53 protein-coding genes and 1 riboswitch (2 of these 54 cut by a window edge) are annotated in these 57,671 nt (G+C 44.2%); of the genes, 28 read left to right on the top strand and 25 right to left on the bottom strand.

What is annotated here, in order from left to right; translation table 11 throughout:
• The 7 genes from ACED53_RS05575 to ACED53_RS05545 all read right to left on the bottom strand — a co-directional run.
• Positions 1–987, bottom strand: partial view of a hypothetical protein gene (locus ACED53_RS05575; RefSeq protein ID WP_371715241.1) — the 5' portion only. The gene continues 144 nt to the left of window position 1, outside the view; 987 of the gene's 1,131 nt are visible here — the first part of the coding sequence; its start codon is at positions 985–987; the stop codon falls past the left edge of the window.
• A complete protein-coding gene (locus ACED53_RS05570; protein WP_017100203.1) occupies positions 980–2,731 on the bottom strand; it encodes an AAA family ATPase in 1,752 nt (583 codons plus the stop codon). The genes ACED53_RS05575 and ACED53_RS05570 overlap by 8 nt, the downstream gene beginning before the upstream one ends.
• Positions 2,731–4,674: a restriction endonuclease subunit S gene (locus ACED53_RS05565; protein WP_017100204.1), complete on the bottom strand. Its 1,944-nt coding sequence runs from the start codon at positions 4,672–4,674 to the stop codon at positions 2,731–2,733. Before ACED53_RS05565 ends, ACED53_RS05570 begins: the two co-directional genes overlap by 1 nt.
• Positions 4,671–7,097 carry a class I SAM-dependent DNA methyltransferase gene (locus ACED53_RS05560; protein ID WP_017100205.1) on the bottom strand — a complete coding sequence of 809 codons (2,427 nt, stop codon included), beginning with the start codon at positions 7,095–7,097 and terminating at the stop codon, positions 4,671–4,673. The genes ACED53_RS05565 and ACED53_RS05560 overlap by 4 nt, the downstream gene beginning before the upstream one ends.
• Before the next feature lie 20 nt (positions 7,098–7,117).
• Positions 7,118–9,841 (bottom strand): DEAD/DEAH box helicase family protein, encoded by a 2,724-nt coding sequence (locus tag ACED53_RS05555; RefSeq protein WP_017100206.1) that lies wholly within the window; start codon positions 9,839–9,841, stop codon positions 7,118–7,120.
• A gap of 288 nt (positions 9,842–10,129) precedes the next feature.
• Positions 10,130–10,315: an AlpA family phage regulatory protein gene (locus ACED53_RS05550; protein ID WP_017100207.1), complete on the bottom strand. Its 186-nt coding sequence runs from the start codon at positions 10,313–10,315 to the stop codon at positions 10,130–10,132.
• 163 nt (positions 10,316–10,478) lie between these two features.
• Complete coding sequence (locus tag ACED53_RS05545; protein WP_102579991.1) at positions 10,479–10,916, bottom strand: RNase H family protein; 438 nt, start codon at positions 10,914–10,916, stop codon at positions 10,479–10,481.
• A 220-nt stretch (positions 10,917–11,136) separates the two neighbouring features.
• On the opposite strand from ACED53_RS05545, the gene radC reads away from it, so the two are divergent.
• From radC to ACED53_RS05525, 4 genes are all read left to right on the top strand, one after another.
• A complete protein-coding gene (gene radC, locus ACED53_RS05540) occupies positions 11,137–11,613 on the top strand; it encodes a DNA repair protein RadC (RefSeq protein ID WP_017086157.1) in 477 nt (158 codons plus the stop codon).
• Positions 11,610–12,044, top strand: coding sequence for a DUF2787 family protein (locus tag ACED53_RS05535; RefSeq protein ID WP_017099947.1), 435 nt, complete (start codon positions 11,610–11,612; stop codon positions 12,042–12,044). Before radC ends, ACED53_RS05535 begins: the two co-directional genes overlap by 4 nt.
• 27 nt (positions 12,045–12,071) lie before the next feature.
• Positions 12,072–12,515 (top strand): DUF2787 domain-containing protein, encoded by a 444-nt coding sequence (locus ACED53_RS05530; RefSeq protein WP_017099948.1) that lies wholly within the window; start codon positions 12,072–12,074, stop codon positions 12,513–12,515.
• 186 nt (positions 12,516–12,701) lie between these two features.
• Entirely contained in the window at positions 12,702–13,262 is a 561-nt protein-coding gene (locus ACED53_RS05525) for a tyrosine-type recombinase/integrase (RefSeq protein ID WP_102472968.1), read from the top strand.
• A gap of 108 nt (positions 13,263–13,370) precedes the next feature.
• On the opposite strand, the gene ACED53_RS05520 is transcribed toward ACED53_RS05525, so the two are convergent.
• Positions 13,371–13,595 carry a helix-turn-helix domain-containing protein gene (locus tag ACED53_RS05520; RefSeq protein WP_240493338.1) on the bottom strand — a complete coding sequence of 75 codons (225 nt, stop codon included), beginning with the start codon at positions 13,593–13,595 and terminating at the stop codon, positions 13,371–13,373.
• 100 nt (positions 13,596–13,695) lie between these two features.
• Here ACED53_RS05520 and ACED53_RS05515 point away from each other — a divergent pair, with 100 nt between their 5' ends.
• The 3 genes from ACED53_RS05515 (at position 13,696) to ACED53_RS05505 (ending at position 15,386) form a co-directional block, all read left to right on the top strand.
• A complete protein-coding gene (locus tag ACED53_RS05515; protein WP_017099410.1) occupies positions 13,696–13,845 on the top strand; it encodes a hypothetical protein in 150 nt (49 codons plus the stop codon).
• Positions 13,846–13,998: 153 nt separating this feature from the next.
• Positions 13,999–14,820: a hypothetical protein gene (locus ACED53_RS05510; RefSeq protein WP_017099411.1), complete on the top strand. Its 822-nt coding sequence runs from the start codon at positions 13,999–14,001 to the stop codon at positions 14,818–14,820.
• 65 nt (positions 14,821–14,885) lie between these two features.
• Entirely contained in the window at positions 14,886–15,386 is a 501-nt protein-coding gene (locus ACED53_RS05505; protein WP_102384262.1) for a lecithin retinol acyltransferase family protein, read from the top strand.
• Between the two features lie 52 nt (positions 15,387–15,438).
• Here ACED53_RS05505 and ACED53_RS05500 read toward each other — a convergent pair whose 3' ends face one another.
• A complete protein-coding gene (locus ACED53_RS05500) occupies positions 15,439–16,101 on the bottom strand; it encodes an inovirus Gp2 family protein (RefSeq protein ID WP_017100322.1) in 663 nt (220 codons plus the stop codon).
• Between the two features lie 398 nt (positions 16,102–16,499).
• On the opposite strand from ACED53_RS05500, the gene ACED53_RS05495 reads away from it, so the two are divergent.
• Positions 16,500–17,468 (top strand): hypothetical protein, encoded by a 969-nt coding sequence (locus ACED53_RS05495; protein ID WP_017100827.1) that lies wholly within the window; start codon positions 16,500–16,502, stop codon positions 17,466–17,468.
• A 118-nt stretch (positions 17,469–17,586) separates the two neighbouring features.
• Here ACED53_RS05495 and ACED53_RS05490 read toward each other — a convergent pair whose 3' ends face one another.
• The 6 genes from ACED53_RS05490 to ulaR form a co-directional block, all read right to left on the bottom strand.
• Complete coding sequence (locus ACED53_RS05490; RefSeq protein WP_017100828.1) at positions 17,587–17,796, bottom strand: AlpA family transcriptional regulator; 210 nt, start codon at positions 17,794–17,796, stop codon at positions 17,587–17,589.
• Positions 17,797–18,108: 312 nt separating this feature from the next.
• The gene (locus ACED53_RS05485; RefSeq protein WP_017100829.1) at positions 18,109–19,107 is read right to left on the bottom strand and encodes a YecA family protein; all 999 of its coding nucleotides are present in this window, start codon (positions 19,105–19,107) and stop codon (positions 18,109–18,111) included.
• Between the two features lie 57 nt (positions 19,108–19,164).
• A complete protein-coding gene (locus tag ACED53_RS05480; RefSeq protein ID WP_069591743.1) occupies positions 19,165–20,475 on the bottom strand; it encodes a type II toxin-antitoxin system HipA family toxin in 1,311 nt (436 codons plus the stop codon).
• Complete coding sequence (locus tag ACED53_RS05475) at positions 20,465–20,755, bottom strand: helix-turn-helix transcriptional regulator (RefSeq protein WP_017099541.1); 291 nt, start codon at positions 20,753–20,755, stop codon at positions 20,465–20,467. Before ACED53_RS05475 ends, ACED53_RS05480 begins: the two co-directional genes overlap by 11 nt.
• 636 nt (positions 20,756–21,391) lie before the next feature.
• Positions 21,392–21,604, bottom strand: coding sequence for a cold-shock protein (locus ACED53_RS05470; protein WP_004735656.1), 213 nt, complete (start codon positions 21,602–21,604; stop codon positions 21,392–21,394).
• A gap of 424 nt (positions 21,605–22,028) precedes the next feature.
• Positions 22,029–22,805, bottom strand: a complete 777-nt coding sequence (gene ulaR / locus ACED53_RS05465) for an HTH-type transcriptional regulator UlaR (RefSeq protein ID WP_012603034.1) — start codon at positions 22,803–22,805, stop codon at positions 22,029–22,031.
• Positions 22,806–23,016: 211 nt separating this feature from the next.
• On the opposite strand from ulaR, the gene ACED53_RS05460 reads away from it, so the two are divergent.
• The 10 genes from ACED53_RS05460 (at position 23,017) to ACED53_RS05415 (ending at position 34,988) form a co-directional block, all read left to right on the top strand.
• The gene (locus ACED53_RS05460) at positions 23,017–23,859 is read left to right on the top strand and encodes an HAD family hydrolase (protein ID WP_029225314.1); all 843 of its coding nucleotides are present in this window, start codon (positions 23,017–23,019) and stop codon (positions 23,857–23,859) included.
• Between the two features lie 9 nt (positions 23,860–23,868).
• Positions 23,869–24,600 carry a ribulose-phosphate 3-epimerase gene (locus tag ACED53_RS05455; protein ID WP_012603032.1) on the top strand — a complete coding sequence of 244 codons (732 nt, stop codon included), beginning with the start codon at positions 23,869–23,871 and terminating at the stop codon, positions 24,598–24,600.
• Between the two features lie 117 nt (positions 24,601–24,717).
• Positions 24,718–25,878, top strand: a complete 1,161-nt coding sequence (locus ACED53_RS05450; RefSeq protein WP_017099543.1) for an iron-containing alcohol dehydrogenase — start codon at positions 24,718–24,720, stop codon at positions 25,876–25,878.
• Between the two features lie 52 nt (positions 25,879–25,930).
• Entirely contained in the window at positions 25,931–26,674 is a 744-nt protein-coding gene (locus ACED53_RS05445; RefSeq protein WP_017099544.1) for an HAD family phosphatase, read from the top strand.
• Entirely contained in the window at positions 26,671–27,624 is a 954-nt protein-coding gene (gene tal / locus ACED53_RS05440; protein ID WP_017099278.1) for a transaldolase, read from the top strand. Before ACED53_RS05445 ends, tal begins: the two co-directional genes overlap by 4 nt.
• Before the next feature lie 10 nt (positions 27,625–27,634).
• The gene (tkt, locus tag ACED53_RS05435; protein WP_102579990.1) at positions 27,635–29,629 is read left to right on the top strand and encodes a transketolase; all 1,995 of its coding nucleotides are present in this window, start codon (positions 27,635–27,637) and stop codon (positions 29,627–29,629) included.
• A gap of 1 nt (position 29,630) precedes the next feature.
• Positions 29,631–30,344, top strand: coding sequence for a ribose-5-phosphate isomerase RpiA (gene rpiA / locus ACED53_RS05430; RefSeq protein ID WP_102579989.1), 714 nt, complete (start codon positions 29,631–29,633; stop codon positions 30,342–30,344).
• Positions 30,345–30,424: 80 nt separating this feature from the next.
• On the top strand, positions 30,425–31,855 hold the full coding sequence (locus tag ACED53_RS05425) for a Sapep family Mn(2+)-dependent dipeptidase (protein WP_017099547.1): 1,431 nt from the start codon (positions 30,425–30,427) through the stop codon (positions 31,853–31,855).
• Between the two features lie 9 nt (positions 31,856–31,864).
• Positions 31,865–33,448, top strand: coding sequence for a PTS transporter subunit EIIC (locus tag ACED53_RS05420; protein ID WP_017099548.1), 1,584 nt, complete (start codon positions 31,865–31,867; stop codon positions 33,446–33,448).
• Positions 33,449–33,569: 121 nt separating this feature from the next.
• Positions 33,570–34,988 (top strand): alginate export family protein, encoded by a 1,419-nt coding sequence (locus tag ACED53_RS05415; protein WP_029225315.1) that lies wholly within the window; start codon positions 33,570–33,572, stop codon positions 34,986–34,988.
• 89 nt (positions 34,989–35,077) lie between these two features.
• On the opposite strand, the gene ACED53_RS05410 is transcribed toward ACED53_RS05415, so the two are convergent.
• A complete protein-coding gene (locus tag ACED53_RS05410; protein ID WP_009848000.1) occupies positions 35,078–35,503 on the bottom strand; it encodes a phosphate-starvation-inducible protein PsiE in 426 nt (141 codons plus the stop codon).
• Positions 35,504–35,644: 141 nt separating this feature from the next.
• Positions 35,645–37,015, bottom strand: coding sequence for an NCS2 family permease (locus ACED53_RS05405; RefSeq protein ID WP_009848001.1), 1,371 nt, complete (start codon positions 37,013–37,015; stop codon positions 35,645–35,647).
• Positions 37,016–37,073: 58 nt separating this feature from the next.
• Positions 37,074–37,173: riboswitch (purine riboswitch) on the bottom strand.
• A gap of 324 nt (positions 37,174–37,497) precedes the next feature.
• On the opposite strand from ACED53_RS05405, the gene gmk reads away from it, so the two are divergent.
• From gmk to recG, 4 genes are all read left to right on the top strand, one after another.
• Positions 37,498–38,121 carry a guanylate kinase gene (gene gmk / locus ACED53_RS05400; RefSeq protein WP_009848002.1) on the top strand — a complete coding sequence of 208 codons (624 nt, stop codon included), beginning with the start codon at positions 37,498–37,500 and terminating at the stop codon, positions 38,119–38,121.
• 279 nt (positions 38,122–38,400) lie between these two features.
• On the top strand, positions 38,401–38,673 hold the full coding sequence (rpoZ, locus tag ACED53_RS05395) for a DNA-directed RNA polymerase subunit omega (protein WP_009848003.1): 273 nt from the start codon (positions 38,401–38,403) through the stop codon (positions 38,671–38,673).
• 59 nt (positions 38,674–38,732) lie between these two features.
• Positions 38,733–40,859 (top strand): bifunctional GTP diphosphokinase/guanosine-3',5'-bis pyrophosphate 3'-pyrophosphohydrolase, encoded by a 2,127-nt coding sequence (gene spoT, locus ACED53_RS05390; protein ID WP_012603022.1) that lies wholly within the window; start codon positions 38,733–38,735, stop codon positions 40,857–40,859.
• Positions 40,860–41,031: 172 nt separating this feature from the next.
• Positions 41,032–43,110, top strand: a complete 2,079-nt coding sequence (gene recG, locus ACED53_RS05385) for an ATP-dependent DNA helicase RecG (protein WP_029225316.1) — start codon at positions 41,032–41,034, stop codon at positions 43,108–43,110.
• 67 nt (positions 43,111–43,177) lie between these two features.
• On the opposite strand, the gene envZ is transcribed toward recG, so the two are convergent.
• Complete coding sequence (envZ, locus tag ACED53_RS05380) at positions 43,178–44,473, bottom strand: two-component system sensor histidine kinase EnvZ (protein WP_371715240.1); 1,296 nt, start codon at positions 44,471–44,473, stop codon at positions 43,178–43,180.
• A gap of 308 nt (positions 44,474–44,781) precedes the next feature.
• Positions 44,782–45,501: a two-component system response regulator OmpR gene (ompR, locus tag ACED53_RS05375; protein ID WP_009848007.1), complete on the bottom strand. Its 720-nt coding sequence runs from the start codon at positions 45,499–45,501 to the stop codon at positions 44,782–44,784.
• A 178-nt stretch (positions 45,502–45,679) separates the two neighbouring features.
• Between ompR and greB the strand changes: the two genes are divergently transcribed.
• Both greB and ACED53_RS05365 read left to right on the top strand, forming a co-directional pair.
• Complete coding sequence (greB, locus tag ACED53_RS05370) at positions 45,680–46,159, top strand: transcription elongation factor GreB (protein WP_017099551.1); 480 nt, start codon at positions 45,680–45,682, stop codon at positions 46,157–46,159.
• 673 nt (positions 46,160–46,832) lie between these two features.
• On the top strand, positions 46,833–49,163 hold the full coding sequence (locus ACED53_RS05365; RefSeq protein ID WP_017099552.1) for a Tex family protein: 2,331 nt from the start codon (positions 46,833–46,835) through the stop codon (positions 49,161–49,163).
• A gap of 267 nt (positions 49,164–49,430) precedes the next feature.
• On the opposite strand, the gene ACED53_RS05360 is transcribed toward ACED53_RS05365, so the two are convergent.
• Together ACED53_RS05360 and bioH are read right to left on the bottom strand one after the other, a co-directional pair.
• Positions 49,431–49,904, bottom strand: a complete 474-nt coding sequence (locus ACED53_RS05360; RefSeq protein ID WP_009848010.1) for a hypothetical protein — start codon at positions 49,902–49,904, stop codon at positions 49,431–49,433.
• A gap of 353 nt (positions 49,905–50,257) precedes the next feature.
• A complete protein-coding gene (bioH, locus tag ACED53_RS05355) occupies positions 50,258–51,034 on the bottom strand; it encodes a pimeloyl-ACP methyl ester esterase BioH (RefSeq protein ID WP_009848011.1) in 777 nt (258 codons plus the stop codon).
• 93 nt (positions 51,035–51,127) lie between these two features.
• Here bioH and ACED53_RS05350 point away from each other — a divergent pair, with 93 nt between their 5' ends.
• From ACED53_RS05350 to cysQ, 4 genes are all read left to right on the top strand, one after another.
• Positions 51,128–51,841, top strand: a complete 714-nt coding sequence (locus tag ACED53_RS05350) for a ComF family protein (RefSeq protein WP_017099553.1) — start codon at positions 51,128–51,130, stop codon at positions 51,839–51,841.
• Positions 51,842–51,950: 109 nt separating this feature from the next.
• Entirely contained in the window at positions 51,951–52,535 is a 585-nt protein-coding gene (gene nfuA, locus ACED53_RS05345) for a Fe-S biogenesis protein NfuA (RefSeq protein WP_009848013.1), read from the top strand.
• Positions 52,536–52,880: 345 nt separating this feature from the next.
• Positions 52,881–53,432 (top strand): ADP compounds hydrolase NudE, encoded by a 552-nt coding sequence (nudE, locus tag ACED53_RS05340; protein WP_029225318.1) that lies wholly within the window; start codon positions 52,881–52,883, stop codon positions 53,430–53,432.
• A 36-nt stretch (positions 53,433–53,468) separates the two neighbouring features.
• Entirely contained in the window at positions 53,469–54,296 is an 828-nt protein-coding gene (cysQ, locus tag ACED53_RS05335; protein WP_017099555.1) for a 3'(2'),5'-bisphosphate nucleotidase CysQ, read from the top strand.
• A 121-nt stretch (positions 54,297–54,417) separates the two neighbouring features.
• Here cysQ and ACED53_RS05330 read toward each other — a convergent pair whose 3' ends face one another.
• The 4 genes in view from ACED53_RS05330 to gspK are tightly spaced (at most 19 nt apart) and all read right to left on the bottom strand, a layout consistent with a single transcriptional unit that may run on beyond the window.
• Positions 54,418–55,197: a type II secretion system protein N gene (locus ACED53_RS05330; protein ID WP_017099556.1), complete on the bottom strand. Its 780-nt coding sequence runs from the start codon at positions 55,195–55,197 to the stop codon at positions 54,418–54,420.
• 7 nt (positions 55,198–55,204) lie between these two features.
• Positions 55,205–55,687: a type II secretion system protein M gene (locus ACED53_RS05325; RefSeq protein WP_009848017.1), complete on the bottom strand. Its 483-nt coding sequence runs from the start codon at positions 55,685–55,687 to the stop codon at positions 55,205–55,207.
• 19 nt (positions 55,688–55,706) lie between these two features.
• Positions 55,707–56,954 carry a type II secretion system protein GspL gene (gspL, locus tag ACED53_RS05320; protein ID WP_017099557.1) on the bottom strand — a complete coding sequence of 416 codons (1,248 nt, stop codon included), beginning with the start codon at positions 56,952–56,954 and terminating at the stop codon, positions 55,707–55,709.
• Positions 56,923–57,671: the 3' portion of a type II secretion system minor pseudopilin GspK gene (gene gspK, locus ACED53_RS05315; protein WP_017099558.1), read on the bottom strand. It continues 301 nt past the right edge of the window; 749 of the gene's 1,050 nt are visible here — the last part of the coding sequence; its start codon lies off the right edge, out of view — the gene reads right to left on this strand; its stop codon occupies positions 56,923–56,925. The genes gspL and gspK overlap by 32 nt, the downstream gene beginning before the upstream one ends.

The following is a 57,671-nucleotide window of genomic DNA, read 5'->3' as shown; positions in this document are numbered from 1 at the left end:
TAATTGAGTATGTCGATGTTGCGCACTCTTTATTTTTTTTTGCTCTCTCCTTCTTAAAGTATCCTGGTGAGAGGCATATTTCGCCTTGAATTCTCTCGTCCAACGGCTTGATAAATTCAATAGCGAATCTAAATTATCTGCTTTAGATTGATCAGTTATATCTACTGTTGTGCATTTTACTGAGAATGAGAGTAGATCGTAGGTAAGCTGCAACGAACCACTTCCTGGTCGCAAGTACGGATGAAACCAATCTGCGAAGCTGTCTCCAGTATGGACTGGTTTATCTCCTTTGTTCGGCGATTCATTACATACGCTACAAATAAGTGTGAGGTTGTCCTGGCACATACTTAATAGAGGAAAAGCGCTTTTAACAATCCAATGATCAACATGTGGAGTGTCACCAAGTCTATCACCGCATAGTACGCAAATCTCGTAAGCGTCGGGATGTTGGTTTATTCGATGGGTAGTGCGAAAATTCTCTACATAGTTGGCATATGTTACTCCCCTTTCTACTGTTGGCGTACCATCATGTAAAAAAGGTAACCCGCTACGAAATCCTTTTTCATAAAAAGCCTCCAATAAAACTTTAAATGCTTTCCATTCTGTGATGGGAATTGGCCTAGTTGTTGGCCAAGGCACAGGCACAGGCACAGGCACAGGCACAGGCACAGGCACTACTGAAAATTGATTTTGAAGTAATACAACTGAATTTATCCAATTAGTCAATGTTGTCTTATTCTGAACAGACATATTCGCAACAGATCGCGCTCGTTCTAATAGAGTAATTTCTTTTTCCGTGCGTTGAAGAAAAGTCCACAACCAATTTGCTTCTATAGCACTAGGTAGAACGGGAGGCTGCAAACTTTGTTTAGTTAAACTGTTCGATGTAGTCGCAGGGTCACAAAGCCAAAGTGCAAACTTTTGCATTAATTGTTGGCAAGCAGCCAGCGCAGGGGAACAAGGAACTCTATGAATAGGTTTAAGCATTTTCACCTCGCCATGTATTTAGCAAGGTGCGCAATTCGCTGCGATAAAAGCCTGAGCCCATCCGAGATATTAGGTTTTCAAGGTCTGAGATTTCTTTTGCCGTGCCCGTTACTTGATTCAGTTTTTCCTCAATATATTCTTGTGCGCGTTTTCCAATACTGTCTTCGGCTCCAAACACCGTCATCATCAATGTACTGGGATCAGTGGCGAAAGTGGGGTCGTTGACTGGGGTAACAAAAGATCCTTTTCCAGTTTTACGTACCATAACAATTTCATTATTAAATACATCAGAAAGAACAATAGCGGAGTGTGTTGAAATCAGAACATCATTTGAAGTTTGACCTATGGCATCATCAATTATATCGACGATTTCTCGTTTCCATTTATCATTAAAGTGCGTTTCAGGCTCATCTAATAATAAAAGGGAATCTTGCTGATCTTGAAATAAATGGAACAATGCCATTCGCCCAAGAACCATTTGCTCACCATCTGAAAGCTCCTCATAACGTAAAATACCAATATCATCACCGGTGTCGCCATCATTATGATTTGGGGTAGCATTACGACGTAAACGCAGTAAAACATCTTCAAACAAACCAACTTGCTTGAGTTCTAACAAGCGGGTAAACACATCAAATGCATTCGTATTTTCGCCCACACCGCTACCCAGCAAACTTAACAACGCTTCACCATGGGAGTTACTATTTTTCAATTCGTTCTGTGAGGTAGAAATAAATGACAACTCTTGGTTATTGAAGGCATTCTTTATATCAAAGAACAGCGTGCGACGTTGCTCAAGTGGGTGCGGCTCAGAAACTACATCACTTGCACATAACCACCAATCGTGAGCAGTCTTGCACAAAGATTCGCTCCAACTATCTGTCTGAAGTCGGGAGCGGAACGCTACGGAAACTAGGTGATGCCAACCACCACGTGAGAGCAGTGACTGTAGTGGGTTTTGGGCTTTATTTTGTAACTTATAAGCTTGAGTAAGTGCTACGGCTAATAAGGCGCATTTTAGCAATGTGGCATCCAACAAAATAGGCCGTCGGAACCGTGCAATGTTAGCCCTGAAGCTTCCCAATTGCTTGTGAGTGCTGTCTTCAGAGCTCTGTTGAGATAGTTGAAAGTTTTTCTCTTGTTCTATCGTCCAGCCTGCAGGCCGCTCGTCGCTTAATACTTCTTCGCCACTTTCTAAAAAGTCTGCAGCGTCTTGATTGCGGTTCCAAACCGAATGCCACGGGCGTAAGTCACCAGTAGTGTAAGCAAGCACTGCAGTCGGTAAAGCAATTTGAGGTGGCGTACTATCCCGCAACGGCCAGTTGCCTGGTTCAATCAGAGGGGTAAACGCAGATTCATGTGGTTTACCAGCTTCATTGAGTTGTTTAAATAAAGTATCAAAAGTATCTTGTTTTGTTTGGTCTTCAAAAAAGAAACGTTCACGAATCCACAGGCTGGCCTTTTTTCGCCCGCCAGGATAATGCAATAGCAAAGTTCGATGATTGGGTTTACCGCGAACCCCAAGTTCATATACCAGGCTGACAGGGAATGCTAGTACACGTAAATCAGACAGGGCTAAAAATATCTCTGCCACTGCACGTAATAAGTTGGATTTACCACTGCCATTAACACCAACCACAAAGCGAATCGCACACTCACGATCAAGTGGAGAACCGCTAGCAAAGCAAACTTTGATATCTGTAATTGGTGGGTAGTTTTTGAGGTGTAAGTAACGTAAACGCATTATACCACCCCCAGTTTAATCAAGTTTCCACTTACACCAAGTTCATTAGCAATATCACGTTTCAGATCTTCAAGCGATGCGTAATGCTGGCCTTGGTCGATTAGGTCCGTCATGTCCTTATCGTTATCATCCATAACAGATATAACCTGGAACATACCATCAGCACCAGCCTTGGAAGAGGTTTCGTAATCAAGATAAACTTGAAAATAAAGCGTATTTTCTTCACTACTTGAAAGTGCTTTACGCAATTGTTGCGCGTCTGACATACGGGTAAATTCTTCGACACGCAATGGGCGAAATGCTTTCAAATATTCGAGCTCACCAGTTTCTGTACTTTGTTTAGGTAACGAAATTTTGGCAATTAGTCCTAACGCTGCAAGTTGACTTAGTGTCCGACGAACACGATTACCAAGCGAATGTCCAAACACCTGTAAGCGTTCGAATACCGAATCATCATCCAAAAACCGTGTAAATACTTCATGATCTTCGACTATCAATGGCTGCCCACTAGCTTGGCAATACTCTGTAAACGAAGTCAATACTTTGCATTGAAACTCGCTGAGTTCAGCTTGTAGTCGGTTCTGAGTTTTTCGTGTTGAGGTTTCATCCTGAATTTTATGCGTGGGTAAAGTATTGGCGCTGGTATTAACAATTTTCGCACCTTGCTCGTGAAACAATTCGTTTCGCTTACGTGCTTCGTCAGCAAGTTCTTGTGCATGCTCACCGCGCCAGCGGCTCGTTAAGCCACCAATCAATGCTTGCTCCAAAACTAAATTGCTTAAATCCGAAAAACTTTCCATTCTTGCAATCATTTGATTGCGTAATTCTTCTATAGTACCCACGAATTTCGCGAATTTTTCCTGCAATTCTAAAGGAGGCAACGGAACTGTAATTCGGCCTAAATCAGTAGGACTTACGTTAGCCATACTCACCGCTTGTTTAGCCGAATTAAATAGGCGATATTTACCATAAGTGCTATTCAATGTAGCCCAGAGATATTCAGGCAACATTTCAGGTTTTAGGCGTAATCGAACAAGGTATGAGGCGTAACTAAATTGGCCATTTACTGGCCGCCAAAGTGCACACTTTCCAACTAGCTCTTTAGAATTTGTTCTATTAAATAGAAGATCACCATTCATGAGTTCAGTCGCCTGAATGTCCTTTTCAGATAGGCTGGCGTATTTCAAATTAGATAAATCTATCCAGCCACTCGTAGTGATGCTGTTCATTCGTAATACCGCGTGTGTACCAGTTTCTTCCATTGCTTCTGATACACCGTATTGAGAGTCAGCTACGCAATCCTGAATTCTTATTGGATCAACGAGGCCATCATCTTGGTACCAGTCACCAAAATACTCCCAATACACTGTTCTTATTAATTGATCAATCTTGTCGTTGGTTGATCGTTTTGATTTGGCGATCAAATCAGTTTGTTGCAGAACCTGAACAATACGCTGTTGTTCTGAATTTACTGGAAGTGGTAGTTTGAAAGACGCAAGTGCATTGCTTTCAATTCCTGCTTGGCTAACCCATCGCTTTGCGCGTGTTTTTGAATAGCCCATGGACCACAAAAAATGTAGATAACTGGCGAGATAGTCAGGAATAACCAACTCCGGATTTACTCGCAAACGTGTCATGTGATTAGAAAATACAAACTCACCTACTTGATCAAATACAGCCGATTTACCTACCCACTCTTCGCTGTTGGTATTATTAAAAACAACATCACCAATAGATAGAGAGTAGCGAGCTGCTTCTTTGTCACTCGCAGTTACGTGCTTTATACCCTCTAGGGTGATTGCCCCTCCCGGAGTGATGTTATGTGTACGAATTTGTTGTGTTGTACCTTCACCTTTCTCACCTGGCTTTTGGGCGAAGCCAGGTTGAATATCTAAAACCACCGTTCCTACAGTCGTTTGCACCCATGATTCAGGAAAACTCATTCCTGCCCCTCCACCATGGCTAGTAATTTATCTAAGCCTTTAATGATCTCTTGCTCGGTATCCTTTAGCTCACCGATTAACTCAACAACGCTTTTGTCACTTTTTAGTTGGGTAAAATCAAACGGTTTATATTGCCCTGCGGAGAGGTTCCAATCACGTGCTTCAATACAATCGGGCTCTAGCAAGTCGTCTTTAAGTTTGCCTTTCTTATCGTAAAGACCTTCAGCTAAGATAGTCTCGACATAGACATGACGAACAAGCCCATCTGCATCGTGTGAACCTACAACCTTACCATCCTCGCTTTGCCATTCCTCATTGACTGCCCATGATCTTACTGGAACAATCCAATGTTTGGTGTCTTTTAACTCTGTTTGTTGGTCAATGTCTAAACTACGTAGAGTGACATCAAAACCATCAACCTTCGCCAGCTCACGAGCAATCGGCAGCATTTCAGCACCCAGATCATTGACGATATCCGACTTGGAAATTTGGAGATTTGGTGCATCGCCGATAATGTGTTCGTAGAAGCTCAGGGGTAAATTAAGGGTGTCTTTAACAATCTCTTTCCAAAGTGGCAAAGCTGCACTATCTTCTGGCTCAAAGAGTTTGTATAGCTCTCGTGCGCTGCGATTAAATGCCTGCTGTGCTGATTTGGTAGCTTTTTGCCACTCACTGAGAGTTTTTTCAGAGCCAAGCTTACCTGAATCATTCAACTTTCCCCTAAAATAACGATGTGCCAACCCCTCTAAAGCTTTACTGACAGTGTTACAGACTTGCCTTTCGGCTTCTTTGGGGTCTGCGGGTAGTTCTGGGAACAGTTCGTGAATAGCCCATACCTGTCCATCCCACATGTCAGTGTCTGATAATGAGGTGAAAGCTTCTCCTGCTGGAGTTAGTTTATCGGCTGTGTCACGCAACAAAGCCTGGCGCCATCGCTCGGTATAAAAGGACGGCTGGAAAAGTACGTTCTTATGCTGTTTTGCACCGGAACGCCCCTGTTCGATCCAAGCTTTGAATTTAACCAATGCATCCCATAGATCATTTTGCTGTCCTGGGCGCATATTTCGTTTAGCATCTTTGGAATAGCCGTCTTCATCAACTTCATAAAACCAAACGTACTCGCTGAGGGGGGCTGCATTACTCGGCAGCGTTTGCTTCTCGTCTCTGCGGGTTACTTTCCTAAAAATTAATATCGACGTCTTGACGCCCGTATAAGGTTGAAACACGCCACCGGGAAGTGAGATAACACCTTCGACAACGTGCTCTACTAATAGCTCGCGGCGTAAGCGTAAATGGGCATCAGTATTACCAAATAAAACACCTTCTGGGATGATGACCGCACAGCGACCACCTATATCCAATAGATCTAACATCAACCATAAAAAGAGCAGTTCGCTTTTATTGGTAACTGCATCATCTTTTTTCTTTCCACCTCCCCCCACGCGAGGAAAAAGTACGGAATCTGACTCCAAATCATCGCTATCAACGGTGCCAGTGAAAGGGGGGTTAGCGAATACAAAGTTATAAGTTTCAGGCTCAAGCAATTCTTTAAGGTTTTTCTTTCCTTCACGCTTGCTGAGGGAGTCCCCTTGCAATAGGTGTGGATCCGTAACGTCGTGTAAGATGAGGTTCATCCAGCCGATGCGTGCCATAGTGCGATCGTTATCTAAACCGACAAAATTTTTACCATCATGAATAGTTGTGTATTGATCCGGCGTGCCCGCCGCACCATCGGTGCGATGGGGGGTGCCATCCCATTCTAAAACTAGATTGTCTTGTGTGGAATATTTACGCATTAAATACTGCTGGGCACTAAACAAAAAGCCTCCCGTCCCAGCTGCAGGATCTACAAGTCGCTGACCAGGCTCTGGGTCAAGCAGTTCCACTATGAATCGAATTAGATGACGCGGGGTGCGGAATTGACCGTTTTTCCCAGCGGTTGCCACTTCGCTAAGCAAATACTCAAAGGTATCACCCATAATATCTTGCGCAGCTGAACCATCACCAGCACGGGCAAAAAGTTGGTCAATGGAGTCAATTGTATCCGATAGGACTTTGCCTTTGTTAGGATCGAGTTGAAAATAAGCATCAGCCATACGATTATTTAGACTGGTCAATTCTGTGCCATCTGAAATATTACTATTGAAATATTTATCAAGTTCACGTAACCAAGGGAATACGTTATCAATAAGATGCGATGGGTTGGTCTTTTCTTGGCGTATGTAGCTCCACTTACAGGTCTCATTACCCGCATAAATCGATGTAAAACCACGTTGTTGACGTTTGAGATCGATATCTTCTAGTCTCTTTAAGAAAAGAAGATAAGTAATTTGTTCGACGGCAACTAATGGGTTAGTAAGTCCTGCCGCCCAAAAACGGTTCCAGAGTTCATCGACTTTTTTCTTTATGTGTGGTGCTAGCATTTAATTTGCCTTATTCGTTATTAAACCGCTTCATCCAACAAGTGATTGGTGAGGTTGATTAATTCTTCAATATTTTGAGGTGGAAAGAGTGCCTCTACGCGTCCAGCCCGTGAAAGAGGTGGTTCGCTGAGCGAAGCTCGGGTGATACGCCCGTGGTGTAATACTGCCGTTTTTACTGCGCGCATAAAATTAAGTTGATTGGCACGCAAATAGCCATGTTCAGCGATAAAGGTATCAAAAGCTTCATTAATGCGCTGCTCTCTATTGGGTAGGCATATATTTTGGCAAAGTATATGCCTCAGAAAGTCAGCTAAGGACGCTCTAGGGGCTTCAAACGCTTTTCGCAATGTGTCTTCCGTTACAAATAGATCCGAGTGAAGGAGTGTAATACTGATTCGCTCAAGCTCCGAGTCATTTAGATGCTTACCTTGCTTGAGTTTTGCTAATTCCGGTAGCTGGTCTACCAAACCTTTAACCATAGCCTCGATTTTTTCACGATAACTTTCAGCAAATGCACCTTCACCTGTTGGGCCGTAAATAATCCAAGTACGTTGAGAAATGCTGTCTGGCAGATTTATTTCCACTGCTTTACTTGGAGTACTGGTGCGATAACGCATTAACGTGGCAAAAAGAGATTGAAGATTTACCAAACGATCTAAGTCTATATGTTGCCAGAAGCCTTCGCTCAGAACCCAAGTACGTTGCTCGGCTATTTTTTGAACTTCTGGCACATTATCAGCAAGGGTTTTAATAGCTCCCAGAATACGCTCGCGGACTTTTTCTTGATCTGCTGTATCACCTTTGAGCCAGGCAATAACAAGACGTTCACACCAAATTCGAAACTGAAGTTCATCCAAACCAGCCATTGGCGCTAGGCACATTAACGGTGCAATGGTTTTTGAAAGGTATTCAATTACCTCGTGGCTTGGATTTGGCCACAGATTCTGAAGCGCATCAAGTTTACTCCTTTGCGGTCGAACATTAATGCTCTGCCGAGGAAGTGCTTCTATCATATCAAGTAGGTCGCCAATGACAGCAGCGCTATTAAGTTGCTGAGAATGCAACAAATGCCATTTTTCTAAACGCAACCGAAACAGACGAACAGGAAGCGGTTCACTAAGATGATCAACCTCGCCATCTGGTTTTAGTTTGAAGTAAGCAAAATTTTTCCAATGATCAATAATGAGAAAATCTTTTTTAATTACGCCTGTGGATTTGTCGGTATAAAGACGAGTTCCGCGTCCAATCATCTGCCAAAATTTAACCTTGCTAAAAACGGGTTTAGCAAAGATGAGATTTTGTATAGAGGGAACATCAACCCCCGTATCCAGCATATCGACCGAGATGGCTACTCGTGGCATAGACCGAAATTTGAAATCATTCAGTGTGGAATCTGCACGTTCCATATGACTATCTATAATTTCCGCGACACCCTGACGTTGTAACTCTGGATAAAGGCGATTAAACGCCTCGTAAAGACGTTTTGCATGAGCATGACTCACTGCGAATATAATTGATTTATGAGGCAAACCACGAATATCTCTACGGCATTTATCCATGAATTCTCGAATCATTGCATCATTAGTACCTTGGTTGACAATACCTTTCTCTATATCGCTGCCATCAAAGTTGAGTTCATCTAAGTCTACATCTTGATCTGATGCCATCTGTTTTAGTCGCTCGGGCAGCTCATCACCCTGAATACCTTTCAATTGGAAATTTGTTTGTGCATCCAATACACGGTAGTGCACAAGATTCTTATCGGCTATGGCTTGTTCATAGCTATAGTAATAACTAGGAGCGCCATTTTCACAATCGAATAACTCAAAGGTATTGTGATCAATATAATCAGTTGGAGTTGCTGTCAGCCCCAGCTGTATAGTGTCAAAATGGTCAAATATTGCCTTATAACGATGATATATAGAGCGATGGCTTTCGTCTGCCACTATCATGTCGTAATAACCAACAGACAGACGTGAATATACCTGCATCATACTAGGGTAAGTTGAAAACTGGATGCGTGCTCCCGAAGTTGCACCAAGCTCAATTCGAGCCAAGCTTTCGTTTGTCAGATGCATTTTAAACTCCGACATAGCTTGACGTACAAGCTCTCGTCGGTCCGCCAGAAAAAGTACTCGCTGGATTCGTTTGGAGCGAAGTAGAGTATCTACTAGAGCAATTGTTGTTCGTGTTTTACCAGTACCTGTAGCCATTACCAGCAAGAATTTACGCTTAGCTTCATCGACTCCCTCTGTAACACAACGAATTGCTTCATTTTGATAGTCACGTCCTGCAATATCAGCGTTAATCGAAATACTACTCAGTGGTTGTGAATACTGACGTTGATGACATAAGCGTTCTAAATCATCACGAGTATAAAAGCCTGATATTTTTCTAGGTGCATATCGTACTCGATCCCAGAATTGGATCTCTCTGCCATTGGTAAGAAATATAAATGGATCGGAACCGAATTTGGTTTTTATCAAATCTGCATAGTCTGAAGCCTGTCGTTTTCCAGCAAACTCATCACGGGACGACTTTTGGGCCTCGACTATTGCAATAGGATTTCCATCTGAGCCTAAAAGGACATAGTCAGAAAATTGCTTATTTACTTTGTCGTAACTTCCATTATCCCCCTCAAATATATACTCCTCAAGCAGCGCTAATCTAGATTTAGACCAACCAGCATAAGCTAATTGATGATCTATTAATTCAGTGCGTGTTTGAGCTTCTGACTTCGTCATTCGTCAACTAACCTTGTTTTTCAGTTATATGAATTTTCTCTATCCATACGTTTAAATATCCAAGAACCACAACTGAAAACCTACTAGCTTGTCTTCACGGGCATGTCAGTAAGCAATTCTCTCTGCCAGCTTTCGATAAGCAGCTACCCCTTTTAGAGTTAAGAATCTGATGGTGCTCATCTACTATTGTTTTATCGTTAGCTGAGAGAATATGGAAAAATTGAGAAAGTAACAATGCGTTGGTCTGTATTTACGTAACTATTGTTTTATATGTTTATATTTTAAACCTTAATCTAGTTCAGATACTTGCATCTTTTCCATCATCCAATCTTCTACCTCACTTTCCAGCCAAGCTTTACGCTTACCCATTACTGTCACGTTTTTAGGGAAATCACCCGCTTTGATTAGGTTGTAAATGCTGCTACGGCAAAGTGTTGTTTTGTCCATGACTTGTTGTAATTTAAGAAATTTCATTTTGAAACCTTGTTATGTAGTTCAATTCATAACAAAGGCCACAGCGTTATTTTTTACTTTTCCCTAGCTCGCCTACGGTGAGGGTGTAGCTAAACATTCCTCTTTATAAGAACACGCAAATATGAATCACTTGTTGGCTTTGCCAACAAGTGATTCCTTATCATTACAACTGACCATTCGCTGCTGCAAGAGCGTATCTATACGCCGCATCTTTTCCTGCGGAACAAGCCGCGACTTTTCTCACCTCAACTTGTTTATCTGTACTTCGTTTATCCACTAGCTCCCAAAGATCTTGATGAGCTATCGGTTTTTTATTTGCTTTACGCCAATTTCGACGTTTCCAACCATCAAGCCACTCATTAAAACCATCAACGCAATAGTCACTGCTTGAATAAATAATATCGCCATCACAAGCACGCTCCAGCCCAAAAGCAAGTGCTGATAAGTCTGCGTAATTACGGTCTATGATGCTATCAAGGAGCAGCCAGTCTTCACCCGCTATTCTTTCATAGTCATCGAATACAACCAGCCCTACCCCAGCAGAGAGCAGTCCTCTTCGCTTCTCCGCGGAGGCTGTTTCTACATAAATTTCTTTGTTCATTTGTATACTCTCCAGAGACTAAACAGCCGATACAAATTTTGCACCGCTCTGTTGTATTGAATGTTAATCCGTCGCTTTATTGCGATTGCTACATAACAACGGTAAGTGAGTTATTTTTTACCTGTCTCTGGAAATTCTTCCTCTTCACTCCCCGATTCAAAACGCTCTCAGATATATTTCATCAGTACGCATAACCAAACAGATGATCCAAGGAGCTCTTATGCGTAACTCTAACAACCAACACGACTACCCATTTAAAACCTCAGAGTTGAATGAACTGCTAGAACGTGCAGCCGAAGCACTGGCTGCAAAGTACAAACGAGAAGGCACCTTCACTAACCCCACGAATGTTAAAGAGTACTTAAAGCTGAAGTTAGGGGCTCACGACCGCGAAGTATTTGCTGTGATGTTTCTTGATAACCAACATCAGTTGATCAGTTTTGAAGAACTGTTCTTTGGCACCATTGATGCGGCCTCTATCTATCCACGTGAAGTACTCAAGGCTGCACTAAACCACAATGCTGCTGCGGTGGTTTTTGCTCACAACCATCCTTCAGGCATTGCCGAGCCCTCTCAGGCTGATAGACGCATTACGCGGAGGCTAGTGGATGCACTAACGCTGGTGGATATCCGAGTATTGGACCACATCGTTGTGGGTGAGAATTGTGTGTCATTTGCAGAAAAGGGGTGGGTATGAAGACCGTCTTATTGCCTTGTCGCTACGCATCATTATCACAACTGCTTCTAAGCTATCTAGAAGCGTCTATTAGTTTGTGCACTATTCCTGAGACTACTGAACGTATTGCCCTTAACTTTAGACACTCACCCTACCTAACGCATAGATCAGGTCCACATCCATTGGAAGTGCACTTGTTCAGAGAGTCTCCAGAAGGAACTTGGAAAATTGCGACGATGACCAGCTTTGCTTTTCCTTCCGATGAGGATGAACAGTTGGAAGTAGAGCTGTATTTCAACTTCAGCCATCAATGGTTCTATCAACCAGATATCGAGCGATGCGACCTCAATCAGCCACAAGTCATCGAACTCTTTCATTCTTGGCAAAACGCGTTAACCAATACCTTCCACCAGCAAAGCTTTGATTACTTCGCTGCAACGACCATCAAGTAATCTCATATTTAAAAACAAGGATCGACTATGTCAAATTCTCAATCATCAACCGTTACTTTCAGTCCTTCATGCTTACCTATTTCTCAAAAGCTTCATAGCAGCTTAAACCATGTACTTAGCCAACACTCCGACAGCCGTGGGAAGCAGATCATCATTGTTAACTTTAGAGATAAAAGCTACAGCGCTGAAAATGGTGGTTATCATCCTGTTGAAATTGCTTTAAGTCAGGTTTCAGAGAATCACTACACCATCCTTTACATCACCGACTTCAGTTATTGCGGTGGTGCTTACCCAGAGCTAGATAGAGATATTGATTTTGATATCGGAAACTCAGTGGTCTTTTCACGTTATTCGGGATGGCAAAGCATTCGCTTACCAACGATGACGGAACTCTACGAGCTATGGGAAGGAAACTTTCTTAGCTATATGTCGATGGACGCCTACGATCAAATCCAAGTCGAGTGTAGTTAGACACATCAACCCATGTCCCACGCCTCACAAACATTCAACACAACCACTAGCACAGAGCCAAAACGAGCCTGCTTCCCATATTGTTAAAACGGGAAGCTTTCATCCCTTGCAGTATAAGGGTTCTTTAATATCGTCGGCTCTGTGCTTCCCAAAACACCCTTGTACAGACAAAAAAGGAAGCAGATTATGGCTGAGGTCCAAGCAATCAAAGACGATGACACCATACGTATGGTTGGTCATCTATTGAGTATTCGTTGTCATCCACAAATGGCCGATGTGTGGCATATCGGATTAAACCTAGCACTGAGGATTTCTGATTTGTTATCGATTCGATTTGAAGACATTCATCAGGACCGACTTATTATTCGTGAAAGTAAAACTGGCAAGCTGGCCAACATTCAACTCAATACCAAAGCGCAGCAGTACATTGCTAGATTGAGAGAGCAACATCCCGACCACGTTTACTTGTTTCAATCCCACCGATGCCAACAGCTGAAAAACAAACCACCCCAGCCAATCTCGCGACGCGCTGTGTCAATGGCATTTCAGCAAGTAGGCCAAGAGCTGAATATCGCTTTAGGTACTCACTCGATGAGAAAGACGCGAGGCTACTTTCTTTACCAATCCACAAAGGATATAGGCCGTGTCATGAAAATGCTTCGCCATACTTCTGAAGGCGTGACGCTTCGCTATATCGGTATCACTCAAGATGAAGTCGATCAAGACTTTGTTTCTCTTGAACTTTAAGAGTGAACATTTCGTGAGGGGGCGGGAGCGAAGATCCCTTATAAACATTGAGCTCAGAGGTTATTGAAACCGCAATATTAAGTAAGTCATTCATTGCTAGACCAGAGATTAATAGAAGAACTCTTCGACACCAACATTCAGTATGTCCGCAAGATTCTTTAGCATCTCATCCGTCACACGGACCATGCCAGACTCAACCTTCGCTAATTTGCTTCTTGTCATCTCAAACCCTTTGAGACTACACATTCGTTCAACATCTTGCTGAGAAAGCTGCTGAGACAATCTGATATTGCGGATTTGATTTCCAGTAATGTTTTTCTCAATCTTATTCACAAACACACCTGCACCATTATGGGTGCAGGTAGATTATGTTTAATGTACTATCCAAATGGCACCCGTATCGGTGCAAGCAATTCAAAAAGGAGAATAAATTATGATTTTAGTGCTTTTATGGATCTTTTTCGCTTTTATACTGGCGCTGTACGCGAAGAGTAATGGTCGCAGCTTTGGTTGGTGGCTTTTACTCGGACTGGTAATTGATCCTATTTTGGCCTGGATTCTTTATAAAGTCGTTGCTGATTAAAAGAAGCATCAAACCCACCATCACCGCAACTTCCTCCTCCTTGTAAATTAACCGAGTAATAAATCACCTGCTACTGACTATGGGATAAGGAAAACTAAAACGATAGTCAGCTATTAGGGGGAATCAGCCACTCCTTCATTTAAGGATAAAACAATGTCAGTACCAATTCGTACCGTTACTTCAATCAGCGTTCTTACCACTACACTTTTACTCTTCGGCTGCGGTGACAATGTAGCCGACTCTCTACAGCTAGAGCCTTTCAGCTATATAAACGGAGAAAATCAACTGACTCAATATGAGCCGTCACTGACCATCAACCAAGCCTTCAATCATCGTAAGGTGTGTAATGAGGTCGAATGGCAAACATTTGAAGATCATCGTGACAGAACAGTGATTGAATACCGTTGTAATATGGATATACCTTCACAAAAGTTCTCCAACCTATTAGCGGCTGAACTGAACAAGAGTGCAGACAAACTCGCTCAGAGAAATTCAAGTGAATACAAGAAAATCAAAAAGCTAGCTGATAGCCAAGCCAGCTATCAAGAGCAATATGATGAAGCAACGGGATACTTTGATAAGAAACGCTTCGAAAACCTTTTAGAAAGAAGCAAGCGAGCTCAGCAAGAGTTACAAGAAAAGTATCCAGACGGAATTGATGGAGCTCTCGCTCAACTAGAAGATCGTCGCTCTCAATTTATCACCCCTGTAAGCGTCAATGAGATTTACCAATGGAGTGTTGATGATAAGGAGCAAAGTCACTTTCTATACAATGGCTTCTCTGCTCAATTTTCTGATGATAAAACATTAAGCTGCGAGTTTGACCTATTTAAGTCTTTAAACCTTCTATACAAAGACCAGCAAGCTGAAACGTACTATCTATTAAAACAAACACTGAAACACTGGAGCCAGCGGCTTAACTTTGGCAGTGATGATCTTATCTACCTCAACGATCTGAAATGCCAAATCCAATAAAAGTTTCACGTTCATACCATAAGCCCTGAGATCAGAACTCAGGGCTTTTTTATTACAGGCTCATAATGAATCCACTAAAAGTACTAGGAGCCCTAGGGCTAACTCAATTAGGGAGAAGTCTTGCCGACAATCTCTTTCATACGACTCAGGCTCCAGAAAGAGGCAGCATTGTGTATTGCGATCTCGCATTTGGCTCTGCTGAACATTCAGGTGTCTACGTGGGAGATGGACATATCATCCATCGCAATAGGGAAGGTCTTATCGAAGCCGTATCGATTCGTCAGTTTCTAGCAGACACCACAGCCATTTCCATTTATATCAGTTGCAATGCACAAGGCAGTGCCGTTGGGAGTGAGTCTTGTGCTCAAATGGCAGAAGCCATGCTAGGTATACAAACAGACTATTCCCTGCTAAATGAAAACTGCCATCAGTTCTGTAGCTACTGTCTAGACGGTGACATGTTCTCAAGCACCTTCACATTGACTCAGCTTAAACGTGACGCTTGTGCGCACATTCAAGCCAGTCAGTGGCGTGTATGGGACTTACAACATCGTCACAAAGGTTAAGGGGATTCACTCCCCTTTATTTTTTTTTGCATTCTAAATACCCTAGTTACATCTAACGGTTACTTCGGCCTATACAGCGATGACCTTCATCATAATGCTTCGTGGCATACTTGGCAAAATAGCTAAGCCTATGAAATAAGTCTTTAAATTCTTGAATAATATCATTGCTCTTTCGATCTAGGAGATAACAAGCATTGTCAGGGAAGTGTACAAGACGGCGGATAGTGCCAACATCACAATTCAATGCACTGGCCCAAGCACTAGTGATAGTCCATGCTAGAGAGCCTGCTCTTGTAGTATTGCCCAGCCTCCCAAAACGATCTTCATTCAGGAATAAGACAAAGTGATAGTGGTCATGTTCCGATTTATCACGCTCTCTAACCCACACGAACCTAACGGTACAAGGATACACTCTTACCCCTTTTCGGTGACACCTTCGTTCATGCGCCTTAATTTTGGCCTTGAACGACTGAACAAATCGAGTAGCTAAATCTGTACGTTGAATGCCTAAAGCATCATTACCCAAGATTTCATCACGGCTAAGACAGTCAATCAAATCACCTTTGGGTTGACGAAGGTCAAACCTAATAGCAAAAACCCTCGGGTATTCATCCATAGCATTATCCATTGGTACACGGATAACTTCTAGGTAATCGTTATTAAGCTCATAGGATGAGCCTAATGTTGGTAGTCCTTGGTAGGTAGATTTCTTCATGAGATTGATTCCTGTGTTGTTCATCTACAGGATTCTCTTCTCACATATTTTTTTACCTTATGACCTAACCTACTTAAGGTAGGTATAACCCTCCGAGGTGGTTCCTTTACCTACATATACTAACCATACCGTCACTTAAAATTGGCTTGTTACTAGGTCACAAACCAGTTCTGACAACACCCCACCTGTCGCACAAAGTATGAAATTCACTCTCAAGTTATTCCCTTCCAAGGGAAAAAATCGCTTTAATCCTTGATAGCTCAATATCTCATAAAAAAAATAAACAACAACAAAACACTAAAAAATTACTGTGTAATCAATATTAAATTAAATGTTATTTGACATTAAATCACAATAAAAACATTATAAAAACATATGTAATTTTAAGGGTTTACTAAGTGGATACAGAAGAGTTGTTACATGTTAACTCGTGGATAGAAGCTATGTTCTATGCATTAGAACTAGATAGCAGGTACGAAAGTGAAGGAGGAATAAAAAACTTAATTGATGACTGTAAAACGCTAAAGAGAGCTAACAAAGTCCTAAATGAATCTGTTGAAAAGATAGAAAAGCAAATTCATGCGGAAGTACCATTGAAAGAAATTGAGAATAATTTCTTTCACGCTGAACGGTTACATGATGACGATTTTTCACATCTAAAGACAAGCTATAGAATGTGCGGGTTTGTTCTGACTTTTTTACTACAAAACTCACGTAGAGAAAAATCAGACGAAGATAAGTATAATTTTTCCCCCTTCCACAATAGAAATATGCGACGTTTGCCAAGAGCTCGAGATTATCAGAGAAACCCTATTCCATTGAAGTTAAATATCCCACGTGACAGCTTGAGATCCCTTACAGAATTTAAATCAAGATACCAATTGATAAGAGAGATATTTCTAAGAAGTAACATCAATCTAGAGAGCCAAGAGTACTTGATTAACTTAGTTAATGATCTTTGGCAAATGTGCTACTCCTCACAGCATCATCGTAAGTTAGTCAAATGGTTTGACCAGAAGAACCCTAACCAGATTGAGTCATGCATTGACTATCTGTCTAAGAACACAATCAGATTTTCTTTACCTTGGGACCCCATATCAGAAAGTGAAAGCTATCATGCACTAGTCGCATATTTTGACTATCACCTATTGATGTATCCATTGGAAACAGAACTAACCATCAGGAAAATGAAAGCCTCTTGGAATCAGAAGAAGTTTCGAGAAAAAACAAAAGGCAAACGCCCTTACAGTGTTTCTATGACAGACCGTACTAAAACTCGGCTGACATGGCTGGTGGAGCAGGATGATTCGAATATTAGCGATGTGATCAAAAAGCTCATTGATGACAGATATGAAAAATTGAGGTGATTTCTTTATAGCTAAACTTTAGAATCACGACATTAAATAGCTCCCATAAATGCACCATATGAGTCATGGAAAACCATCGCTAAACAACTATAGATTAGCGATGGTTCTTATCTAGCTACTACCTCAAACAAGAAGCACTGACTCTCGCTAGCAACCATGCTTGCACTTCACTTTCTAGCCAGGCTTTTCGCTTGCCCATAATGGTGTAGTTACTAGGGAAATCGCCAGCTTTAATCAGGTTGTAAATACTGCTACGGCAGAGTGTCGTTGTTTCCATCACATCGTTTAGTCGAAGAAAGCGGTCACTGCGGCTTTGAATAATTTCCATCATATTCTCCTGGTTGTCGGTTTATCCAGGAAGATGAAATATATCTGTATTGGTTTTACTTATAGGTTCGCGCAAGCTATATACAAAGCCAAGTCTAAGAAAGCTATCAAGCAACGATCAAGCAACGATCAAGCAAATTTAAATTTATACTTATCATAAGCTTGAAAGCTAAAACTAGACTAAAACAACTTGATTCATTGATGTTATGAAGCAGTCATCAAACAAATAAACCTATGTACGATTACTCTCATTCTCGAAACAACCTGGCAAACTCTCAAGCTGAAAGGCCTAACCCTGAGCTTCTAATTCACGCTAAACATCGAATTGGAAAACTTGCTTCATCAATGGCTGCACTTCTACTTTATCCGACGCTCTAAGCTCATTAACATGCCTCATTGGCGCAACCGTCACAAAGCCCCAAAACTCCAGGAAGCGTTTAATAAAGCGCGATTCAATCATTGTGCCTAGTAGCTGACTTGGGGACGAGTACTCATCTTCAGGGCATTTCAGCAGTAAGTCTGGGAATGCGGTCATTACCTCTTCAATCAACTGCTTTGTATCGCCATGACTTTGCAAGCGCCACAGCATAAATAGCCAGAAGGTTCTTAGATCAATATCGTGCTCCCATCCATCTAGGTAACCCCAATTGTACTGAGAGGTTGCAGCTTCGAGCATAGGGATAAAGAACGCTTGAATACCGTGCGTTAGGTACTGCTTTTGAGCTGTTTTTTTAACATGATAATGGCCACTTCTGCGATAGATGATACCTGCGATCTCTGCCAGCACTCGGCTGTAATGTAGGGCATTAAACTTATCTTCGTTACTGCCTGCATATTCACTGATGCTGATATGTCGTTCAAATTGAGATACTGCAAACTCTGGCAATAACTTACTAGCCTGCTTAACAATTTTTGTCGGCAAGTTACCTTTACTGGTGGCTTTAAACGAGCCGTCGCCTTGCATGCCTTCCTCTAATATCAATGCTAAATAACGCATCACTGGACTGGTTATTAGGTTATCTGGCGTGTGTATTAGTACCCCTTTCAACTCACTGAAAGGCGCATATAACCAATTGCTCATTTGTGTTGGCGAAAGGCCACAAAAATCAAGATGTGGCCGATCATTAGCCGCCTTCATTTTTTGCTCTGCAACGATATTAAGTTCTTCTAAAGACAAATTAGGGTTCATTGAAGCAACTTGCTCAATATCATCCAACATTGATGCATGTTGCTTAAAAATAGTGTTCATGCAACAACGTTTGTACTTTTTACCACTTCCACAAGGGCAAGGTTCATTTCGACCTGGTTTCATGTTTTATCTACTCGTCTTATTTTTCTTAATGCTACATCACCTCAAACCAACACCATCTCAAGCTATAAGTGCCGCATTTTCTTGCTTACGCTCTGCGAGTGTTTTTTCTATGGCTAACACAGTAGTCTTACTCACACCGTGTTGCTCAGCAAGCTGCCTAAACTGACTAATGGCATCAACGACCTCTTGAATGCATTGCTGTGCTTCCTTCCAATTAGCAAAGCCTGCACTAGCCGCTAGCTTTTGCATCACTTTGAGTGGTGGCGTTTTTCCGTACCCGGCAAAAGCAGTCGCATGCTCGTTAAAAGGGTGAGGGCTAAACGTTACATCGTAAAATGGTGCGAGTTGCCAACTGCCATCATCGGCTTGTAAAAAGCCCCAGTTTTTACTGTGATCGTCTTGGTTAGCAGCAAACAAGTTAAACATTGCGCGGCGAAACTGAAGTTGCCCGGCAGCGGGTGATTTACACAGTTGACGACTGGCCTTAATCAGGTCGCTGTAGTCTAAGCTCGGGCTTCGAAAATCAGCATCCAATAAGCCGCAAGCACTGTGCATATGTAAACGCCCAGCCTTCTCCTGCGCGGGTAAATAGTCAAAACGCTTTAACGCAAGCCATGCTTTAGCACCGCTACTTGTAGGTGCTTCAATTAACTGCCACATCGGCGGCTGACATTTTGCCTGCTCAGCCATTTGCAAATAAACGGCTTCACACAAACCTTCTTCATGGCCCAGTGCCAAGTTCTTCGAAGTAAACTTAACTAACCATGCTTCATCGCCAGGCTGTGCATAGGTGCGGCATTGCGTCGCATCGCCAGCAGGCATATAAATTTGCGCTTTAGGTCGAGCACCGCCGGAGCTACCTACGGCTACCAAGGTTGCTAACACTTGCTGAGTGCTACCATCTAAATCGTCAGATAGAGCCTGGTCAAACAAGGTTTGTGCTTCCAATCCTAGTGTTTCCAAATCAATATCTGAACGATTTTCTAATGAGAGCTCTGATACAGGGGTAAAAGACAATGCCCCCATTCCTTGCTGGCCAACAAAAGCCAGCCTGTCCATTGCTGTTACTTGTGCTGGCAAAATACCTTGTTGGCGGAATACACGATCTTGCAATAACAAACCCCAACCATCGGGAAGACTATCACCAAAAACACCGTGAATGCCTTGGTGTGGTCCTTTCGGTGCTTGCTGTAATCGCACATCTCCTTGAAGTGTAAAAGGGGATAAATTGCCAAACGTGCTTAGATAACCTTCATCGTACTGAAAGAAAACACCCTGACGGTTTTGCGCTAATATACCCACAGATACCGTTTCGCCTGTTGTGAGAGTGCGCTCCACATTCAACTTTTGAATGGATTTAAAGCTCATCTTTAAGCACCTCTTCTATACTGGTCGGTAAAGCACTGCGGTCAGCCGTTGTTTGTGTCAGTTGATAAAGTCGGTCTAGTGAATCCAACGACTGCCACAAAAGCAGCAGCTGACGAAATGATATTTGTCCGGTGAGTTCAAACTTTTTTATGGTTGAAGCAGGTACGCAACTGCGCTGGGCTAGTGCCTCTCGCGATAGCTTCGCTTGTTTGCGTAAGCCTCTCATATGAGTAGCAAAAGCTTGGCTTACATCGGTATCATCTAAAAGTGAAAAGTTCATACACAGCCTTTATGGATACAATAATGTCTATTATAGTGTTATTTTGTGATTTATGGATACTATAGTATCCATAAAGATATGAATAACTATCACATAACTGTAGAAGAGATACTCAAAGCTGATACTTTGCGTCAAGCAAGGGGTTGAGGTAAGGTAATTCATAGCCTAATAGGCTCGTATCTAGGAAGTGAACCGCTGGTGGTTAAATTGGTGGTCAGCAATAAGATTAAGAGCCAATTAAAACCACAAGTCTCTGTTTTTAAATTACTTTAATACCTCAATCGACATTCAGATCCAGAACATTGAATAACAGTTCGTCAGTAACACACTGTGGATAGCCACTAGCTGAATCAGTGTTGATTAGATCAAGATAAGCTCCTAGTTTTAGGGGCTTTTTTTATGGATACAATAATGACAATCCGGATGACTAAGTGAGTAGACTATTACGCAGGAGATGTACTTGGCACAATAAATAGATACAGCGATAGATAGAACGGATCAGGTGTACAAAAGGATTTTTAATATTTAGAGGAGGTATTGCAAGTGGAGAAGAGTGTTACGGTAAAACAGAAGGAAAACTGGTTTGAGAGAGAAAGTGACGCAAGTTGCTAATGCAACCTGCGTCGACTTAAAATCTTATAGAGCTACAACGTTTGCAGCTTGAAGACCTTTTTGGCCTTGCTCTACTTCGAAAGACACTTGTTGGCCTTCTTTAAGAGTCTTGAAACCTTCAGAAGCGATTGCACGGAAGTGTACGAATACGTCAGCGCCGCCGTTGTCTTGAGTTAGGAAACCGAAGCCTTTCTCTTCGTTAAACCATTTTACTACGCCGTTTGTTTTGTTAGACATGATGTGTCCCTTATATAAAAATAAAAAATTAATCGCCAAAAGTGCGATGCGCTGAAAGCTTGAATTATTTAATGTATCTATGAAGCCAAGGGAAACACTGAGAATAACAATGAAGCAATACTAAGGGTTTTACTTTACAACTGGATGTTTCATTTAATAACCCTGAAAACAGAGCAAGCACATTCTTGGTGATCCTGACCAGGTTGTAAAGCGTTATTTGAATAAAATGACTATTTTTTGTTCAATTAACTTCTATTCAGCCCCACAACATCACTGAACTTCATTTACAAAGCTATGATCTGAAGAAATTTACTCTTCCGCGGTTTGGTTCGGACAACACACACACGGCCAGTAATAATGTTCTACTAGAATCAAGAGTACGACAAAAGCAAAAACAAACGCCGCAACAGCACTCTCCACGTAACTAAACTACCTGTATCTTCACACCAAGTTCTCGTAAAGCATCAAGCACCTTAGGGTCAGCGCCGTCATCTGTAATCAATGTGTCAATCTGAGAAGCGGTAGCGAGTAACTTTCCACCATGTTTACCTACTTTGCTGCTATCTATCAGAGCCACAATACGATCACCATACTCCAGCAGCTTTTTCTCTGCCATATAGACCAATAGATCAGAGGTATGCACACCAGCTGTCGTAACACCCGTACCCGTAAAGAAGACAAAACGACTTTTATGGTCATCTGCTGCTTCTTCATCTGGAGAAATAGTGATCTGACGTTCGGGTAGATATTGACCACCAAGTATGATGATACTTTGATGATCTTGACTAATCAGCTGATAAGCCAATGGCATAAAATTCGTCACAACTTGCACATCACGATGCGCTAAATGCTCTCCCATCAAAAAAGTCGTATTGCTACCACTCACAATAATACTGTCGTGTTCTTCACACATATCTGCCGCAGCTTTAGCAATTCGCTTTTTCGCTACATAGCTTTCTATATCTGTTTCGCAGGGGATAAAGCTGCTTGGTGCATGAGTTGCGGCTAGGGACGAGTCAAAATTGATTACCTCTGCCCCATTACGGATTTTTTTCAGCCTCCCTTCTTCCGCCAACTTTGTAATGTCCCGACGAGCTGTAGATAAAGAGATATCTAACATCTTCACATAGTCATTTGTCGTTATAAACGTATGACTCGTTAGATGATCTAACAAGCTTCTATGACGCTGAGCTTCATTCATTGTTCATACCATTAAGTTCTTTTGAATTATTTTGACGCATTATGAACTTTTTAGCAATTAGATTCTCAAAATGAACTCTTTTGAATTAATTTGACTCATAATGTGTGATCGAAACCATTATTCCGCTCATAATAAATCAAAAATGACTTTACGTGACCGCATTTGACCACTTATAGTCACTTTGCGTCATGAGAAGTCACTGGAGAGTAAAATGAAATACCAAGCAGTAATGATTGATTTAGATGGAACACTGTTAAGTGATGCTGAGCAGATCTGCGTGACTAACAAACAAGCGATTTGTCTTGCCGTTAATAATGGATATCAGGTGAGCTTGGCGAGTGGTAGACCGCACCAGCTGATGATGCCATATGTTGACCAGCTTCAATTATCGCTACCAATCATCTGCTGCAATGGTGCCTATATTTATGACCCTAAAACACAACGTGTTCAACATCAGCACACAATTAGTCATGAATCACTAACGGGTCTGTTGAGCTTACTGAATGATGGACATTTCGCCTTCACCATCTATTCAAGTAAAGGCATCTTTGCTCAAAAAGAATCAACTCATACAAAGGGTTTAGAAAAAAAGGCTGAGGTTATTAATGCCGCAATGGAGCTGCAGGTTATCCCAACGCTGACCGAACTCATCGCTCGCAGTGGCGATGTATACAAAGTATTAGTGTCTAGCCAAGACAAAGAATCTCTAAACCAGTTACGAGATTCCTTAAAAACGCACTTCCAAGCTGACTTATCAACACCGAATAAATTGGACATTACGTCTAAAGCAGCCACCAAAGGCCACGCTCTTCAGCAGTGGCTAAATGACCAAAGAATTTCATCTCATAACACCATTGCTTTTGGGGATGGGGACAACGATGCCTCTATGTTCCGACTTGTCGGAGAACCTGTCGCAATGGCTAATGCCAGCCCTGCTTTAAAAGGCATGGCTAATCTAATTGTTACCAATAACAACGGCTGTGGAATTGGCCAGTACCTTCGCTTGATAGTGCAAGAAGGCCAACACACATGCCAAAACACTTTTAGTTACTAAGGATAAATCATGAAAAAAGTAAAAATTGCCGCAGGATTAGCACACGTAGATTACGGCCACATTGCAGACGTAGTGAAAGAAGTATCTGATGCTGGTGCCGATTACATCCACTGTGATGCAGCAGATATGCATGACCTGAAAAACCTGCAATTGATGGGGGGGCATCAAATTGTTGAAGGCATTCGTCCTTACACTGAAAAGCCAATTGAAGTTCACGCTTACTTCAAAGATTGCGACAAATTATTTATCGATAAAATCGCTGCTGCTGGTGCAGACATGCTGATTCTACCAGCTGAGCATTTTATCGGTGCTCCTCTGTGTTACATCATTAAGTACTGTCAAAACCACGGAATGAAATTTGGTTTAACCGTTGGTGCATTAACGCCAGTGTCATTTGTTAAAGAATCTATCTACTACCTAGACCGTTTACACATTGTTATTCACGGCATTACTGATGGCGATGATGAATGGTTATGGCGCAAATCTGCGATTGCAATGATCCGCGAAGCACGTGAACTCATCAACGAACGCAACCCTAACTGTGAGCTATGTGTAGATGGCGGTATCCGTAACCACAACATCGAAGAACTGCTTAATGAAGATATTGATGTGATGGTTGCATCGACAAATATCTTTGGCCACAAAGACGGCATCACAGCAGGCGTTCGTGACTTCCGCGCTGCAATCGACCAACTGGAAGATAAAGCAGCGGCAGACACAAAAGAAGTCGAAACCGTTTAAGTAATTGCCTAGCGCAGTTTCTATCGAATCGATGCGCCACAGCAATCTAGAAATAACGGTGCTAAACCTACCCCCCCCTCTATGCTCGGGTTTGGCACCACTACCAAGGATTAAACCATGACACAGTTTCAACACTATCAACCGACCAAGCTAACCTTTGGTGCGGGTGAGATTCAGAAAATAGGTCAGCTTATCGCTCAATATGGCACACGTTGCCTAGTAGTATCCGAACCTATTTTTGATGCAGTAAAGCCAGCCTATGACCGCATTTTTACTTTGCTTTCAGAGCAAGGAATTGAAGTGACTCATTTTGATGGTGTCGTACCGAATCCGCCTACAACCGTCGTTGAACTTGGCCGCCAAGTGGCCATCGGAAATAACTGTGATGTGGTTTTGGCCATTGGTGGTGGTTCATCGATTGATACAGCAAAAATCATTTCGGCAACGATCAATGCAGAGTCTCTAGATTGGGCCCATTGGTTTGCCACTTATGATTCACCGTTTGGGGACGTCAACCCACTACCCGCGAAAGTCGTACCTTTGATCGCTGTACCTACAACATCGGGAACTGGCTCTCAAGTGACGCAAGCGGCAGTGATTACCGACCTTGAGCAACATGCAAAGCTAACACTGTTTCACCCTGAATTTTTCCCTTGTGAAGCGTTAATCGATCCAGAGCTCATGCTGACACTGCCTCCACGTATGACAGCTATGACAGGATTTGATGCTTTTTCACATGCGTTTGAATCATTTACGGGTACTCGACCATCTCCATTTGTTGATGGTATGGCGTTAGAAGCAATGAAGCTTGTCATTGATCACCTACCGATTGTTGTCGACAACGGCGCAGATTTACATGGCCGCTGCCAACTCGCGAAAGCAGACACACTTGGCGGGATCTCGCTAGCTAATGGCGGTGCGGGGGCACCACACCCTTTAGGCGAAATCTTAGGTAGTAGCAAAACAAACCTACCACATGGGTTAACACTCGCAGTGGTTTATCCAGCTTATGTACAACTTCAATGGCGCAAGCAACCAGAGAGATTTGCTCAAGTGGCTGAGTTATTTGGTGCTGTGGGAAGTACCGAAGAAAAAGCTCAATCATTAGCGGCTGCTCTTGTGAAATTCCTTGAACGTATCGGTCTTGAATCGAACTTAACTCAAGTAGGTGTCACCAAAGAAGATGTTCAAAAGTTGGAGCCGGCTTTTTGCTTTGATCTACCACTAACCAGTGGTGAAGAAATGAAAAAAGTATTGCAGGCCAGTTTGGTTGAATAAGCGACAGTCACAAATTCACGTTTGTCATAACTAAAGAAATGGAGATTGAAACATGGAATGCAAGAACAACACTTTAGGTCATACAGCTTTGAAATTGGAAAGAGAGGAATTCATTGCCAGTAACCTAAAGGCGTTGGTCTTTGACTTCGATGGCCTTCTCGTCGATACCGAAACCTGTATGTTCAAAGCTTGGGAAGCTTTGTTAAAACCATACGGCGTTGAAGTTTCGCCACTCCAGGTTGCTGGCCTAGTTGGGAGCTCAGCGCCAGCAGCCTACCTTTATCAACTATTCAACAAAGCGTCGAATCAAAAGCTGTCCGATTCACAAATTCGCGATCGAGTGATCGCTCATGCCTACCAATTAATTGCTTCAATAACAGAACGAGAAGGTGTCCGTCAGTATCTAGACTTTGCTAAATCACACTCATTGAGCATTGCACTGGCCACCAGCTCAGAGGCTGATCATTACATGCCAATTCTGAATCGTTTGAACCTTACACACTATTTCGACTGCTTTATCGGAGCAGAAGACATTGCCTCGGATAGACGGAAACCACATCCCGATGTGTATTTAGCGGCATTAGAACAACTCGGTGTATCTGCCCATCAAGCCATCGCTTTCGAAGATTCCCCTCCTGGAATTATGGCGGCTCGATCGGCAGGAATACCAACAGTTGCAGTAACCAATTTGCTCACTCGTCACCTCGATGTCTCGCTAGCCAACGTGGTGCTGAGTTCGATGAATGATCAAACGCTACTGCAATTGATAAACCAACTTACCGAGAATGAACGATGAATAAATTAGAACAACTGAAAAAGCACACCACTGTCGTTGCCGACACAGGTGATATTGATGCTATTGCTGCATTTCAACCTGAAGACGCCACAACTAACCCATCTCTAGTACTAAAAGCCGCAGAAATGCCGCAATACGATCACTTAATCGCCGATGCGATCACTTGGGCAAAAGCACAAAGCAACGACAAATCACAACAGTTGATCGACGCTGGAGACAAACTGGCGGTCAACATTGGTTTAGAAATTCTAAAAACGGTACCGGGGCGCATCTCAACAGAAGTCGACGCTCGTATGTCATTCGACAGAGTCGCAAGCTTGGCAAAAGCTCGTAAGCTTATCGGCATGTATAACGAAGCTGGCATCAGTAACGACCGAATCCTAATTAAGTTAGCGTCAACTTGGGAAGGCATTCGAGCAGCTCAAGAACTAGAGAAAGAAGGCATCAATTGCAACCTAACGCTGCTGTTCAACTTTGCACAAGCCAAAGCCTGTGCAGAAGCCGGTGTATTCTTAATCTCACCTTTTGTCGGTCGTATCCTAGATTGGTACAAAACCAATACCGATAAAAAAGAGTACCTTCCTCATGAAGATCCTGGTGTCGTTTCAGTCTCTGAAATTTACAACTACTACAAAGATCATGGCTACAACACGGTTGTGATGGGCGCGAGCTTCCGCAATGCCGATGAAGTCCTAGCATTAGCGGGCTGTGACCGCTTGACCATAGGCCCTGCAATTTTAGACCAACTTGCAGCACAAGAAGGCTCTGTTGAGCGCCTACTCTTTGCCGACCGTGACACCATCAAAGAGACACCAACAGCCATGACTGAAGCACAGTTCCGCTGGGAGATGAACCAAGACCCGATGGCAACAGAAAAGCTCGCCGAAGGCATCCGTAACTTTGCCGTCGATCAAGGCAAGTTAGAAACCATGATCGAAGCACGCCTGTAGGAGAAGCATAATGATTACACGAACTAAATTAGCCGACGCTATTCGCGTTCTAAGCATGGACGCTGTACAAAAAGCAGGCTCGGGCCACCCCGGAGCACCGATGGGCATGGCCGATATCGCTGAAGTTCTATGGCGTGATTTTCTAAAACACAACCCGAGCAACCCTAACTGGGCCGACCGCGACCGTTTTATCTTGTCGAATGGCCATGGCTCAATGCTTATCTATAGCTTGTTACACCTATCTGGTTACGAGCTATCAATGGATGACATCAAATCTTTCCGTCAATTACACAGTAAAACCGCAGGTCACCCTGAATACGGTTACGCTCCAGGTATTGAAACCACTACCGGCCCATTAGGACAAGGCATCACCAACGGTGTCGGCATGGCTTTGGCTGAAAAGGTTCTGGGTGAACAGTTCAACCGTGAAGACCACGATATTGTTGATCACCACACCTACGTGTTCATGGGTGACCGCTGCATGATGGAAGGTATTTCTCATGAAGCATGTTCACTTGCCGGTACGCTTGGACTAGGGAAACTGGTCGCTTTTTGGGATGACAATGGCATTTCGATTGATGGCGAAGTCGACGGCTGGTTCTCTGATGACACACCAAAACGTTTTGAAGCCTACGGTTGGCATGTAATTGCTGATGTTGATGGTCATAACGCTGATGATATTCACAAAGCGATTACTGAAGCTAAAGCCGTAACAGATAAACCAACCTTAATTTGCTGCAAAACCGTGATTGGTTTTGGCTCACCAAACAAGTCAGCCAGTCATGACTGTCATGGTGCTCCGTTAGGTGCTGATGAAGTCGCATTGGTTCGACTCAACCTCGGCTGGGACCATCCTGAATTTGAAATTCCTCAAGATGTATACCAAGCATGGGATGGGAAAGAGAAAGGACAAAGCAATGAAGATGATTGGCAAACACGTTTCAATGCTTATCAAGAGACGCACCCAGAATTAGCCGCTGAGTTTTTGCGTCGTAGCCAGAACCTATTACCTGAAAATTGGGATCAGCACACTCAAGACCTAATCCAGACTTTGCAAGCGAATCCACAAACCATCGCGACTCGCAAAGCATCACAAAATACTATTGAAGCATTCGGACCATTACTGCCAGAGTTTTTGGGAGGTTCTGCTGATTTAACCCCTTCAAACTTAACTAACTGGTCAGGCTCAAAAGCAATTACCGCTCAAGATGCGTCAGGAAACTACTTGAGTTACGGCGTTCGTGAATTTGCGATGTCTGCAATGATGAATGGCGTGGCGTTGCATGGTGGCTTTATCCCATACGGCGGTACGTTCTTGATGTTCATGGAGTACGCTCGTAACGCGCTTCGTATGGCAGCACTAATGAAGCAACGCAGTATCTTCGTTTATACCCATGACTCTATCGGTTTGGGGGAAGATGGTCCGACACACCAACCGGTTGAACAAATCGCATCGCTTCGACTTACCCCAAACATGAGCACTTGGCGTCCTTGCGACCAAGTAGAAACCGCGGTGGCTTGGAAGTCTGCTATCGAACGTTTTGATGGCCCAACGTCATTGATTTTCTCTCGCCAGAACCTTGTTCAATTCGAACGAGATCAAGACACGCTTTCCAATGTAGCGAAAGGTGGATACATCCTTTCTGACTGTGACGGTGACCCACAGCTGATTCTAATCGCTACGGGCTCTGAAGTAGCACTCGCCATGGAAGCCAAAGCACAACTCAGCCATGTTCGCTGCCGCGTAGTTTCAATGCCGGCCACCGATATTTTTGACGCACAAAGCGCGGAATACAAGGAACAGGTTTTACCAAGCCATGTTACAGCACGAGTTGCCATAGAGGCTGGTATCCGTGACTACTGGTTCAAGTATGTCGGGCTACACGGCGACATTGTGGGAATGACAAGCTTTGGTGAATCAGCACCAGCAGAACAACTCTTCGAAATGTTTGGATTTACGGTTGAAAATATCGTTGAAAAATCCCTATCGGTTCTGGAGAAGTAATATGAGCATGGCACAACGCTTTATTGAAAACCAAAGCCAAGACTGCCTGCGAACTAAGGCTGCAAAAGTAGCCTTAGAGCAAGTCCTAAAAACGCTAACACCTTCTAGCGTGATTGGTATCGGCACTGGTGCAACAGTTGAAGTTTTCATTCAACTATTGAAAGAAAGTGGCGCTGAGTTTGCTCATTGCGTATCCAGTTCGGTTCGCTCAAGTCGAGCTTTATCCTCTGCAGGCCTGAATGAGATATCCATATCTGAATGTGGCCGTGTTGATTTCTACATTGATGGCATTGATGAAGGTCTTACAACCGGCATGACCGTGAAAGGTGGTGGTGCAGCACTGGCTCGTGAAAAAGTACTCGCGACGCTTGCTCTAAGCTTCATCACCATCGCAGATAGCGGTCGATTGGTCACTCAACTCGGAAAGTTCCCACTCCCTGTAGAGGTTTTACCTGCCGCACAAACCACTGTGTTTAATGCCTTACAAAGCCTTGGTGGACACCCGACGTTGCGCCAAGACTGCACCACTGATAACGGCAATATCATTCTCGATGTTGCTCATTTGGACATCGCTGAACCAAAGCGATTAGAACTCCAAATTAACGCTATTCCTGGCGTCGTCGAGAACGGTATTTTCGCGCAAAGAACGGCCGATTTCATGGCTTTTTCGAATGCAGAAGGTACGTATTTATTATCAAAGCAACACGTTCAATAGCTGGGATTTATAATCAAAATGAGACCTCGCTTGCAAGTCTATTTACAAGCATGTCAGTAAGGATAATTTAGGAATAAAACATGACGGAAAGCAATTTTTCAGCTCAAACACTGCGCTATTTTGATTCAAATATTGAAACGTTTACGCGTGATCTATCTGAGCTAATTGCTATTCCGTCTGTACGAGATATCAGCAGCTGTTCACCCAATGCTCCTTTTGGTTTACCGATTAGAAACGCATTCGACTTTCTCATTAACTGGGCGAAACGAGAAGGGTTTGAAGTCCGTGATCATGATGGTTATGCCTTGGACATCAGCTTTGGCGAAGGCTTACAAGAAATCGGCATATTGCATCATGTAGATGTGGTAGAAGCCGGTAATTTGGACTCATGGTTAACCCCTGCATTTGAGATGCACCAACAAGGTGATGACTTATTGGGGCGAGGCGTTACCGACAACAAAGGCCCGTTAATGGCCAGTCTGTATATTCTCAAGATGTTTAAAGCGCTTGATGTAACACTCGACAAAAAAATAAGAGTGATCATCGGCGGCGCAGAAGAGACAACTTGGGAATGTGTAGAGCATTATTTTAATCATAACCCTCAACCGGATTATGGTTTCTCTCCAGATGGCGACTTCCCAATCGTTAATGGAGAAAAAGGCATCCTATATGCGTCATTACAACGAGAATTCCCAACTCACAATGGCCTAGGAACTTGTCAGATCGTAAGCATTGAAAGTGAGCGTGACAGAACATCCACCTGCTATCAATTATCGATTTATCTGACAGGAGAAAAAGCGGCTGAAGTAGCAGCAATATTTGAAACTTCAGCAACGGTCACTCTTGCCAATGTGGCACAAAGTGACAACCACCAACAAAAGGAGTTGTACTGCGTTGAATTGTCAACGCCGTGGGAGAAATCTCGCAACCCGCATAAAGTCGATAACTGTATGGATCAGTTTGTTCGTCACATGCGACATGTTGAAGGGCTAGACACTAACTCTCGAAATTTAATTGATTTACTAGACGCGTGTTTTAGTGATTCCAATGATGCTTCGAAATTAGGGCTAGCACACCAAGATAATGAAATGGGGTCGACTACATGCTGTGTCTCCTCCATCAATTTGAATCAACATGGCTACAACTTGGATTTTGATTTTCGGTTTCCTAAAGGACTGACTATCGATCAAGCTCGTACCCAACTCCAGTATGTATCCCAACAATACGGAGTGAGATTGATTGAACACCAGTACTTACCTCTATCTTACCTCTCACCCGAAAGTGAACTTATCCAAGCAATGGGAAAAGCTTATTCCGAAGTTACCAAAATGGACGCTCAGTGCTTTAGTAAAGGTGCGGCTTCTTACGCGCGCGCGCTAAACAATGGTGTGGCATTCGGACCTACTTTTCCTGGTGATGTGACTCGTGTCCATGAGCCTAATGAAAGGCTCAGCCTCGAGTCATTAAAAAGAGCAATAACAATATACGTGAAAGTTCTCATATCACTTTAGGAGTAAATTATGAGAGATAAGGTTCAAGCACTTTCTGGAGGTATGATGGTATCCATCATCGTACTGGTTATCGCAGGTATATTTATTGGTGTGGGCGCTGGTGTTGTAAACCAAATGTCTGCTACCGACTCTGTTATTTGGGCATTCTTTAAGCTGATGTTAGATCTTGGCTTGATGGTCATGCGCAATCTACCGCCTTTCTTTGCGATTGGTCTAGCGTTCGCGCTGGCGAAATCTGAAAAAGGTTGGGCAGCCTTCACTGGCTTTACCATGTTCATGTGTTTCAACGTCGCTATCGGATCGATCGCTGCATTTCACGGATGGACTCAAGAAACTACAAGCGTTGCGTCATTAATGAATGATGCTGGCTACGACAAAGTAGCAGCGCAAAACTTCAACTCTTTATGGGGTGAGTCTTTAGGTATCTTCGCTTACAACATGGGGATCTTTAGCGGTATTCTTGTTGGTTGTATTACGGCTTGGATCCACAACCGTTACTACAAATTCGAAATGCCTGCACTCTTGAGCTTCTTCTCAGGCCCTCGTGCCGTAGTGATTTTTGCTTACTTCGCTATCATGCCTATCGCGCTGTTTGTTTACTACGCTTGGCCACCGATCGCTGGGGCACTGCAGTCCATCACTACCTTGATTACTAGCTCAGGTATTTTGGGCTCTTTCCTATTTGGCGTATTTGACAAAGGCTTATTGCCATTTGGCTTACATCACCTTATCGCCTTCCCTATTGAATACACTCGTGTTGGTGGCGTAATGGAGATTGATGGTGTTGTTTACGAAGGTGTTCGTAACATCATGAATGGCCAAATGAGTTCACCAGAGGCGACGAGCTACATTACACATAACTTTACCAGTGGCCGTATTCCAATCCAAATTGGTGGCCTAACGGGTGCTGCTTATGCAATGTACGTAACAGCAAAAACAGCCAATCGTAAAAAGGTAGCCGCTATCATGGTGCCTGCAGTATTTACGGCTGCTGTTATCGGTATTACCGAGCCACTAGAATATACCTTCCTATTCGTCCAACCATTCCTATTCTTTGCAGTACATGTTCCGCTAAATGGTCTTGCTTATGTGATCACCGAAATGATGGGTGTTTCAATTCACGGAAATCAGCTGCTATTTATGGTGCCTAACCTACTACAACCTGAAAAGGTTCATGCTTGGGCTCTATTGTGGATTATCCCACTATACTTCGCGATTTACTTCTACACATTCAAGTTCTTCATCCTAAAGTTTGATTCAAAAACTCCAGGTCGCGAAGAAGAAGATGGTGATATCGCCCTGTATTCAAAAGAAGACTTTAAAAAGAAAAAGGATCAGACCTCAAAAGGACTGCCTGTTGAAATCATTAAGGCGCTGGGTGGAGCTGACAACATTGAGAACGTGACAAACTGTGCAACTCGACTGCGTGTTTCGCTGCATGACGAATCACTAACGGCAAGCGATAAAGTTTGGAAACAACAGCTCAACGCAATTGGTGTCGTCAGAATGAATAAAGGCATTCAAGTGATATATGGAGCCAACGTTATTACGATTGCCTCTGGTATCAAAGAAGCCCTTGGTGTCGACTCTTAGCTAAGCGCAACTTCCGTAACCCTACTGTTACGAATCTATAGAAACCAATAACTGACAATTCCTCCTGTGACTACAAGTCACAGGAAGGGATTCGTGCACCTGAAATATGGGAAATATAAAAATGAAAGCAATGACAAAACATGCAGTTACTTTACTTGCTCTTTGTGTTTCTGGCGTCCTACACGCAAACGAAAATACAACATCAAGCTGGTCTGAGCGCAACCCGATCGTCTTCTGGGGAGATAGAGCCAATGAGGACTGGAGCTATGTCGATGGTCTAGACGAAAGTCAAAAAAGCTTTTCAGAAAAACTCAAACGCTTGGATATTGATGACAGTGGTGACTGGAAAGTCTCATTTAGCGGTAATGTAAAAGCCGCAGTCGATAACCGTTGGAATCACATGTACGACGGAGAAAACCGCAAGAAAAATGAACTGCGTACTCGCATGCAATTCTCCACCGATGTGACTTACCAAGACTGGATGCGTGTATTTGGTGAAATTCGAACCAACTACACTAACCTCGATAGTCCGGGTCCAGTAGACGATGCCGGTACTGACTTCCACCAGTTGTTTACCGAATTCAAATTACTCGATGACGGTGAGCAATACCTAAGTACCCGCCTTGGTCGCCAAGAAATATACTTAAATGAATGGCAAATGATGAACCGTGAACCAACGCCAGTTCAATCAAGTTGGAATGCAGCCAGCGCAAAATACAGCGTAGCAGGCATCAATTTTGACGCATACTACGGCGAGGAAGTATTCCCTCTCTACAAAGATGGCAGCTTCGGTGGTAACTGGGATGATAAAACCAATGGCAAAAAATCGACCGGCTTATTCGCTAATTGGAGAACTGACTTAGGGGCAATGCAAGCCTACATAATGAGTAATAAACTCACCAATGAAAGCTTTGTTAATGCACCAGACGGTGACGTCGACATTCAAGTTTTAGGCTTACATGCCCATGACTTTGTGAGTGAAGGGTTTGGTTACATGCTCGACGGTGTTTACCAATTTGGTGATCATGCAGGTAAAGATATCTCAGCCTACATGGCTTATGCCGATTTGAACTACAACTGGAAAGCAGACTGGAACTATCGCTTAGGTCTGAACCTACATTATGCATCAGGTTCAGATAAAGACAGCGACAAAGTGAACACGTTTAACCCTTTGTGGACAGGTGACCCACTGGGTTTCGCGCATGACGGCGCTTACGGCAACGCAATGCAGGTCGGTTCTTACACTGTGATTGAGTATCAGCCGAAACAATCCATCATCGCTGGCTTTATGTCGACATGGCGTGCCAACACAGATGATGCAATCTACACACTCAACCAAGATGTATTATTTGGTGCAGAGTCTGACGAAAAATACGCTTACACCCAGTTCTATCTGCAATTCCATAATTACATCACAGGCAACTTAAAGTCTGAGTTAAATATGTACTACGCATTAGATAGCGACTACACACGTGACGTAGTCGGCAGTAGCAGTGATGACATTTCCCGTGTTGAAATCGCACTGATCTATAACTTCTAACACTGCTTATCAGGTTAGTATGTTACTAAATGAATTCGCCCAGCTGTGCTGGGCGAATTTTTTAGATCATCATATTTCAGTTAATTGAATTACTCATCCGGCTGCTTGGTTCGAAGATCCACATATGGCCAGTAATGGTGCCCGACTCGAATCAAAAGTGTTGCTGCTGCTAAGATAAACGCTGCAACAGACAACCAAACGATCAGCACTGCATCTAACTCTTTCATGCCTAAAGTGATGTAGCGAGCAATCGCCATCATCGCGATGTAAATCGGATACCGAACCGGAATCTTACCGTTCATCACAAACTGCTGAACCATCGCCAACACTTCTAAATAGATGAACATCAGTAGAATATCGGTCAATTGCACTCGACGTTCAGCAAAAACATGCATGAACTCTTCGACCATCGCAAACAAGGTCGCGAGCGTGATCGCCACCAGCAATACCGCTTCCATAATGTGAAATACTTTTAAAAACGGCTTACTAAAAGATTTAGGTAAGTGAGAAGGCATAGTCACTCTTAAAAAAATAATTAATCCAGTCTCTACATTAGCATGCGCTCTAGAGAAGCGACGAATACAAAAATTGCCCCACATTCACTGCAGAGCCATTTGTTTGTCTTTTACTTAGCGACTTCTAGTGACTAATTAGCCTTACAACAGAATCAGGTACGTTAAGAACACCACACATAGCCCGTAGATCAATGGGTGCACTTCTTTGCGCTTACCTGCAACAACCATTGTGAATGCGTAGCTGATGAAACCCATCGCCATACCGTTCGCTGGTGAGAAGCTCAGTACAGTGAACATGATGGTGAAGAAAGCTGCAATACGTGACTCTTTCTTTTCCCAGTTAATCTGACCAAGACGACCCACCATGTAGATGCCTACCACAACCATCGCAGGCGCGACCATTGCCGCTGAGAAAATAGAGAAGATTGGGTATAGGAATAGAGACACTAGGAATAAGCCAGCCACCATGACTGCCGCTAAACCTGTTTTCGCACCTTGAGAAGAGGCAATACCCGATTCAGAGAAAGCAGTAATCGATGTGGTACCTAGAATTGAACCAATCACAGTACCGCCCGCATCAGCCACTAGCGCCGATTTTGCATTCGGCACTTTACCGTCTTTGTCGATGATACCTGCATCACGGCCAACACCCACAATCGTGCTCAATCCATCGAAGAAATCGACAATCAAGAAGATAAGTACGATGAACAACAAATCGAACATTTTCTCAGGCGTAAAAGCTGAGAAGTCAAAGATAGCGCCAAAGCTGCCTGCCATACTTGGTGGCATTGAAACGAATTGGTCAGGGATTGGGGCGTTTGATGTGCCCATGAATACATCAGCAAGAATGGTCAGTACGATAGCTGAAACAAACGAGATAAACGTGGCCAACTTAATATCACGAACCATACAGCCCAATGCGATGAAGATGCTCACATAAGCGATGATCACTTTTGGATCGGAAATGTCACCTAAACCAACCAGTACGAACGGGTTAGAAACGATGATACCCGCATTCTTAAGGCCTAAGAAAGCAATGAACAAGCCGAGAGACACAGTAATCGCCAGCTTCAAATCTTCAGGAATCGATTCAATCATCGACTTACGGATATTAGTCAATGAGAAGGCAAGATAAAGAATACCCGATAGGAAGATGCCAAATAATGCTTCATTCCAAAGTACCGCCACTGAACCACTTAACAATAAACCTTTGAAGAAGCCATTCATGCTCATGCCAGGTGCTAGCATGACTGGATAGTTACCCCAAATGCCCATGATAAGCGTTGCAATAGCAGCAGAAAGAGCGGTCGCCGTAAAGACTGCACCTTTGTCCATTCCCGGAATGCCACCCAAAATTGCTGGATTAACCGCCAAGATATAACTCATCGCTAAGAAGGTAATAAAACCTGCGTATAGCTCAGTGCTGATCGTGGTCTTTCTCTCTGAGAGTTTGAACATGGTGTCAAGTGAGCCAGATGTCTTCTGGGCTTTCAGGGTGGAGTCGGTATTCACAACAAAACCTATGTATTAAATTAAGAAATTTGAGATTCAAATGCTGTGAGAATAGAGGGATCTCTACACTAAAAACTGTAGTCACCAAGGTAGGCTCGGTAGTAGAAACATTTGATCCATTTCATCAAACATATACAGCATTTAATCGTTTGCGCGGATTGTAAGGATTGAGATTAAAACTTCAACAAATTTTGTTCAGATCACATAAAAAACTGAACATGATCAGTCATTACATTTATAGGAAGATCAGACAAAGGATCATTTGAGAATAAATAACGATCAAGCCAGTTGTTCTCAATCATCTAAATATGCTACTCTTCGCCTCCATTTTTCTGACCTAATTTTCACCAGTTGTCTCTATTAGTTTTACTTGTTATCCCTTTTTAGATGCAACCATCGGAACAAAAATTAGAGTCAGTGCTATCTTTTATAGTGTCGGTTTATCGCCCTCACTCAATCCAACCAACAGTGGAAATATACAGATGGGCAAAGGTACTCTTTACATCGTATCTGCACCTAGTGGCGCAGGTAAGTCGAGCTTGATCTCAGCAATGCTAGAAACCAATCCAACCTACGCAATGAAGGTATCTGTTTCACACACCACTCGCGGTATGCGCCCTGGTGAAGAAAATGGTGTTCACTACCACTTCGTAGAGAAGCATCATTTTGAAGACCTTATTAATAAAGGTGAATTCCTAGAGTACGCTGAAGTTTTCGGCAACTACTACGGTACTTCACGCGTTTGGATTGAAGAAAACCTAGACCGCGGTATCGATGTATTCCTAGATATCGACTGGCAAGGTGCTCGTCAAATCCGTGAACAAATGCCTCAAGCGAAGAGTGTCTTCATTCTTCCACCATCAAATGGTGAGCTAGAGCGTCGTTTAAATGTTCGCGGCCAAGACAGCGACGAAGTTATTGCAAAACGCATGAGCGAAGCAAAATCAGAAATTTCTCACTATGCAGAATATGATTATGTGATCGTGAATGATGACTTTGATGCAGCCCTAATGGACTTCAGAGCTATCATTCGTGCGGAGCGCTTAAAAGAAGATAAGCAAGCAGCGAAATACAGCGGCATGCTTACAGCACTACTAGCGGAATAATCTCTGATACCAATCGTAGTAAACAACTGGTCATTCTAGCTTGTGAAAAAGCCTGATAACGTCGTTAGAATTTTTGATTGTAGGGTCACTACTTATCGAAAAATTCTGCCTTGTTCTCAAACTTTTGTTCGGCGCTATCTCTGAACACTTATTTACTGTGATTGGTATAACTGGATTTTCCATTGAGATAAGTATACGGTGAACTAGAAAGTCTCTAGTTAAACTTGTATACTTTCTCGTCATCAAAAATTTATTAGTTAATTACTATTTGGAGTCCTCATGGCACGCGTAACTGTTCAAGACGCTGTTGAAAAAGTTGGCAACCGTTTCGACCTAGTTCTTATTGCGGCTCGCCGCGCACGTCAAATGCAAACTGGCGGCAAAGATTCACTAGTGCCTGAAGAAAACGATAAGCCAACGGTTATCGCTCTTCGCGAAATCGAAGAAGGTCTTATCACTAAAGACGTACTAGATGCTCGTGAGCGTCAAGAGCAACAAGAGCAAGAAGCGGCTGAGCTTGCAGCAGTAAGCAGCATCGCTCACACTCGATAGCTCATATTCGCTGATAGAATCAACGTCATTCGAACTAATTAACCTTCCGGGCCTTTAATTTGTATCTATTCGATAGCCTCAAAGACGTTGCCCAAGAATACCTAACAGAGCCTCAAGTTGAGGCTCTGCGTCAATCTTATGTGGTAGCGAGAGACGCCCATGAAGGGCAAACCCGTTCAACGGGTGAACCATACATTATCCACCCTGTAGCTGTTTCAAGAATCCTGGCAGAAATGCGTCTGGATATCGAAACTCTGCAAGCAGCCTTACTCCACGATGTAATTGAAGATACTGAAGTTACAAAAGAGGAGCTAGAAGCTCAATTCGGCAATACCGTTGCTGAGCTGGTTGATGGTGTATCTAAGCTGGATAAGCTTAAATTTCGTGATCGCAAAGAAGCGCAAGCAGAGAACTTCCGTAAGATGGTTCTCGCGATGGTGCAAGACATCCGCGTTATCTTGATCAAATTAGCTGACCGTACTCACAACATGCGTACGCTTGGGGCACTTCGTCCTGATAAGAAGCGTCGTATTGCTCGTGAAACCCTAGAGATTTATTCTCCGCTAGCTCATCGTCTTGGTATTCATAACATCAAGACAGAACTAGAAGAGCTGGGCTTCGAAGCCCTTTATCCTAACCGTTATCGCGTCCTGAAAAACGTAGTGAAAGCTGCGCGTGGTAACCGTAAAGAGATGATCCAACGTATCCATAGCGAAATCGAAGGCCGCCTTGAAGAAGTCGGTTTACCTGCTCGCGTACTTGGTCGTGAAAAGAACCTGTTCTCCATCTATAACAAGATGAAAACCAAAGAACAGCGCTTCCACACCATTATGGACATCTACGCTTTCCGCGTGGTGGTTGATACACCAGATACTTGCTATCGCGTACTTGGTCAGGCCCACAGCCTGTACAAGCCTCGTCCTGGCCGCATGAAAGACTATATTGCGGTACCGAAAGCCAACGGCTACCAATCTCTGCACACGTCAATGATCGGCCCTCACGGGGTGCCAGTTGAGGTCCAGATCCGTACTGAAGATATGGAGCAGATGGCAGATAAAGGTGTCGCGGCGCACTGGTCTTACAAAGGCAATGGCTCACGCAGTAGCAACGGGACAACCGCACAGGTTAAAGCACAACGTTGGATGCAGAGCTTACTTGAGCTGCAACAAAGCGCAGGTAACTCATTCGAATTCATTGAAAACGTTAAATCTGATCTGTTCCCAGATGAGATCTTCGTATTCACGCCGAAAGGTCGCATTGTCGAACTTCCAGCAGGCGCAACAGCAGTCGATTTTGCTTACGCGGTACATACCGACGTCGGCAACATGTGTGTCGGTGCTCGTGTAGACATGAACCCTTACCCACTCAGCAAATCGCTGAAGAATGGCCAAACTATTGAGATCATCAGTGCTCCGGGCGCACGTCCGAATGCAGCATGGCTCAACTACGTAGTGACCTCACGTGCGCGTACGAAGATCCGTCAGGTCCTGAAAACGATGCGTCGTGAAGAGTCGATTACCCTTGGCCGTCGCCTACTGAACCATGCACTTGGTGAACACTCTATTGCCGATGTCGGTCAAGAGAATATCGAACATGTATTGTCTGATCTACGTCTCGATAACATTGAAGACTTGCTAGCATCGATTGGTCTTGGTGAACTGATGAGTATCGTTATTGCTCGTCGTTTATTGGGCGATGCTGACGAACTGACTGAAGTGGCAAACAACAGCGATACACCTAGGAAGAAATTACCTATCCGTGGTGCTGAAGGCCTATTACTGACGTTCGCTAACTGTTGTCACCCGATTCCAGATGATCACATTATTGCTCATGTATCTCCAGGTCGTGGTCTTGTGGTACACCGAGAAACGTGTCCAAACGTTCGTGGTTACCAGAAAGAACCGGATAAATACATGGCGGTTGAATGGTCTGACGATTACAACCAAGAGTTCACTGCTGAACTCCAGGTCGAATTGCAGAACCATCAAGGTGCACTGGCTGAGTTAACTAACGTTATCTCGAAAACAGGCTCGAACATTCACGGTATCTCAACCGAAGAACGTGACGGACGCTTGTACACAGTGACTATCTTGTTGACCACGAAAGATCGTGTTCATTTAGCGAGTATTATGAAGAAGCTACGTGTGATGCCACACGCGCTCAAAGTAAGACGTCGCAAGAACTAACGTTCGAACTTATTGGCAACTTTGCTAAGAATTGAAATCCCCTTAATGCTTTATCGTTTAAGGGGATTTTTTATAACTGAATCCTCGAATTTATCTGACTCCATTCCTGCCTGTACAAAAATCCAGTAAAATGCTTGAATAGATTATCTCTCTTACGTTTATGAGCCTTGTTATGTCACAGCTTTTATCTGCTATCCCTCTCAACTCTTTATCTGGAGTCGGCGCAAAAGTCGCCGAGAAACTGGAAAAGGTTGGGCTTAACAATGTACAAGACCTGCTATTTCATCTGCCTTTGCGCTATGAAGATAGAACTCGTATCTATCCCATCGTAAAGCTGCATGCCGGACTGTGGGCTGCAGTGCAAGGCAAGGTGATGCATGTTGATACCATTTTCGGTAAACGTAAGATGCTCGCAGTAAAGATCAGCGATGGTAACGGCACGATTACTCTGCGATTTTTCAACTTTACTGCAGGAATGAAGAATAACTTTGCCGAAGGCAAACAAGTGCATGCTTATGGTGAGATCAAGCGCGGCAATATGGGGCTTGAGATTGTTCACCCTGACTACAAATTCTTTGCTCCTAGGCAACAACCAGACATTGAAGCCAACCTGACTCCAGTGTATCCAACCACTGAAGGGCTAAGACAAGTCACGCTGCGTAACCTCACTGACCAAGCCTTAGAGCTGATCGACAAGGCCGCGGTTAACGAGCTTCTCCCATCAGGTTTATACGACCACCAAATTACCCTCGCACAAGCACTGCATACCATTCACAGACCACCTCCGGGAATTGACCTAGAGCTGTTTGATGAAGGCAAGCACCCTGCGCAACTGCGCCTAATTATGGAAGAGTTACTGGCTCAAAACCTGTCGATGTTGTCTGTTCGTAGCAAAGGGCAGCAAGACAAGGCAATGCCTTTTCCTCCAGTAAACACTCTTAAAGATAGGCTACTGGCTCAGCTGCCGTTTTCACCAACCAATGCCCAAACACGAGTGACCAAAGAGATCGAAGCTGACTTGGAAAAGCCGCACCCTATGATGCGTTTAGTGCAAGGTGATGTGGGCTCTGGTAAAACCTTAGTCGCTGCACTCGCGGCGGTTCGCGCACTCGAACACGGTCAACAAGTAGCACTGATGGCACCCACTGAACTACTCGCGGAACAACACGCGATTAACTTTGCCAACTGGTTTGAGGCAATGGATATTCAAGTTGGATGGCTAGCAGGTAAGCTCAAAGGCAAAGCTCGTGAAACTGAACTAACACGTATTGCCAGCGGCGAAGCGCAAATGGTGGTGGGAACTCATGCGCTATTTCAAGAGCATGTCGAATTCAAAAACCTTGGCTTAGTGATCATTGATGAGCAACACCGGTTTGGTGTCCACCAGCGACTAGAGCTGCGTGAGAAAGGCGCTAAGCAAGGTTATTACCCTCACCAATTGGTGATGACGGCAACACCGATTCCACGAACATTAGCGATGACGGCCTATGCAGACCTCGAAACCTCAATTATTGATGAACTACCTCCGGGGCGAACACCAATTCAAACCGTGGCGATACCAGATACCAAACGTGATGACATTGTTGAGCGCGTACGTAATGCGTGTCTCAATGAAGGTAAACAAGCCTACTGGGTGTGTACGTTGATTGATGAATCGGAAGTACTAGAAGCTCAAGCTGCAGCGGATACGGCAGAAGAGCTGCAACGCAAACTGCCCGACGTAAAAATTGGTTTGGTTCATGGCCGAATGAAACCCGCAGAGAAACAAGCGGTGATGCAGGAATTCAAAGAGAATAAACTGCACCTGTTGGTTGCTACAACCGTGATTGAAGTAGGTGTAGATGTACCGAATTCGAGCTTAATGATCATCGAGAACCCAGAGCGTCTTGGTCTAGCGCAACTGCACCAACTGCGTGGCCGTGTTGGCCGAGGTTCGGTCGCAAGCCATTGTGTACTGTTGTACCACTCCCCACTATCTAAAACCGCTCAGAAGCGCTTAGGGGTACTTCGTGAAAGTAACGATGGCTTTGTTATTGCTCAGCGTGATTTAGAGATTCGTGGCCCCGGTGAACTACTTGGTACCAAACAAACAGGCTTGGCTGATTTCAAAATTGCCGACTTAGTCCGTGACCAACGTTTGATACCTGAAGTGCAGCGTATCGCGCGTCATATTCACGATAGCTACCCAGACAACGCCAAGGCGATCATCAACCGCTGGCTGGGTGAACGCGATGTGTATTCTAAGGCGTAATTCGCCCTCATATCTTGCTTAAAACGTAAAAAGGCTTCTACAAGGAAGCCTTTTTCGTGCGTATAGCCTAAGGTTTCACAGGGAAACTGATCTGCGCTTTTAAGCCCCCCTCACTGCGGTTATTCACCACCACCGCACCTTGGTGTTGGCTGACAATACGTTTCACGATCGCCAAGCCTAAACCTGTCCCTTCACTACCACGAGCCGTGTCACCACGAGTAAACGGTTCAAACAGCTTCCCGATCTGGTCTTGTGGAATACCCGGACCATTATCTTCTACCGTTACCCAAGCCAGTTTGTTATCTGCTGTCATGCCAGTCGATACTTTGACCCAACCATTACCGTAGCGCAGCGCGTTCACCACCAAATTACTCACCGCACGCTTCATCGCGATCGGGTTACCCAACGCAGGTTTCATGGTTTCTGGAATATCGGTTTCAATCTGAACCTCATAGCCTCCTTCAGAGCTAGAGACCTCACGCGCAATATCATCGACAAATACCGCCTGGAATGAGTCTCGATCCACAGGCTTTAGGTAATCCATAAACTGACTGATGATCTCATTACACTCTTCAGTATCACTGATGATCCCTTCCGCTAGATAACTATCTTCTGGCGACATCATCTCAGTCGCCAAGCGAGTACGCGTGAGTGGTGTACGCAGATCGTGGCTGATACCCGCCATGAGTAGGGCTCTATCTTCTTCGAGTTCTTGAATGCCTTTCGACATCTGATTAAAGGCTCGAGTTACCGAGCGAATCTCTTGTGCACCTTGTACTGGTAAGGGCGGTGGAATATCACCTCGCCCAACACCTTGCGCGGCTTTCTCTAGGGCTATCAACGGCCGATTTTGCAAGCGGATAAACAGCCACCCACCAGCAACTATCAACAACGCCATGATCAGGCTGTTACGAAATAGAGGCGCAAAGTCTTCTTCTTGGAGCTCAGACAGGGGAATACGAATCAAGGAGTTAGGCAACTGCGCAATGTCCATCCACAACACGTAACTTTCTTTGCCCAAAACCAATCGCACTTCGGTCTCAGAGCCGAGCTCTTTGGTCATCTCCTCACTCATCAGGTCTATCGCGACCGCATGGTAGTACTCGCCCGACGCTTCACTGTCCTTGGCATGAACGGTCACCCCGAGCTGCTCAAGTACACGCTGACGCAGTGGCGCATCAATCTCGATATCACTGCCTTGGTCCAATACTAGGTTTAGTTCGTGAGCCAAAATCTTATTAAACTGCTGCAAACTCGGCATCAATGCATAATTGAACACCGCGTAATAAGAAAAGATTTGGCTAGCAACCAATAGGGTTAAGAAGAGCACTATCGACTGAGTAAAGGAGCTACGTATGCGCATAGAAGACCTAAAGTGAGGGATGATAAAGGAATATAGTGGGAACTATAGCTGTAATACCAATCACAGTAAGTAAATGATCATAAATAGCGCCGGAAAAAGGCTTGAGAACAAGGCTGCAATTTTTGATAAGTAGTTATTCTACAATCAAAATTTCTAACGAAGTTATCGAGCGTTTTAACAAGCTAGGATGAGCAGTTATTTACTACGATTGGTATCTCTCATTGTGCTGAATACAAAACGGGCCATCGCATATTAATGAGATGACCCGTAAATAATAAATTCTGAATCACAGAACGAGCAAAGCTAGATTACACAGCTTTGCCATCTGGAACGAATACATAACCCAAGCCCCACACCGTTTGGATATAACGAGGTTTACTTGGATCTTCTTCTACTAGACGACGCAAACGCGAAATCTGGACATCGATAGAACGTTCCATCGCTGAATACTCACGGCCACGAGCCATGTTCATCAGCTTATCGCGAGACATTGGCTCACGAGCGTTAGTGACCAGTGACTTCAGAACCGCAAATTCACCTGAGGTAAGAGGCATAGGCTCTTCACCGCGGAACATTTCACGTGTACCTAGGTTTAGGCGGAACTCACCAAACTCAACCACAGACTCTTCTGTGCTTGGCGCGCCCGGTGCTTCAATCACTTGGCGACGCATTACCGCTTTGATACGAGCAAGCAGTTCACGTGGATTAAATGGTTTTGGCAGGTAATCATCAGCACCCACTTCCAAACCCACAATGCGATCCACTTCGTCACCCTTTGCCGTCAGCATCAGGATTGGTAGCGAGTTGTTTGCGTTTCTTAGACGACGACAGATAGAAAGACCGTCTTCGCCCGGCAACATTAAATCCAATACCATCAAGTGAAAGTTTTCACGGGTTAACAGGCGGTCCATCTGCTCACTGTTTGCCACGCTACGCACTTGAAAGCCTTGCTCTGACAGATAGCGTTCTAGCAGTGCACGTAAACGAGCATCGTCATCGACCACTAAAATTTTGTAGTTTTCTTGCATGTAATGGTTCCACCTATTAAAGCTTAAACCTAAGGTTAAGCATTCTTGGTAAATTGTATATTGGTATAAGACATTAAAAATGTAACATTATTGAGGGAAAAGTCGCCTAAATAATTGTTAACGTATGTTGCCTTTCTATATATTCTATCTTAGATCATCATTTCATTAAGTCAGATTTATGAAAACCAAACTTATCACCCGCGAAGGTTATAACAAGCTCAAAGCAGAACATGACCACTTATGGCACGAGAAGCGTCCAGAAATAACCAAAATAGTCACATGGGCTGCAAGCCTTGGAGATCGTTCAGAAAACGCAGATTACACCTTCAATAAGCGTTTGCTTCGTCAGATTGATCGCCGAGTGCGTTTCCTACGCAAATTCCTACCAGATGTCACTATCGTGGATTACTCGCCACAACAAGAAGGTAAGGTATTTTTCGGTGCTTGGGTCGAGATTGAGAATGATGATGGGGAAATTAAGAAGTTTCGCATTGTCGGTCCTGAAGAGATCTACGGCGATGCTAAAGGCTATATCTCTATAGATTCACCAATGGCTAGAGCTCTGCTCAAGAAAGAAGTGGATGACGAGTTTACGGTAACCACACCGGAAGGCGACAAAGAGTGGTTCATTAACGCGATTCACTACGTAGAAAATTAACCGCCCCGTCCTCTGACTTGCCAACGGCAGAAGCTAAAGCACACGCTCTAAAATCACAAACGCTAGATAAAAGAAAACCCCGCTAGGCTTTCGCCTGACGGGGTTAAGTCTCTATCGCAGCAATCCGGCTACTGTTTATCTCTTCGAGATAAGGTGCTCCCTGCATCTTTCCTTGATAGTGGCTAAATCCTTTAACCAATTTCCTTTTTGTTCATCGCCATCCTAGCGGTGTCCATTCTAGCCTGTCATCCTGACTGGCGAATCTCATCCAGAGATTATCACTTCCTTGCTGACCACTCATCCTAAGTAATCAAATCTTCATCCTGAAGATACCTAGTCCATTAGGCTTTTTCCTGTTCCTGCCAACTCCCTGTCGACAAGTTAAATATTACGGTATTTGGGCAACTTTCCTAGACAGTCCCAAAAAACATTTCAGGTGAGAAATACGCCCACAAACACACAATCAAACAAAATCAATAACTTATGTAGCTTTTAAGACGATTTCATCGATTTAAAGTGACTTAGTCGCACACCACGTGTGAGAGATCTCGCACAAAGTGGGTATCACAAACGGAAATTCGACTTCTGACAGGATAATTACACAGCCAAAGCTAGAAAAAGCGTACGCTCACCCCCATGTATTTGTCATGATATTAAATAAGAGATTCATCGGATGAGCCAAGCTATCTGTCGACTGATTGCTGAAGAACTGAATGTTCGTTCAGAGCAAGTCACCGCCGCAGTCAACCTAATTGACGACGGTAACACCGTTCCCTTTATTGCCCGCTACCGTAAAGAAGTCACGGGTGGCTTAGACGATACCCAACTACGTAACCTTGATAGTCGCCTTTCATACCTTCGCGAACTCGACGATCGTCGCCAAACGATCCTGAAATCGATTCAAGACCAAGGCAAGCTCACGCCAGAACTGGAGCGTGATATCACTCAAGCCGACAGTAAGACTCGCCTAGAAGATCTATACCTGCCATACAAACCAAAGCGTCGTACCAAAGGTCAAATCGCGATTGAAGCAGGCTTAGAGCCACTTGCCGATACACTTTGGAATGAACCACAGCACGATCCTGAAACCGAAGCCGCTAACTTCATCAGCAGCGATAAAGGCATTGCTGATACTAAAGCCGCGCTAGATGGTGCACGTGCAATCGTGATGGAACGTATTGCAGAAGACGCAAACCTACTTGAAAAGATTCGCCAACATCTAACACGCAACTCTGAGCTCGTTTCACGTGTTGTGGCAGGCAAAGAGCAAGCTGGCGAGAAATTCAAAGACTATTTCGAACACAACGAAACACTCAACAAAGTGCCTTCTCACCGTGCCCTTGCCATGTTGCGCGGCCGTAATGAAGGCTTCTTAACGTTGGCAATGAATGCTGATCCTGAACAAGAAGAAAGTGTACGCGGTTCATACTGCGAAAACATCATCTCTGATCACTACGGTATTACCCTAAGCAGCGCTCCTGCGGATGCATGGCGTAAACAAGTGATTAGCTGGGCATGGCGTATCAAGGTTTCTATGCACATGGAAACTGAGCTTATGGGCGCGATGAAAGAACGCGGTGAAATCGAAGCGATTGAGGTGTTCGCAACCAACCTTAAAGACTTGTTGATGGCTGCGCCTGCTGGCCCTCGAGCAACTTTGGGCTTGGATCCGGGTTTACGTACCGGTTCAAAAATCGCAGTTGTAGATTCAACCGGTAAGGTTCTGGCAACAGAGACCATTTACCCTCACCCACCACAGAAGCAATACGACAAATCTGCGCACGTTGTTGAGCAGATGGTTCGTCAGTTCAACGTTGACCTGATTGCGATTGGTAATGGTACGGCTTCACGCGAAACCGACAGCTTCGTGGCTGATGTGATTAAGCGTGGCAACCTAACAGCACAGAAAATCATTGTTAGCGAAGCGGGCGCATCGGTTTATTCTGCTTCTGAGCTAGCGGCAAAAGAATTCCCGAATATGGATGTCTCGATTCGTGGTGCGGTGTCTATTGCGCGTCGTCTACAAGACCCACTAGCAGAGCTTGTGAAGATTGACCCTAAATCGATCGGTGTGGGCCAATACCAACACGATGTGAGCCAAACCATGCTTGCTAAGCGCCTAGACGCGATTGTCGAAGACTGTGTAAACGCCGTTGGTGTTGATGTGAATACCGCTTCTGCAGCGCTTCTGACTCGTGTCGCTGGTCTTTCTAGCACCATCGCTCAAAATATCGTCGACTTCCGTGATGAGAATGGTCGTTTCGAAGCGCGTACTACCTTGAAAAAAGTCGCTCGTTTAGGGCCAAAAGCCTTTGAACAGTGTGCTGGCTTCCTGCGTATCATGGATGGTAAGAACCCGCTAGATGCATCATCGGTTCACCCAGAAGCTTACCCATTGGTGAAAACCATCGCCGAGAAAAACCACAAAGACATCAAATCTCTGGTAGGTAACACAGACTTCTTACGTGGCTTACATGCGGTTGATTACACTAATGAGAATTTTGGTGTACCGACAGTAACCGACATCATCAAAGAGCTGGATAAACCGGGGCGAGATCCTCGTCCTGAGTTCAAGACGGCAACATTCGCCGATGGCGTAAATAGCATGTCTGACTTAGAACCCGGTATGATCTTAGAAGGCGTGGTTTCAAACGTGGCTAACTTCGGTGCGTTCGTCGATATTGGTGTTCACCAAGACGGCTTGGTACACATTTCAGCACTGACCGATCGCTTTGTCTCTGACCCACGAGAAGTGGTGAAAGCGGGTGATATCGTGAAAGTGAAGGTGATGGAAGTGGATGTTCAGCGTAAACGTATCGCACTAAGTATGCGTATGAAAGATGAACCAGGCCAAGACAACCGAGCGCAACGTTCAAGTGCGCCTCGTACGCAAAGCCGACCAAATCAAAACTCACAAGGTGGACAACGCCGTCGTGAGGAGCCGCAACAAAACGCTGCGATGGGCGGTGCTTTCGCAGCTGCCTTCGCTAAAGCGAAAAAGTAATCCGTTAGCTCGTCTGCAAAACGGATGTGCTTAAAACAGAAAACCTGCATCCCTTAGGGTATGCAGGTTTTTTTATTATGTGTTCAAAAAAGACATCGAAGCTTGGTTGTATTCTTCGTGCTTATACTCAAAATAATTGGAGTTGCAGCTAGGCAACCTTTTCCCTACAAAGGAATGAAGTTCATCCCTATGAGCATAGAGGTTCTATGTGATTAGGGTGAACTTACGCAGTTAACAACGCAGCAGCTTCAAGTATGAAGAGTATAACTATAATACGACTAACATCTCTGACGGAGCATGAGGCGCAACAGCATGACCATAATGATATTTTATGACCTTACGTCGTTTCTCCATCTGTCCCTCCTGAATCGCCGCATCTAAAACATGCTTTGGCAGGCGGAAACGCATGGTATAGCCCTTTCCTTGATCAGCACTGTATGTTCTCAGAGCCAATAAGCTGAACAGCCTGTCAAAAGGATCTTGTGGCTTTTCATGGCTAACCGAATTGGCCTCTGACTCGTTCTCCATTTCATAACCTGGATGGTCTGAAGGATCCCAAGCCGACTGCTGCCTTCGTTTATCGTCTGATTTTACCTTACGCTCTGCATTGGTTCTCGCCAATGCTACTGCGGGAGCAACAGGTTCTCGGACTCTATTATCACGCGCAACTTGCTCTGTTTGCACATTAACGGACGGGGCGATTAGTGGCACACTTACTGCAGTTGCAGGTGACACAATCATCGCGAACTCTCCTCAAGAATCGCCCATCACTGTTGCCATAACGCTGTCGTACTGAGTCAGCACAACAGGCATAGCCCAACTTACCGCAATCAACTCATGAGAGAGTTAGGTCTGAGTATCATGCAATGCCTTGGTGTTATACCAATCGTAGTAAATAACTGCTCATCCTAGCTTGTTAAAATGCTCGATAACGGCGTTAGAACTTTTGACTGTAGAATAACTACTTATCAAAATTACTTGTCAAAAAAAAGCAGCCTTGTTTTCAAGCCTTTTTCCTACGCTATTTTCGAACACTTACTTACTGTGATTGGTATTAGGTTATATATCGACCAATCCGGCAATAAATTTAGTGATTATTTTTGCGCGAAGCTAACTAATTCACTGCAAAAGGCATCGGCTTCTGTCATAAACGGCGCATGTGAAGACTGCGTGAATATATATTGCTCGGTATGAGGCAGCGCTCTACCCAGATCTTTTGCTACCTTGATTGGCACCAATCCATCCAGTCGCCCGTATAAACGCAGCATAGGCACTGAAATCTCCGGCAGTTGTTCACGCAAGTCAACATCAGACAGCATCTTTAAGCCGGCCAATAAAGAATCAGGATTCGGAAGCGGACGAGACAGTACCGCTTGCTTGAGTTGTTTTACATCTTGCCTTGCAGAAGGGCTGCCCATGGCTTGCAGTGCCATAAAGCGTTCGATAGTGGTTTGGAAATCTTCAACCAGCTGTTCGGTAAATGCGCTTAATACGTTTGGCTGAATGCCTCGCCATAACACGGGTTCTTTTGCAGCGGCGAATTTAGGAGAACTGGCAACAGTCACCAATTTGCTTACGTAATCTGAGTGATGCAAAGCCATGTGTGTTGCGACCAAGCCACCCAGTGACCAACCGACCCAAATAGCCTGCTTTGGAGCTTCGGCCAACAATTGCTGAGCTATCTCTTCAAGATCTTGAGCGTGGCAATGAGAACTGTGTCCATACCCAGGAAGGTCAACAACATGCACTCGAAAATCAGCTTCTAACGCATCAACGGTTTGTTGCCATACCGCACCGTTCATTCCCCAGCCGTGAACCAACACTAAATCAGGCCCTTGCCCAGAAACATGCCAATATAACGTGTCACTCATTCTCGATATTCCCTACTTTTTCCATCAGCGATAATCCGCGCTTTTCAGTATTGTGAGTAAAAGGAACACCATAACCCAAAAGCATCACGAGCTATGTTATCCGATTGGCTACAAAAACACACACCACGTCTGGTCGCACCTCAATGCGACCTGTGCAAGCTAGATAAGCTTCCCGACGACGCACACCCTCGATGGTGCAATTCTTGTTTCAAACTCTTTGAGCCAGTTCCTCGCTGCCAACGATGTGGTTTAAAAACGCTGCTCACAGTAGAGCAGTGCGGGCAATGTTTATCACAGCCTCCACCTTGGCATCGTCTCTATTGTGTTGGGGACTACACCTTTCCAACAGCACGTTACATTCAGCAAATGAAGTACGCCGATAAGTTTTGGTTTGCACGCGATCTGTCAAAGCTATTGGCTTCACGTATCGAACATCCAGCTTCGATGCTCACCAGTGTCCCTCTGCATTGGCGTCGATATATTCACCGTGGCTTTAATCAAAGTCAGCTGCTCGCTAATTACACAGCTCAAGAACTTGGCGTTAAAGATGAGGTGCTGTTCTGTCGAATTCGCTCAACAGCTTCTCAGCAAGGGCTAACTAAATCCGCACGATTGCACAATCTAAAGAGTGCTTTTACGCTTCGAAAACAAGACTTTCAAGGAAACATCCCCTCTCACGTCGCGATAATTGATGATGTTGTAACCACCGGCAGTACTGTGTATCAATTATGCCAATTACTACTTGAAGTAGGTGTGAAAAGGATTGATATTTACTGCATCTGCCGCACTCCTGAACCCTCTGGATAGAAGCTGTGAATCGCTACTTGTACAGCAATCCAACAAAAAAGGGCTGAATTACAAGTCTGACAGGAGTAGAATGGCGCTAATAACCTACAAATCTACTCAGGTATTCGTCGTGTCAAATATTACTATTACAGAAACAGCTCAAACTCACTTTGCCAATCTGCTGTCACAGCAGCCTGAAGGTACAAACATTCGTGTGTTCGTGGTAAACCCAGGCACACAAAACGCTGAGTGTGGTGTTTCTTACTGCCCAACAGATGCTATCGAAGCGTCTGATACAAAACTGTCTTTCGAAGCATTCTCTGCATATGTAGATGAGTTAAGCCTGCCATTCCTAGACGAAGCTGAGATTGACTTCGTGACTGACAAAATGGGCTCTCAACTAACGCTTAAAGCACCAAACGCTAAAATGCGTAAAGTATCAGACGACGCAACTCTGATAGAGCGTGTTGAGTATGCAATCCAAACCCAAGTGAACCCACAGCTTGCTGGCCACGGCGGTCACGTTAGCCTAGTAGAGATCACTGAAGAAGGTGCTGCTATCGTTGCATTCGGCGGTGGTTGTAACGGTTGTTCTATGGTTGATGTAACGCTAAAAGAAGGCATCGAGAAAGAACTTCTTCAACAATTCGAAGGTGAATTGACAGCCGTTCGTGATGCAACTGAACACGATCGCGGTGAGCACTCTTACTACTAATCATGTTTACTACTAGGCACTTTACAACTAAGTGCTCCTACAACTAAGCACTCATACAGTCTTAGCCAGTAGATAGTTAAAGATTCAATGAAAAGGTTGATGCGCAAGCATCAACCTTTTTTTGTGTTTAAAACAGCGAAAGCACTCCTCAACCGTATATTTCCCGTTCAATACCAATAATGGTGAGGCGTTACCATTTGCAGTAAGGTATTCAAGTGATCGCAATCGGTTCCTGATCCAATAATTCTAGGATATGAAAGCTGGGATCTAGGAACTCACCGTCATTTCCCCTATATTAGAATGACTTTATAAGAAAGAATTCCAATGAGTTAAGGAGTGAGCGCAATGACAAAAAGGACCAAACCAGAAATTTTGGCTCAGCAAACTGTCGCTCAATCAAAACTGTTCTCTATCGAGTCTCTCGATTTACGCTTTTCAAACGGTGAAGAGCGCACTTACGAACGTATGAAGCCCAGCGGCCGAAACGCAGTCATGATGGTTCCGATTACTGAACAAGGCGATATTCTGTTAGTACGTGAATACGCTGCGGGTACAGAGCGCTATGAACTCGGCTTCCCAAAAGGTCTAATTGATCCAGGCGAACAACCAAATGAAGCCGCCGTTCGTGAACTAAAAGAAGAGATTGGCTTTGGTGCCAACAAGCTGACTCCTCTAAAAGAAGTGATCCTTGCACCCTCTTATTTCTCTAGCAAAATAACGCTGTTTATCGCAGAAGAGCTCTACCCAGAGAAACTAGAAGGTGATGAGCCAGAGCCACTCGACATTGTGCGCTGGCCACTTGCTCAAGCCGAGGAACTGTTAACGCATCTCGACTTCTGTGAGGCTCGCAGTATTACAGCTCTACTATTAGCCCTTCGTGTATTAAACAATAATTAGAACATTCAGGCTCGCTCGAAGAGTAAGAGAATATTTATGCCAATAACAAAAGATTTGTCTCACCTCCTCCCTCCAGTCATTGAGATCGCACGATCGGCTGGACAGCTCATCTTAGAAATCTATGAGAAAAAGGATTACGAAGAGTTCACCAAGAGTGATGACACACCCGTAACCAGTGCCGATCTTGCAGCACATAAGCTGATATTAAAAAAACTCAGTGAATTGACGCCTGATATTCCCGTATTATCCGAAGAAGACGCCGACATCAGCCTAGAGCAACGCTCTCAATGGGATCGTTACTGGTTGGTTGATCCGCTGGATGGTACGCAGGAGTTCATTGCAAGAAGTGGTGATTTCGCGACAATTATTGCCTTAATTGAGCATAACAAGCCGGTCATGGGCGTCGTGTACGCACCCGTTTCAGGTGTGAGTTATTACGCTTACAGTGGCAAAGGCGCTTGGAAAATTCCAGACCTTAATGACAGCGTTAAAATCAAAACGCATCGTCACGAGCTGCCAAACCAATCGATCGCGATGGCAATCAGTCGCCGCCAAGACATCAATCGAATCACTAATCGTATGAGCTCTGCTTGGAACTACGACTTAGTTCCTCTTGGCTCTGCTGCGCTTAAGGCATGTTTAGTCGCAGAAGGTGCTGTGGACTGTTATCTACGTATTGGACCAACCGGAGAGTGGGATACCGCAGCAACCCAGTGCATTGTTGAAGAAGCTGGCGGACGAATCTTAAGTACCCAGTTAGAGCCGCTTTCGTACAATGAAAGAGAGACGCTTGAGAACCCGAACTTCATTGTGCTTGGTGATGCTGACTTACCGTGGGCAGAAATCTTACAAGGTAAAGACTAGGCTTACTTGCTCTCTTTAACCGTCAGATATCCTCTAGATTCTCAGAACAAATAAAACGGGCACCTCACTGAGGTGCCCGTTTTATTTATATTTCGTCGTTTAGTAACCCTTAGCTATTTAGCTAAAAACGGCCTTGATAAGTAAATTGGTACTTACCTTGGCTGTCAGGGTTGCCCAACCACTTAAGCTGACTCTGCATCGCAGGTGGGAATTCAGCGCCCGGCTTAAACCATGCGGCCGAGGTGTAGCTTTGATTTGGCGTTACGCTCGCAGAAAACTCACTATCAACTTGAGCACTCTTCTGATTACCTTTCGCTGAAACAGTGCTGTTTTCACAACTGATGTCAGCAATCACAGGGCCAAAATCTAACGAGCCAACCGGAGAATCAACCGCAGCGCCAGACCAAGCAAGCGTACCTTCACCCGATTGGCACCAAGGTTGAGCATGAACCGCATGTTTGATAGTCAGTTCAACTTGTCCTGCAATAGACACTGGCACAGGTATCGCTGGCGCATACTTCATCACGTTACTAGCTGGCATTGATGCCACTAATTTTTCCGCGTAAGCACCGCTCATGCTATACCCGACAAGCCCTTTACCAGATAAGTTCATATCGCTGTTACGTCCAAAGCGAACCGCAAGTTCTGCTTTGGCTTGGAATAGCTTAGAGAACTGGAAGTCCCACTGCACTGAGCCGTAATTGACACGCTGCCACGCAATATTGTTAGCGCGACCTTGCCAAACCGTGCCCTCAACACCTTCAATGCTTAAACCACGTACAACGGGCGCATGCTTGAGAACAAAAGAAGCCGGCAAGTGCAGCAACAAACTTACCGAGAAAAAAACGATAAAGATGCTGCTAAATAACAAACCATACTTAAAAGATAAACCGCGTTTCACATTAACCTCATTTAAACTGTAGTCGGTTGACGTCAATAACCCCAAGGCTATCAGAGCGATCAATATCCATAAACTCAACCTCAACACCCTGCTTTTCTTTCAGGTATGTCAGCCAATCAACAAATTGATTAAATGGCAAAGGTTTAATCCACACTTGCAGCATCTCGCCACGTGGTTGCACTCGTATCAATTCAATCTTGAAGCGACGCATAGATGCGGGCACGGATTGATTCAGAGGCTGACTAGCACTAATGCCACCATTGCCCCTTAGTTCAACCACCTCATTGGCTTTATTGGTAACCCAAGCCAGCAGTTGCTTTTCACTTTGAATGCGACTCTGTGCCAGTTCAGCTCGCTGACTGAGGGGCTGTATTAGCCCCCAATAAATGATACCTACTACCAATAAAATTGAGCAACCAACGACTAATCGTTGCTCTCTTTGACTTATTGAAGTCCACCACGCTTGGAGTGGCTCAATTATATTTCTCATCACTGATCTCCTTGCGCAGTTACTGACGAGGCTTAAGGGTAAAACTACCAAATACGGCATCGCCATTACGGTTCAATGGCCCTTGTTCAACGGAAAACTTCTCTTCAAGTTTCACTTTAGCCGTCTCAAAATGTTGAAAATCAGCGCTTTTAGCTTGTAATCGAACTTCAGAGCGATTGCCATCATAGCGAATGCTTTCGACTTCGATCGATTTCACTTGTCCTAACGTTTCTGGCAGCAATGCTAACCAACCAAGTAAGGAGTCACCATCGCCTGAGCCACCGTATTTCTTAGCTTCATCATTCATCTGACGCTTAAGGTAGCTTACTGTAGGAATTCGTTGTTTGCCTGGCAGAACGGCTCTAAAGATACGCTCACTCTCCATGCGATAGGCTTGTGCTTGTGCTTCGTATTGCTGCACCTTCAACACTTGTTGAGTCACAATCACGGCCACCAACAAGCAAGCAGCGATCGCCACCTTCTGCCATACACGCCAATATTTACTGAAAGAAGATTTGGTTTTAAAGGTGCCCGTCAGTAAATTTACGCCGCTGGTGATCGCTTGTTGGCTCAATAAGGACATCACCAATTCCGCAGGCTTTGCTTGCCATTCCATACCGCTTTGCTGCTGTACATCGTCGCTCGGCATTGCGGTATAGCTGAAGATAGTCGTAGATTGGTCTTCGTCGTCAGCCACAACCCAATCACTTTGCAAAAACATCGCTAACCATGCTTCGCTGATTGATACGGCTTGATAGTTACCTTGACGTTGAGAGTGACCTTGACGTAATAGCCAATGCTGATCGATTTGCAATGCACTGATGCCTTGATCTTCAACAGGCACGGCTAGTGTATCTGGTAGCACCTTACGGAAAATAATATTGACTTTGCGAAACTGGTCTAAAGCTTGTTTTAACCATTCGCGATCTACACCACACACAGTAGCGTGCGTTGCATCTTTATCTAAAATGGTTAGATGTAAGTCTTCGATATCTTGTGCCACTTCGTCTTCTAACAAAAATGGCAGCATAGAGTCGAACTGGCGAGCAGCACCTTTCGGAATTTCAACACGCTTAATTAAGCACTCATTTCCCGGCAATAAAGCGATACAGCTACGCTTTTCAGCGTAAGGCGTTAACTCATCAAGCTGATCCCAGCTAGACAGCTCACCACTTGCTATCACTTCTTGTTGGCTTGTCGACCAAACCAACCACTGCACTGGGCTTTGTGGTTCGCTACTCAGTCGAACGGTCAGAAACTCGCTCACGGATTCCTCCAAAACGACGGCGTACTACCGTCACTGTTTCTCTATTACTACTATAGAAAAGCGTTCGTATACGTACACGAGACTGCTCAACTAATACCTCTGCATCTAGCTCAAAATAGGCGCTATCTACAGTTAAATATGCTTTCGCTTGTTTGCTGACTTCTGCACTCACACCAACAATAGCAGGCTCAGCCATAAACGCATCCACCGAATCCCAGCCATCAAATGGGCGCTTGTCTATCAGCTGTTTGGCGTCCGATTCACTTAGACCGGGTGCAAACATTGCTTCCAGTAAAGATGCCTGCTTTTCCGAGATGGTATTCACGTTTAATCGGAAATCATCAGTGGGCAAAGCGCAAATAAATGGATGTACCTTTTCCATTGCCTCACCAGAGACCTGATAAACGGCTCGCAGCTCCGATTCATCTGCTATTAAGCCATTCGCCGCCAAATAAGCTGGCTTCATCGCCTCATAAGTGCTGTCTTCTACACCCGTAGAAGAGGTGGCTCGAGTATCAGAGTCCAGAAATTCCCAACTTGAATTTGCGATAACCTCAGCCTGATAAGGCTCCACATCTTGGTTTTCCAGTAAGGTTTGCCAAACCTTCACTAAATAAGGGGTTTGGTTACTTGATGTCGTCGTAATCCCAGCGAGCGCATTAAGATTGAAACAAGCCTGCGCATCAACGATACGCCCTTTAACTTGGCCATAATCCA

It is taken from the genome of Vibrio sp. 1F169 (assembly GCF_041439605.1).
Taxonomy (GTDB): domain Bacteria; phylum Pseudomonadota; class Gammaproteobacteria; order Enterobacterales; family Vibrionaceae; genus Vibrio; species Vibrio tasmaniensis_A.
Note: the sequence above shows the minus strand (reverse complement) of the source record. Positions and strands in the feature narration are given on the sequence as shown.

Excerpts from the sequence above, each read along its gene's own strand:
- ACED53_RS05570 (WP_017100203.1), bottom strand. The coding sequence starts at position 2,731 with ATGCGTTTACGTTACTTACACCTCAAAAACTACCCACCAATTACAGAT.
- ACED53_RS05565 (WP_017100204.1), bottom strand. The coding sequence starts at position 4,674 with ATGAGTTTTCCTGAATCATGGGTGCAAACGACTGTAGGAACGGTGGTT.
- ACED53_RS05560 (WP_017100205.1), bottom strand. The coding sequence starts at position 7,097 with ATGCTAGCACCACACATAAAGAAAAAAGTCGATGAACTCTGGAACCGT.
- ACED53_RS05555 (WP_017100206.1), bottom strand. The coding sequence starts at position 9,841 with ATGACGAAGTCAGAAGCTCAAACACGCACTGAATTAATAGATCATCAA.
- ACED53_RS05550 (WP_017100207.1), bottom strand. The coding sequence starts at position 10,315 with ATGAAATTTCTTAAATTACAACAAGTCATGGACAAAACAACACTTTGC.
- ACED53_RS05545 (WP_102579991.1), bottom strand. The coding sequence starts at position 10,916 with ATGAACAAAGAAATTTATGTAGAAACAGCCTCCGCGGAGAAGCGAAGA.
- radC (WP_017086157.1), top strand. The coding sequence starts at position 11,137 with ATGCGTAACTCTAACAACCAACACGACTACCCATTTAAAACCTCAGAG.
- ACED53_RS05535 (WP_017099947.1), top strand. The coding sequence starts at position 11,610 with ATGAAGACCGTCTTATTGCCTTGTCGCTACGCATCATTATCACAACTG.
- ACED53_RS05530 (WP_017099948.1), top strand. The coding sequence starts at position 12,072 with ATGTCAAATTCTCAATCATCAACCGTTACTTTCAGTCCTTCATGCTTA.
- ACED53_RS05525 (WP_102472968.1), top strand. The coding sequence starts at position 12,702 with ATGGCTGAGGTCCAAGCAATCAAAGACGATGACACCATACGTATGGTT.
- ACED53_RS05515 (WP_017099410.1), top strand. The coding sequence starts at position 13,696 with ATGATTTTAGTGCTTTTATGGATCTTTTTCGCTTTTATACTGGCGCTG.
- ACED53_RS05510 (WP_017099411.1), top strand. The coding sequence starts at position 13,999 with ATGTCAGTACCAATTCGTACCGTTACTTCAATCAGCGTTCTTACCACT.
- ACED53_RS05505 (WP_102384262.1), top strand. The coding sequence starts at position 14,886 with ATGAATCCACTAAAAGTACTAGGAGCCCTAGGGCTAACTCAATTAGGG.
- ACED53_RS05500 (WP_017100322.1), bottom strand. The coding sequence starts at position 16,101 with ATGAAGAAATCTACCTACCAAGGACTACCAACATTAGGCTCATCCTAT.
- ACED53_RS05490 (WP_017100828.1), bottom strand. The coding sequence starts at position 17,796 with ATGGAAATTATTCAAAGCCGCAGTGACCGCTTTCTTCGACTAAACGAT.
- ACED53_RS05485 (WP_017100829.1), bottom strand. The coding sequence starts at position 19,107 with ATGAAACCAGGTCGAAATGAACCTTGCCCTTGTGGAAGTGGTAAAAAG.
- ACED53_RS05480 (WP_069591743.1), bottom strand. The coding sequence starts at position 20,475 with ATGAGCTTTAAATCCATTCAAAAGTTGAATGTGGAGCGCACTCTCACA.
- ACED53_RS05475 (WP_017099541.1), bottom strand. The coding sequence starts at position 20,755 with ATGAACTTTTCACTTTTAGATGATACCGATGTAAGCCAAGCTTTTGCT.
- ACED53_RS05470 (WP_004735656.1), bottom strand. The coding sequence starts at position 21,604 with ATGTCTAACAAAACAAACGGCGTAGTAAAATGGTTTAACGAAGAGAAA.
- ulaR (WP_012603034.1), bottom strand. The coding sequence starts at position 22,805 with ATGAATGAAGCTCAGCGTCATAGAAGCTTGTTAGATCATCTAACGAGT.
- ACED53_RS05460 (WP_029225314.1), top strand. The coding sequence starts at position 23,017 with ATGAAATACCAAGCAGTAATGATTGATTTAGATGGAACACTGTTAAGT.
- ACED53_RS05455 (WP_012603032.1), top strand. The coding sequence starts at position 23,869 with ATGAAAAAAGTAAAAATTGCCGCAGGATTAGCACACGTAGATTACGGC.
- ACED53_RS05450 (WP_017099543.1), top strand. The coding sequence starts at position 24,718 with ATGACACAGTTTCAACACTATCAACCGACCAAGCTAACCTTTGGTGCG.
- ACED53_RS05445 (WP_017099544.1), top strand. The coding sequence starts at position 25,931 with ATGGAATGCAAGAACAACACTTTAGGTCATACAGCTTTGAAATTGGAA.
- tal (WP_017099278.1), top strand. The coding sequence starts at position 26,671 with ATGAATAAATTAGAACAACTGAAAAAGCACACCACTGTCGTTGCCGAC.
- tkt (WP_102579990.1), top strand. The coding sequence starts at position 27,635 with ATGATTACACGAACTAAATTAGCCGACGCTATTCGCGTTCTAAGCATG.
- rpiA (WP_102579989.1), top strand. The coding sequence starts at position 29,631 with ATGAGCATGGCACAACGCTTTATTGAAAACCAAAGCCAAGACTGCCTG.
- ACED53_RS05425 (WP_017099547.1), top strand. The coding sequence starts at position 30,425 with ATGACGGAAAGCAATTTTTCAGCTCAAACACTGCGCTATTTTGATTCA.
- ACED53_RS05420 (WP_017099548.1), top strand. The coding sequence starts at position 31,865 with ATGAGAGATAAGGTTCAAGCACTTTCTGGAGGTATGATGGTATCCATC.
- ACED53_RS05415 (WP_029225315.1), top strand. The coding sequence starts at position 33,570 with ATGAAAGCAATGACAAAACATGCAGTTACTTTACTTGCTCTTTGTGTT.
- ACED53_RS05410 (WP_009848000.1), bottom strand. The coding sequence starts at position 35,503 with ATGCCTTCTCACTTACCTAAATCTTTTAGTAAGCCGTTTTTAAAAGTA.
- gmk (WP_009848002.1), top strand. The coding sequence starts at position 37,498 with ATGGGCAAAGGTACTCTTTACATCGTATCTGCACCTAGTGGCGCAGGT.
- rpoZ (WP_009848003.1), top strand. The coding sequence starts at position 38,401 with ATGGCACGCGTAACTGTTCAAGACGCTGTTGAAAAAGTTGGCAACCGT.
- recG (WP_029225316.1), top strand. The coding sequence starts at position 41,032 with ATGTCACAGCTTTTATCTGCTATCCCTCTCAACTCTTTATCTGGAGTC.
- envZ (WP_371715240.1), bottom strand. The coding sequence starts at position 44,473 with ATGCGCATACGTAGCTCCTTTACTCAGTCGATAGTGCTCTTCTTAACC.
- ompR (WP_009848007.1), bottom strand. The coding sequence starts at position 45,501 with ATGCAAGAAAACTACAAAATTTTAGTGGTCGATGACGATGCTCGTTTA.
- greB (WP_017099551.1), top strand. The coding sequence starts at position 45,680 with ATGAAAACCAAACTTATCACCCGCGAAGGTTATAACAAGCTCAAAGCA.
- ACED53_RS05365 (WP_017099552.1), top strand. The coding sequence starts at position 46,833 with ATGAGCCAAGCTATCTGTCGACTGATTGCTGAAGAACTGAATGTTCGT.
- ACED53_RS05360 (WP_009848010.1), bottom strand. The coding sequence starts at position 49,904 with ATGATTGTGTCACCTGCAACTGCAGTAAGTGTGCCACTAATCGCCCCG.
- bioH (WP_009848011.1), bottom strand. The coding sequence starts at position 51,034 with ATGAGTGACACGTTATATTGGCATGTTTCTGGGCAAGGGCCTGATTTA.
- ACED53_RS05350 (WP_017099553.1), top strand. The coding sequence starts at position 51,128 with ATGTTATCCGATTGGCTACAAAAACACACACCACGTCTGGTCGCACCT.
- nudE (WP_029225318.1), top strand. The coding sequence starts at position 52,881 with ATGACAAAAAGGACCAAACCAGAAATTTTGGCTCAGCAAACTGTCGCT.
- cysQ (WP_017099555.1), top strand. The coding sequence starts at position 53,469 with ATGCCAATAACAAAAGATTTGTCTCACCTCCTCCCTCCAGTCATTGAG.
- ACED53_RS05325 (WP_009848017.1), bottom strand. The coding sequence starts at position 55,687 with ATGAGAAATATAATTGAGCCACTCCAAGCGTGGTGGACTTCAATAAGT.